This window comes from Acinetobacter sp. CE-15 (assembly GCF_051059255.1).
In the GTDB taxonomy this organism is placed as follows: domain Bacteria; phylum Pseudomonadota; class Gammaproteobacteria; order Pseudomonadales; family Moraxellaceae; genus Acinetobacter; species Acinetobacter guillouiae.
The window spans coordinates 4,439,270-4,496,940 of record NZ_CP192737.1; the positions used below are offsets into that span (position 1 = coordinate 4,439,270).

The 57,671-nt window shown below is 39.8% G+C and carries 56 protein-coding genes, 1 pseudogene and 1 riboswitch (2 of these 58 running past the window's edge); of the genes and pseudogenes, 18 read left to right on the top strand and 39 right to left on the bottom strand.

The genetic code is table 11. The features are described 5' to 3' along the window. Positions 1-155, bottom strand: partial view of a PadR family transcriptional regulator gene (locus ACQ7EO_RS20485; RefSeq protein ID WP_244014666.1) — the 5' end (the start) only. The gene continues 388 nt to the left of window position 1, outside the view; the window shows 155 of its 543 coding nt (coding positions 1-155); its start codon is at positions 153-155; the stop codon falls past the left edge of the window. Positions 156-532: 377 nt separating this feature from the next. Here ACQ7EO_RS20485 and ACQ7EO_RS20490 point away from each other — a divergent pair, with 377 nt between their 5' ends. Next, positions 533-1,294, top strand: a complete 762-nt coding sequence (locus ACQ7EO_RS20490) for a putative porin (RefSeq protein ID WP_004718597.1) — start codon at positions 533-535, stop codon at positions 1,292-1,294. A gap of 71 nt (positions 1,295-1,365) precedes the next feature. Here ACQ7EO_RS20490 and ACQ7EO_RS20495 read toward each other — a convergent pair whose 3' ends face one another. The 11 genes from ACQ7EO_RS20495 to ACQ7EO_RS20545 all read right to left on the bottom strand — a co-directional run bounded on the left by ACQ7EO_RS20495 (position 1,366) and on the right by ACQ7EO_RS20545 (position 15,964). Then, entirely contained in the window at positions 1,366-1,848 is a 483-nt protein-coding gene (locus ACQ7EO_RS20495) for a thioredoxin family protein (RefSeq protein WP_154129942.1), read from the bottom strand. A gap of 268 nt (positions 1,849-2,116) precedes the next feature. Further along, complete coding sequence (recJ, locus tag ACQ7EO_RS20500; protein WP_034611280.1) at positions 2,117-3,820, bottom strand: single-stranded-DNA-specific exonuclease RecJ; 1,704 nt, start codon at positions 3,818-3,820, stop codon at positions 2,117-2,119. After that, complete coding sequence (gene pdxH / locus ACQ7EO_RS20505) at positions 3,821-4,477, bottom strand: pyridoxamine 5'-phosphate oxidase (protein WP_034611277.1); 657 nt, start codon at positions 4,475-4,477, stop codon at positions 3,821-3,823. A 32-nt stretch (positions 4,478-4,509) separates the two neighbouring features. After that, positions 4,510-5,841, bottom strand: coding sequence for a phosphoglucosamine mutase (gene glmM, locus ACQ7EO_RS20510; RefSeq protein WP_004818404.1), 1,332 nt, complete (start codon positions 5,839-5,841; stop codon positions 4,510-4,512). Positions 5,842-5,959: 118 nt separating this feature from the next. After that, positions 5,960-7,426, bottom strand: coding sequence for an IMP dehydrogenase (gene guaB, locus ACQ7EO_RS20515; RefSeq protein WP_004718605.1), 1,467 nt, complete (start codon positions 7,424-7,426; stop codon positions 5,960-5,962). Positions 7,427-7,648: 222 nt separating this feature from the next. Continuing rightward, a complete protein-coding gene (locus tag ACQ7EO_RS20520; protein ID WP_081407361.1) occupies positions 7,649-8,014 on the bottom strand; it encodes a YkgJ family cysteine cluster protein in 366 nt (121 codons plus the stop codon). A gap of 89 nt (positions 8,015-8,103) precedes the next feature. Next, the gene (locus ACQ7EO_RS20525) at positions 8,104-8,901 is read right to left on the bottom strand and encodes an MBL fold metallo-hydrolase (RefSeq protein WP_004718609.1); all 798 of its coding nucleotides are present in this window, start codon (positions 8,899-8,901) and stop codon (positions 8,104-8,106) included. A 213-nt stretch (positions 8,902-9,114) separates the two neighbouring features. Further along, positions 9,115-9,693 carry a TMEM165/GDT1 family protein gene (locus ACQ7EO_RS20530; RefSeq protein ID WP_004818402.1) on the bottom strand — a complete coding sequence of 193 codons (579 nt, stop codon included), beginning with the start codon at positions 9,691-9,693 and terminating at the stop codon, positions 9,115-9,117. An 88-nt stretch (positions 9,694-9,781) separates the two neighbouring features. Then, positions 9,782-9,939, bottom strand: a riboswitch (yybP-ykoY riboswitch). A 362-nt stretch (positions 9,940-10,301) separates the two neighbouring features. Then, on the bottom strand, positions 10,302-12,287 hold the full coding sequence (locus ACQ7EO_RS20535; protein ID WP_434279645.1) for a 2-oxo acid dehydrogenase subunit E2: 1,986 nt from the start codon (positions 12,285-12,287) through the stop codon (positions 10,302-10,304). Positions 12,288-12,289: 2 nt separating this feature from the next. Further along, positions 12,290-14,998, bottom strand: a complete 2,709-nt coding sequence (gene aceE, locus ACQ7EO_RS20540; RefSeq protein ID WP_434278590.1) for a pyruvate dehydrogenase (acetyl-transferring), homodimeric type — start codon at positions 14,996-14,998, stop codon at positions 12,290-12,292. A 288-nt stretch (positions 14,999-15,286) separates the two neighbouring features. After that, entirely contained in the window at positions 15,287-15,964 is a 678-nt protein-coding gene (locus tag ACQ7EO_RS20545) for a M23 family metallopeptidase (RefSeq protein WP_434278591.1), read from the bottom strand. A 105-nt stretch (positions 15,965-16,069) separates the two neighbouring features. Between ACQ7EO_RS20545 and ACQ7EO_RS20550 the strand changes: the two genes are divergently transcribed. After that, on the top strand, positions 16,070-16,519 hold the full coding sequence (locus ACQ7EO_RS20550; protein ID WP_434278592.1) for a DUF721 domain-containing protein: 450 nt from the start codon (positions 16,070-16,072) through the stop codon (positions 16,517-16,519). A 97-nt stretch (positions 16,520-16,616) separates the two neighbouring features. On the opposite strand, the gene lpxC is transcribed toward ACQ7EO_RS20550, so the two are convergent. From lpxC to gshB, 8 genes are all read right to left on the bottom strand, one after another. Continuing rightward, positions 16,617-17,519: a UDP-3-O-acyl-N-acetylglucosamine deacetylase gene (lpxC, locus tag ACQ7EO_RS20555; protein ID WP_016539103.1), complete on the bottom strand. Its 903-nt coding sequence runs from the start codon at positions 17,517-17,519 to the stop codon at positions 16,617-16,619. A 125-nt stretch (positions 17,520-17,644) separates the two neighbouring features. After that, entirely contained in the window at positions 17,645-18,838 is a 1,194-nt protein-coding gene (ftsZ, locus tag ACQ7EO_RS20560; protein ID WP_004718620.1) for a cell division protein FtsZ, read from the bottom strand. A gap of 163 nt (positions 18,839-19,001) precedes the next feature. Next, positions 19,002-20,264 (bottom strand): cell division protein FtsA, encoded by a 1,263-nt coding sequence (ftsA, locus tag ACQ7EO_RS20565; protein ID WP_004718623.1) that lies wholly within the window; start codon positions 20,262-20,264, stop codon positions 19,002-19,004. Between the two features lie 63 nt (positions 20,265-20,327). Beyond that, on the bottom strand, positions 20,328-21,182 hold the full coding sequence (locus tag ACQ7EO_RS20570; protein WP_434278593.1) for a cell division protein FtsQ/DivIB: 855 nt from the start codon (positions 21,180-21,182) through the stop codon (positions 20,328-20,330). A 4-nt stretch (positions 21,183-21,186) separates the two neighbouring features. Then, complete coding sequence (locus tag ACQ7EO_RS20575) at positions 21,187-22,116, bottom strand: D-alanine--D-alanine ligase (RefSeq protein ID WP_434278594.1); 930 nt, start codon at positions 22,114-22,116, stop codon at positions 21,187-21,189. Positions 22,117-22,197: 81 nt separating this feature from the next. Next, the gene (gene murC, locus ACQ7EO_RS20580) at positions 22,198-23,646 is read right to left on the bottom strand and encodes a UDP-N-acetylmuramate--L-alanine ligase (protein ID WP_004818388.1); all 1,449 of its coding nucleotides are present in this window, start codon (positions 23,644-23,646) and stop codon (positions 22,198-22,200) included. Between the two features lie 13 nt (positions 23,647-23,659). Beyond that, positions 23,660-24,757 carry an undecaprenyldiphospho-muramoylpentapeptide beta-N-acetylglucosaminyltransferase gene (gene murG, locus ACQ7EO_RS20585; protein ID WP_034611255.1) on the bottom strand — a complete coding sequence of 366 codons (1,098 nt, stop codon included), beginning with the start codon at positions 24,755-24,757 and terminating at the stop codon, positions 23,660-23,662. A gap of 304 nt (positions 24,758-25,061) precedes the next feature. Further along, positions 25,062-26,006, bottom strand: a complete 945-nt coding sequence (gshB, locus tag ACQ7EO_RS20590; protein WP_034611251.1) for a glutathione synthase — start codon at positions 26,004-26,006, stop codon at positions 25,062-25,064. A 110-nt stretch (positions 26,007-26,116) separates the two neighbouring features. Between gshB and ACQ7EO_RS20595 the strand changes: the two genes are divergently transcribed. From ACQ7EO_RS20595 to ACQ7EO_RS20610, 4 genes are all read left to right on the top strand, one after another. Beyond that, a complete protein-coding gene (locus ACQ7EO_RS20595) occupies positions 26,117-26,311 on the top strand; it encodes a DUF3565 domain-containing protein (RefSeq protein WP_034611335.1) in 195 nt (64 codons plus the stop codon). A gap of 83 nt (positions 26,312-26,394) precedes the next feature. After that, positions 26,395-26,805 carry a hypothetical protein gene (locus ACQ7EO_RS20600; protein WP_434278595.1) on the top strand — a complete coding sequence of 137 codons (411 nt, stop codon included), beginning with the start codon at positions 26,395-26,397 and terminating at the stop codon, positions 26,803-26,805. Positions 26,806-26,871: 66 nt separating this feature from the next. Next, positions 26,872-27,576 (top strand): class I SAM-dependent methyltransferase, encoded by a 705-nt coding sequence (locus tag ACQ7EO_RS20605; RefSeq protein WP_434278596.1) that lies wholly within the window; start codon positions 26,872-26,874, stop codon positions 27,574-27,576. Between the two features lie 16 nt (positions 27,577-27,592). Next, on the top strand, positions 27,593-28,303 hold the full coding sequence (locus ACQ7EO_RS20610; RefSeq protein ID WP_434278597.1) for a VanW family protein: 711 nt from the start codon (positions 27,593-27,595) through the stop codon (positions 28,301-28,303). A 2-nt stretch (positions 28,304-28,305) separates the two neighbouring features. On the opposite strand, the gene ACQ7EO_RS20615 is transcribed toward ACQ7EO_RS20610, so the two are convergent. Then, the gene (locus ACQ7EO_RS20615; protein ID WP_004718640.1) at positions 28,306-28,839 is read right to left on the bottom strand and encodes a hypothetical protein; all 534 of its coding nucleotides are present in this window, start codon (positions 28,837-28,839) and stop codon (positions 28,306-28,308) included. 75 nt (positions 28,840-28,914) lie between these two features. Continuing rightward, positions 28,915-29,565: an orotate phosphoribosyltransferase gene (gene pyrE, locus ACQ7EO_RS20620; protein WP_004718641.1), complete on the bottom strand. Its 651-nt coding sequence runs from the start codon at positions 29,563-29,565 to the stop codon at positions 28,915-28,917. Positions 29,566-29,605: 40 nt separating this feature from the next. Here pyrE and ACQ7EO_RS20625 point away from each other — a divergent pair, with 40 nt between their 5' ends. Continuing rightward, a complete protein-coding gene (locus ACQ7EO_RS20625) occupies positions 29,606-30,424 on the top strand; it encodes an exodeoxyribonuclease III (protein ID WP_004818376.1) in 819 nt (272 codons plus the stop codon). Between the two features lie 515 nt (positions 30,425-30,939). Then, positions 30,940-31,296 (top strand): Spx/MgsR family RNA polymerase-binding regulatory protein, encoded by a 357-nt coding sequence (locus ACQ7EO_RS20630; RefSeq protein ID WP_034611235.1) that lies wholly within the window; start codon positions 30,940-30,942, stop codon positions 31,294-31,296. A gap of 65 nt (positions 31,297-31,361) precedes the next feature. Here the strand turns inward: ACQ7EO_RS20630 and ACQ7EO_RS20635 are convergent, their stop codons facing one another. Continuing rightward, complete coding sequence (locus ACQ7EO_RS20635; protein WP_034611232.1) at positions 31,362-31,793, bottom strand: DUF2147 domain-containing protein; 432 nt, start codon at positions 31,791-31,793, stop codon at positions 31,362-31,364. A 153-nt stretch (positions 31,794-31,946) separates the two neighbouring features. On the opposite strand from ACQ7EO_RS20635, the gene ACQ7EO_RS20640 reads away from it, so the two are divergent. The 3 genes from ACQ7EO_RS20640 (at position 31,947) to ACQ7EO_RS20650 (ending at position 35,167) form a co-directional block, all read left to right on the top strand. After that, positions 31,947-32,861, top strand: a complete 915-nt coding sequence (locus ACQ7EO_RS20640; RefSeq protein WP_434278598.1) for an alpha/beta hydrolase — start codon at positions 31,947-31,949, stop codon at positions 32,859-32,861. A 332-nt stretch (positions 32,862-33,193) separates the two neighbouring features. Then, the gene (locus tag ACQ7EO_RS20645) at positions 33,194-33,796 is read left to right on the top strand and encodes a GGDEF domain-containing protein (protein WP_096732581.1); all 603 of its coding nucleotides are present in this window, start codon (positions 33,194-33,196) and stop codon (positions 33,794-33,796) included. Between the two features lie 183 nt (positions 33,797-33,979). Then, entirely contained in the window at positions 33,980-35,167 is a 1,188-nt protein-coding gene (locus ACQ7EO_RS20650) for a GGDEF domain-containing protein (protein ID WP_419330297.1), read from the top strand. 15 nt (positions 35,168-35,182) lie between these two features. Here the strand turns inward: ACQ7EO_RS20650 and ACQ7EO_RS20655 are convergent, their stop codons facing one another. The 4 genes from ACQ7EO_RS20655 to ACQ7EO_RS20670 all read right to left on the bottom strand — a co-directional run bounded on the left by ACQ7EO_RS20655 (position 35,183) and on the right by ACQ7EO_RS20670 (position 37,882). Beyond that, the gene (locus ACQ7EO_RS20655; RefSeq protein WP_434278599.1) at positions 35,183-35,863 is read right to left on the bottom strand and encodes a glutathione S-transferase family protein; all 681 of its coding nucleotides are present in this window, start codon (positions 35,861-35,863) and stop codon (positions 35,183-35,185) included. Between the two features lie 144 nt (positions 35,864-36,007). Next, positions 36,008-36,775, bottom strand: a complete 768-nt coding sequence (locus ACQ7EO_RS20660; protein ID WP_004818363.1) for a transporter — start codon at positions 36,773-36,775, stop codon at positions 36,008-36,010. A 15-nt stretch (positions 36,776-36,790) separates the two neighbouring features. After that, positions 36,791-37,333 (bottom strand): ankyrin repeat domain-containing protein, encoded by a 543-nt coding sequence (locus ACQ7EO_RS20665; protein ID WP_034611217.1) that lies wholly within the window; start codon positions 37,331-37,333, stop codon positions 36,791-36,793. Between the two features lie 195 nt (positions 37,334-37,528). After that, positions 37,529-37,882 carry an HPF/RaiA family ribosome-associated protein gene (locus tag ACQ7EO_RS20670; protein ID WP_004718651.1) on the bottom strand — a complete coding sequence of 118 codons (354 nt, stop codon included), beginning with the start codon at positions 37,880-37,882 and terminating at the stop codon, positions 37,529-37,531. A gap of 503 nt (positions 37,883-38,385) precedes the next feature. Here ACQ7EO_RS20670 and ACQ7EO_RS20675 point away from each other — a divergent pair. From ACQ7EO_RS20675 to ACQ7EO_RS20685, 3 genes are all read left to right on the top strand, one after another. Next, a complete protein-coding gene (locus ACQ7EO_RS20675; RefSeq protein ID WP_244014641.1) occupies positions 38,386-39,108 on the top strand; it encodes an outer membrane protein OmpK in 723 nt (240 codons plus the stop codon). 113 nt (positions 39,109-39,221) lie between these two features. Beyond that, positions 39,222-39,725, top strand: coding sequence for a GNAT family N-acetyltransferase (locus ACQ7EO_RS20680; RefSeq protein ID WP_096732573.1), 504 nt, complete (start codon positions 39,222-39,224; stop codon positions 39,723-39,725). A 106-nt stretch (positions 39,726-39,831) separates the two neighbouring features. After that, positions 39,832-40,572, top strand: coding sequence for a hypothetical protein (locus ACQ7EO_RS20685; RefSeq protein ID WP_434278600.1), 741 nt, complete (start codon positions 39,832-39,834; stop codon positions 40,570-40,572). Between the two features lie 62 nt (positions 40,573-40,634). On the opposite strand, the gene urtE is transcribed toward ACQ7EO_RS20685, so the two are convergent. The 7 genes and pseudogenes from urtE to ACQ7EO_RS20720 all read right to left on the bottom strand — a co-directional run bounded on the left by urtE (position 40,635) and on the right by ACQ7EO_RS20720 (position 49,344). Beyond that, entirely contained in the window at positions 40,635-41,333 is a 699-nt protein-coding gene (gene urtE / locus ACQ7EO_RS20690) for an urea ABC transporter ATP-binding subunit UrtE (RefSeq protein ID WP_434278601.1), read from the bottom strand. 10 nt (positions 41,334-41,343) lie between these two features. Further along, positions 41,344-42,180, bottom strand: a complete 837-nt coding sequence (urtD, locus tag ACQ7EO_RS20695) for an urea ABC transporter ATP-binding protein UrtD (RefSeq protein WP_434278602.1) — start codon at positions 42,178-42,180, stop codon at positions 41,344-41,346. After that, positions 42,180-43,250, bottom strand: a complete 1,071-nt coding sequence (urtC, locus tag ACQ7EO_RS20700; RefSeq protein WP_434278603.1) for an urea ABC transporter permease subunit UrtC — start codon at positions 43,248-43,250, stop codon at positions 42,180-42,182. The genes urtD and urtC overlap by 1 nt, the downstream gene beginning before the upstream one ends. A gap of 4 nt (positions 43,251-43,254) precedes the next feature. Continuing rightward, positions 43,255-44,769 (bottom strand): annotated as a pseudogene (gene urtB / locus ACQ7EO_RS20705) (urea ABC transporter permease subunit UrtB); the annotation flags it as partial. Positions 44,770-44,996: 227 nt separating this feature from the next. Further along, positions 44,997-46,286, bottom strand: coding sequence for an urea ABC transporter substrate-binding protein (urtA, locus tag ACQ7EO_RS20710; protein ID WP_151802412.1), 1,290 nt, complete (start codon positions 46,284-46,286; stop codon positions 44,997-44,999). Positions 46,287-46,862: 576 nt separating this feature from the next. Further along, positions 46,863-48,743 carry a DNA topoisomerase IV subunit B gene (gene parE / locus ACQ7EO_RS20715; RefSeq protein WP_434278604.1) on the bottom strand — a complete coding sequence of 627 codons (1,881 nt, stop codon included), beginning with the start codon at positions 48,741-48,743 and terminating at the stop codon, positions 46,863-46,865. A gap of 16 nt (positions 48,744-48,759) precedes the next feature. Then, on the bottom strand, positions 48,760-49,344 hold the full coding sequence (locus ACQ7EO_RS20720; protein WP_434278605.1) for a YqiA/YcfP family alpha/beta fold hydrolase: 585 nt from the start codon (positions 49,342-49,344) through the stop codon (positions 48,760-48,762). A 243-nt stretch (positions 49,345-49,587) separates the two neighbouring features. Here ACQ7EO_RS20720 and ACQ7EO_RS20725 point away from each other — a divergent pair, with 243 nt between their 5' ends. Then, positions 49,588-50,919: an alpha/beta hydrolase gene (locus ACQ7EO_RS20725; protein ID WP_004818342.1), complete on the top strand. Its 1,332-nt coding sequence runs from the start codon at positions 49,588-49,590 to the stop codon at positions 50,917-50,919. A gap of 36 nt (positions 50,920-50,955) precedes the next feature. Here ACQ7EO_RS20725 and ACQ7EO_RS20730 read toward each other — a convergent pair whose 3' ends face one another. The 3 genes from ACQ7EO_RS20730 to gshA form a co-directional block, all read right to left on the bottom strand. Further along, positions 50,956-51,471: a hypothetical protein gene (locus ACQ7EO_RS20730; RefSeq protein ID WP_434278606.1), complete on the bottom strand. Its 516-nt coding sequence runs from the start codon at positions 51,469-51,471 to the stop codon at positions 50,956-50,958. A gap of 76 nt (positions 51,472-51,547) precedes the next feature. Continuing rightward, positions 51,548-52,042: a disulfide bond formation protein B gene (locus tag ACQ7EO_RS20735; protein WP_004718679.1), complete on the bottom strand. Its 495-nt coding sequence runs from the start codon at positions 52,040-52,042 to the stop codon at positions 51,548-51,550. 28 nt (positions 52,043-52,070) lie between these two features. Further along, a complete protein-coding gene (gshA, locus tag ACQ7EO_RS20740) occupies positions 52,071-53,648 on the bottom strand; it encodes a glutamate--cysteine ligase (protein WP_004718681.1) in 1,578 nt (525 codons plus the stop codon). A 210-nt stretch (positions 53,649-53,858) separates the two neighbouring features. Between gshA and ACQ7EO_RS20745 the strand changes: the two genes are divergently transcribed. Next, the gene (locus ACQ7EO_RS20745; protein ID WP_434278607.1) at positions 53,859-54,398 is read left to right on the top strand and encodes a DUF924 family protein; all 540 of its coding nucleotides are present in this window, start codon (positions 53,859-53,861) and stop codon (positions 54,396-54,398) included. 99 nt (positions 54,399-54,497) lie between these two features. Here ACQ7EO_RS20745 and ACQ7EO_RS20750 read toward each other — a convergent pair whose 3' ends face one another. After that, positions 54,498-55,025: a dihydrofolate reductase family protein gene (locus ACQ7EO_RS20750; protein ID WP_327857975.1), complete on the bottom strand. Its 528-nt coding sequence runs from the start codon at positions 55,023-55,025 to the stop codon at positions 54,498-54,500. Positions 55,026-55,249: 224 nt separating this feature from the next. Between ACQ7EO_RS20750 and ACQ7EO_RS20755 the strand changes: the two genes are divergently transcribed. Continuing rightward, complete coding sequence (locus ACQ7EO_RS20755; protein ID WP_419313959.1) at positions 55,250-55,816, top strand: CC0125/CC1285 family lipoprotein; 567 nt, start codon at positions 55,250-55,252, stop codon at positions 55,814-55,816. A 28-nt stretch (positions 55,817-55,844) separates the two neighbouring features. Next, positions 55,845-57,164 carry a DUF445 domain-containing protein gene (locus tag ACQ7EO_RS20760; RefSeq protein ID WP_434278608.1) on the top strand — a complete coding sequence of 440 codons (1,320 nt, stop codon included), beginning with the start codon at positions 55,845-55,847 and terminating at the stop codon, positions 57,162-57,164. Positions 57,165-57,307: 143 nt separating this feature from the next. Here ACQ7EO_RS20760 and ACQ7EO_RS20765 read toward each other — a convergent pair whose 3' ends face one another. Continuing rightward, positions 57,308-57,671, bottom strand: the 3' portion of a protein-coding gene (locus ACQ7EO_RS20765) for a hypothetical protein (protein WP_239046675.1). The gene runs 326 nt beyond the window's last position; only the last 364 of its 690 coding nucleotides appear in the window; its start codon lies beyond the right edge, outside the window; it ends in the stop codon at positions 57,308-57,310.

Below are 57,671 nucleotides of genomic sequence, written 5' to 3' on the forward strand. Positions count from 1 at the left end.
CCATGCTTTGGCTGTTGCTGTATCAGATGTAAAACCAAAAGCTTCATTTTACCTGATTCAAACAACCGACCTCGTCGCCCACCATAGCCTCGTTCGGTATGCTGTTCACGATGCTCAAAATCATGTTGTGAATGATCATGTCGCTCTGATTTCATCTTTATTTTTCTCAAATCGATTAATTTATGCATATTAAGATATATCTTAATAGATCTTAAGACAAGACGATAGAACAAAATCAATTCTAATATTTTGATAAATAATGAATTAAATAATTTTAAATCGATCTATCTTAAAAAATTAAGACATAAAAAAGACCGATTAAAAGCCTTTAAACCGAATCTATTGGCTATTTTTATTGTTGTTATGGATTGCTTAAAGCTTGACTCAGTTACCCATTTTTTAAGCATTGTTTTTATGTCATGGCGCAGCAAACTTTTAATTTTCAGATCTTTAGCCTTGACATAGAGATTAATTTACATACAATGCGATTTGTAACAAAAAATTAATATTTTTATAACAAAAGGGTCACACAATGTTTAAGAAAACTTTATTTGCTGCATTACTTGCTAGTTCTTTTGGGTCTGCACATGCATACCAAGCTGAAATCGGTGGTTCACTCGGTATTGTTGATCCAGATAAAGGGGATACATCTACTGGTTTTGCTATTGATGGAACATATTATTTTAACCCTGTTCAAGTTAAAAATAACCCATTAAACGAAGCTGCCTTTCTAGATCGCGCAAGCAACGTAAATGCTGGAATTAGCTATATCGATTATGATGCCTACGATGTAACAGCTTATGGTGTTGGTATTGAATATTTCGTTCCAAATACCGATTTTTATGCAAGTGCTGCTATTGGACGCTCTACAGCTAAGGCCGATCATGTCGATGATTTAGACACAACAACTTACTCTGCTGAAGTAGGTTACTTGCCAATCCCAGGTCTTTTGATTGCGGTTGGTTTAGCGGGCTATGACAATGATTTTAATGATGATATAGATCCAACTATCCGTGCTAAATATGTCACTCAAGTGGGTCGCTATGACATGAATTTTGAAGGTGGTGCAAGCTTTGGTGATACCGATGCTTACAGCGTAGGTACGGATTTATACCTAGATAAAACTTTCAGTGTCGGATTGGCTTATTCAGGTAGCCGCACTGATGGTACTGATGAAGACAGCTTTACAATTCGTGCAAAAAAATTCTTTACTCAACAAATCAGCTTAGAAGGTTCTGTTGATTTTGAAGATGACGATAATATCTATGGTCTTCGCGCTGCTTACCGCTTCTAATTATTGGTAAACTTTAAAAAACCGCTCTTGTATAAGCGGTTTTTTTTATCACTAATTAAATAAATCAGCAATTAATGATTCATTAAAATAACTTTAGGTTTGATCGGGACTTCATTTAACTTATATTGTACTTTTTTCATCAACCTTAGTAATTCATTAGGATTTTCTTCATTTAAATTAAACGGATGCTCTGAAGTACTACTACGTATATCAGTTTGAATATTTGATTTACTATCCAAAAATAATGTCATCGGAATATAGCGCACACCATACTCTAAACTTAAATCCTCATCCTCATTCACATCGACCTTAATCATGATGAATTTTTTCGAAAGATTTACAACCTCATCATCATAAAATACTTTTCCATATCGCTTAGAAGCGCCACACCAGTTAGCATAAAACACCAATAAAATGGGTTTCTTCTCTTGTTCAGCAATCTTTAAGCCTTTTTCATAAGACAGCCAATTAATATTATCTTCGTTCCATTTAATTACATTTGCAAAGGCTGTATTTGAAATCAGAATAAAAAGCACGGCAATCCATATTTTCATTTTTCTAGATTCTTTTAGGCATAAAAAAGCGTTAAACCTATATTAATCTATGACTTAAAGAAGGGAAATAAGTTTCTTTGATGTTTAATCCGCAAATCTAGTTAGAAGCACTACTTTTTACAGTGCAGAGAAAAGCCTTAACTACACAAATGTATTTAAATTTTGAATGTAAGATAAGGCTATATGCGCTCTAAAATGAGATGTATTAACTATTATAGTGGGTATCAAATAGATAAAGCGCTTATATAAGCGCTTCTTTCGCTTAAATTTACTGTTCTAAATGCAGCATTCTTAACTGCAAACTCACATTGCCATTAAATTGATTTTTATCCAATTCATAAACAATACGTACCATATCTTGCATAGGATCAAAATTGAATTTATCACGTACATTAAAGGCAATCGCATCAATCGGTTGGCCATTTTCCAAAGCTAAACGCAATTTCAGATGCACTTCCTTTAACCAACGATAATCGATGACTTTAAAACGCCCTTCAAATACCGGTGCAGGAAACTTTTGCCCCCACGGTCCCAATTGCGCCAAAGTATCTACAGTTTGCAGTTGAAATGCCTGAGCAGGCAATTCACCATCCGTCCACAACACCGCTTGGAATAGCGCATCATCTGATTGAGCAACCAACTCAGTAAACCGTTGTTTAAATTCTTCAAAATGTTGCTTTTGAATAGTCAATCCCGCCGCAGCCGCATGCCCACCAAAATGACTAATCAAATCAGGATATTGCTCGGCAACTTTTTCAATACTGTCTCGAATATGAATACCATCAATCGAACGTGCGGAACCTTTGATATGAATCCCATCTTTATCCGCCGCAAATACAATACTGGGGCGATGAAATTGCTCTTTTAAACGCCCTGCCACAATACCAATCACCCCTTGATGCCAATGCTCTTCAAACATGACCAGCGCTGCGGGTAAATGATCTTGATCAAGCTGTAGATTTTCCAGCGCAGCTAAAGCTTCTTGTTTGATCTCCGACTCAACTTGACGGCGTTCTAAGTTTAAATCATTGAGCTGGCGTGCCAAAGCATGAGCTGTCTGCGTATCGGTTGCCAAAAGACATTCAATACCGATGTCCATGGTTTCCATACGCCCTGCGGCATTAAGACGAGGGCCTAACACAAAACCTAAATCAGAGGCTTTTAACTCAGCAGGATCACGCGCTGCAATGTCTAATAAGGCACTAATCCCAGCACGACATTGATTCTGTTGAATCCGTTTAACCCCTGCATCCACTAAGATACGATTGTTATGGTCGAGGCTGGCAACATCGGCATAAGTGCCCAAAGCAACCAAATCCAAATATTGCGGCATTTTTGCAGCCGATTTCCCCAGTTTTGTCCGATGGCTACTTAACTTTGCCAATAGGTAAAATGCCACGCCGACGCCAGCCAAAGCCTTACTTGGAAATTCGCACCCTAACTGATTTGGGTTAACAACCGCTTCAGCTTGAGGCGTTTCCTTGGTCGTTAAATGGTGATCGGTGATAATCACCTGCATTCCATGTGACTGTGCTTGTGCTACACCTGCATGACTGGAAATTCCATTGTCGACCGTAATTAATAGATCAGGCTGATATTTTTCAAAAGCCAAATCGGCAATTTTAGGGGTTAGGCCATAACCATATTTAAAACGATCTGGAACAAGGTATTCAACATTGGCCCCCATTTCTCGTAAAGCCAGCATCATCAGTGCGGTACTGGTGGCGCCATCTGCATCATAATCACCGACAATCACAATTTTTTTTTCTTGATCTAAAGCTTGATCAATTATTTGAATGGCTTGCTCCAAACCTTTCATTTCTGGTGCAAGTAAATATTTAAGTTTTAAATCTAATTCTTGTTCAGATTGCACACCACGACGGGCTAAAATTTCAGCAATAAAGGGTAACACGCCCTGAAAGTTTTCAGGGCGTGTGATCAAAGGTCGTTGTTTAATTTGTAATTTTTGCATTTATGGCATCAAACGTTGTATTGTCCAAGATTCACCGACTTTTTCATAAGTGAGGCGATCATGTAAGCGATTTGGGCGGCCTTGCCAGAATTCATAATACGTCGGCTCTAAACGATAGCCTCCCCAAAATTCAGGTTTAGCCAATTCATTCTTTTCAGCCACTTGATCATACAACGCTTGAAAACGCTGTTGTAAATGTTCACGACTTTCAATCACGCCACTTTGTGGGGTACTGATATGCGCTGCAATTTGGCTATCACGCGGACGTTTATGATAATAATCAGTAGATTCTTGTTCAGATATTTTCTGAACTTGTCCACCCACACGAACCTGACGTTCTAACTCAGGCCAATAGAATAGCAATTCTGCATAAGGATTTTCAGCTAAATCTAAGCCCTTTTGACTGTCATAATTAGTATAAAAATCATAACCAGCCTCGGTAGCACCACGCAATAACACAGTACGCACATGTGGACGCCCTTGTGCATTTGCGGTTGCCAACGACATTGCATAGGGTTCATGCAGTTTTGCTTCTAAAGCCAAATTAAACCAATTGAGAAACTGTGCATGAGGATGAGCATCCACCTGCTCCTCATGTAGTTCACCTTTTTGATAAGTAAGGCGAAGCTCACTTAAGTCTTTAATTACATCACGCATGAAGCAAAACCTTCTACAGACGATACAATATTTTAAGCCGCATTTTGACGAACAGCATCTGCTAAATGATTTGCCAAATCAGTTACTTCTTGCAGATTATCGCCTTCTACCATAACACGGATGATCGGTTCCGTCCCTGACTTACGAATTAAAATTCGCCCACGTCCTTTAAGTGTGGCTTCTACTTTATCAAACTCGGCAACCAATGCTGGCACCGCAAACGGGTCAAACATTTGTTCAAGACGAACATTGACCAAAACATTGGGTAAAGTTTTAAAATCTGCAACCAATTCATCTAAAGATTTATTCTGTTCAACCAATACTGTTAACACTTGCAGGGCTGCAATGATTGCATCGCCTGTTGTGCTCTTGTCTAAAGTCAAAATATGACCAGATGGTTCGCCACCAGTCACCCAGTTGTTTTCTTCTAAATTTTGCAATACATAGCGATCACCCACTTTAGCACGCACAAAAGGCACTTTGGCTTTTTCAAGTGCCAATTCTAATGCCATGTTACTCATCACTGTACCCACGATACCCGCCGGTTTTTGAGATGCTTGGGTTGCTAAAATATACAGAATATGGTCGCCATCAATCAATTTACCAAAACGGTCGACCAAAACCACACGATCTGCATCGCCATCAAAAGCAATACCTAAATCTGCTTGATGCTCAATCACGGCTTTTTGTAAATTTTCAGGATGTGTTGAACCACAATCCTTATTGATATTTAAACCATCTGGTTCGTTATAAAGCGCAATAACTTTTGCGCCTAATTCACGAAATACTGCTGGGCCTACGCTATACGCTGCACCATTGGCGCAATCCACCACAATTTTTAAATGGCGTAAATTGAAATGATATGGGAATGTCGATTTACAAAACTCGATATAACGACCATTGGCATCTTTAACACGTACACTTTTACCTAAGTTTGCGGTGTCTTCAATGATGATATCGTTCTCAAGTTCTCGGTTAATCGCATCTTGAATCGTATCTGGGAGCTTTTTCCCTTCATCTGAAAAGAATTTAATCCCATTATCAAAATAAGGGTTATGCGAAGCAGAAATCACGATCCCTAAGTTGGCATGCAATGCGCGGGTTAAATGAGCAATTGCAGGGGTCGGCAAGGGTCCAAGCAAATGTACATAAACACCTGCCGCATTGAGACCCGCCTGTAAAGCTGCTTCAAGAATATAACCCGATAAACGAGTATCTTTACCTAAAACCACAATCGGTTTTGATTTTGGGCTAATTTGCTTTAATACTTTCCCTGCCGCAAATCCGAGTTTAAGTGCAAATTCTGGGGTAATTGGGAGTTCACCAAATTTTCCACGAATCCCGTCTGTTCCAAAATAACTCATCTTTTACCCACTTATTATGTGTTGTATAACAATCAATTTTTAAGGTTTACTACTTTACACCAAAATAAAAAAGCCGTCATAAACTGACGGCTTTTTCCAATCAAAATATTACAAAAGATTAACCTACACGATAGTTCGGTGCTTCTTTGGTAATCGTTACATCATGCACATGTGACTCTTGCATACCTGCAGCGGTGATTTTCACAAATTTTGCATTTTGACGTAAATCTTCAATGGTTGCAGAACCGGTATAGCCCATAGATGAACGTAAACCGCCCATCATTTGATGTACGATATTGCCCATTGGACCTTTGTACGGTACGCGGCCTTCAATCCCTTCTGGGACCAATTTTTCAGCGCCTGCTTTCGAGTCTTGGAAATAACGATCGGCAGAACCCGTCGCACCAGCCATTGCACCCAAAGAACCCATACCACGGTATGCTTTGTAATAACGACCTTGGAAGAATTCAACTTCACCAGGCGCTTCTTCAGTACCCGCCATAAGTGAACCCACCATAATCGTGCTTGCACCAGCACCAATCGCTTTTGCCATATCCCCAGAGAAACGGATACCACCATCAGCAATCAATGGAATTTGGTCTTTCAATGCATTGGCAACACTGTCAATTGCAGAGATTTGTGGCATACCAATACCTGCAACGATACGTGTCGTACAGATTGAACCAGGACCAATACCCACTTTCACCGCATCTGCACCCGCATCAAGTAATGCCAAAGCAGCATCACCCGTTGCGATATTACCGCCAATCACTTGAACTTGAGGGAAGTTTGCTTTCACCCAACGGACACGCTCGATCACACCCGCAGAATGACCATGCGCTGTATCCACTACAATCGCATCAACGCCCGCTTCAACCAAAGCTTCAACACGACTTGGAGTTTCAGCGCCAGTACCCACTGCAGCACCAACACGTAAACGACCTAATTCATCTTTACAGCTATTTGGATAAGATTCCGCTTTACGGAAATCTGTAACTGTAATTAAGCCTTTTAATGCATTGCTTTCATCAACCACCAATACTTTTTCAATACGGTGTTTTTGCAATAATGCTTGAATATTTTCTTTCGATTCATTTTCACGAACAGTCACAAGACGATCTTGCCCTGTCATGATATTGCTTACTGGTTGTTCCAAGTTCGTTACAAAACGAGTATCTCGGCCAGTTACAATCCCAACCACTTTGCCATCTTTAACGACAGGTACACCGCTGATGTTGTTGGCTTGTGTAATTGCCATCAAATCACGAATCGTGGTTTCAGGTGTCACGGTAATTGGATCTTTCACCATTCCCGCTTCGAATTTTTTTACACGGCGAACTTCTGCAGCTTGTGCAGAAATATCCATGTTTTTATGTAAAATACCAATACCACCGTTTTGCGCCATTGCAATCGCCATACGTGACTCAGTCACAGTATCCATTGCTGCTGAAACCATAGGGATGTTCAGTTGAATGCCGCGTGTGAGGCGTGTCTTTAGAGAGACATCTTTTGGGAGGATAGTAGAATAGGCAGGGAGTAATAAGACATCATCGAAGGTTAGCGCTTCTTGAACGATGGTCAACATAACAGTCTCGCTGGTAATTTCCGTGAGCTATTATATACAAATTTCCGTTCAATTTTCATTTTTTATTGTGCGGATTTATCTTATTCTCGATCACACTTTATTTTTCAGTATCTTATTGAAATAAAAATGGGCTTTGAATATAAAATTATCGTGGATTTAACACCACAGTAGACTGTCGACTTACAGTCTCTGCCTTATATCCTAAATTTTCCCAATGAAGCGTTAACACACCTGATCAAAGTCTTCATCATTGCTGGGGGTAGCGACTTCTATTTCGATCAGGGGAATTAAACCATAACCTTGTCTTGCTTTTGCACATTGTGAATCCCCAGCATGTACCTGTTTGCATGAAGAACTCCGTTGCTCATACATACTACAGCTGACTTGCTGTCCAATCTCACCCTTTAATGCCACACAACGCGGTTGCTTTTGATTGGTGCCCTGCATACAAGAATACACGGCTGTCAAAGGTTCGACATAATCTGGCGGCATGGCTTCTCCTTCTGCCCAATAAAATGAGACTCGGAAAAAGGCGCAACACGCCCCGCAACTTAAGCACGCATCCTGTGCTGAGATTTGTGACAACATTTTTTTAAGATTCTCGTTATCAATTTAAAATTTTGGCAAGAAAATCCTAAAAAAAGTCGCACTCAAACTCAATATCTTTTTTGAATTTTTTATTGCGGGCAGGTAAACACAGACTCATCCATCAAATCGACACCACATTGTAAATTTTCGATCCAGTCTAAAAACTGATGAATCATCTCTTTACCAATAAACGGCTTACCATGTTGCGGCACAATCATTTCAATATCCATTTGACGCACCATTTTCACCCATAAACGGATCACCCGATTGGTACACATATAGCGCTGATGAAAACCATGCATGGTTGGAATGTGCATTGCAAAATCTTCAATTGGTTTCGAGGCATCATCAACAATCGATGCACCCATATCACCTGAGAATAAAATTTTTGAAATTGGATCGTAAAACTGAAAATTTCCAACGGAATGTAAGAAATGCGCAGGAACCACGATGATGCGCGTTTCTCCCAATGGAATAGAGCCACCTTGGTCTGGCAATTCGATCAGACGTTCTAACCAGCCCCCTTTCATACGGTCACTCATAAATGCTGAGTTTAAATGAGGTAAAAAGCGTGCCCATAATTTAGATGCGACCACTTTGGCATCGGTATAGACCAACCAACGTGGCATTGAAGTAATGATGTCGGGGTCTTGGTGAGATGCCATGACATAGTCTAGATTTTGTAATCGGGTGTATTTATTAAGCTCCATGGTCAGGGGCACATAGGTCAAATCACCGCCCGGATCTAATACTGCTGCACGTTCATTATTTAAAATAAGAAACTGATTGGCTTGTACACCTTCACCTTTCACCAAACTGGTAAAACTTATACATTTATGAGTGCCATTATCAAACAAAACTTGCGACGTGGTGCGATCTAAAGCCATACCAGAAACCCCAAAACCTTTTTTAAAATAAATCTTTAGTTATCCCATACAACATATAAGGTTTTCTTCAAAGTTACAATAAATCTACAACCTAAGTTTAAAGATTATTTGTGTCATCATTCTCAGAATAATAAAAAACCCAACATTAAGTTGGGTTTTCAGCTTTAAAAATAGATGACGTTATTGATGTTCAATCAGCTTGGAAAATTGTGCTTAAAAAAAGTAATGCTGAACTAAAGCGGCGACACCAATAATAAAGAAGATTGCAGCTCCAATTTTATGAATCAGAGCAATAGGTAATTTATCTGCCAATTTATTGCCAATAAATACAGCAGGTGCATTGACCAACATAATCCCCAATGTCGTACCTAGAGTTACCCAACCGATGCTGTCAAAGCGTGCAGCAAGTGCCACCGTGGCGATTTGGGTTTTATCCCCAATTTCTGCAAGAAAGAATAATACAAAGGTTGCACCAAAGACCCCATATTTTTGCCATTTATTAATACTTTCAGATTCATCATCCAATTCATCTGGAATCAGCATCCACCCAGCCATCCCAATAAAGCCAAGTGACACAATCCAAAGTAATACTGTCGGGCTAAGGACCGTGGTAATCCACTGACCAAGCACAGCCGATACACCATGATTGACAATAGTTGCTAATAAAATTGCAAATAAAATAGGGATAGGTTTACGAAAACGTGCAGCAAGAAGTAATGCGAGCAGTTGTGTTTTATCGCCCATTTCGGATAAAGCGACAACCACTAAAGAGATGAGGAAGGCATTTAACATTTCAAAGTCTCTGGCTAGCAATATTTACCGATGACTTACCCCTCCTGCTAGCCAATATGAATAGTCGCCTATTCAACGCGGAGTGATAAATCAAAGGTCTTGCCAACAAAAGATAGCTGAGTAAATACCTTCAGCTAAATTGGTTCTTTGCTATGATGACCATACTCTGTTGAGTAATTATGTTGATCATCACCCATTTATCATCTCGCAGATGACAAACAGCGGCTACTCCCCAATGAAGTACAGCTATTCTACAACGCTTTATCAGTCATTTTCAATTTTTAAAAATTAAAAAATTTAAAGCTCAGATAAACTTCAAAAAATATCGTGCCGAAGCATTTTTAATGCCCGCATAGAATAAATTCAATTTTGTTTCTTCACTAATTTTGAACCCTAGATGGTTATCCCATCGTGGGGCGACAGGGATGTCGCCGATTGATTTAATTAAAAATATTAATTAAGAGAAATTATATTCTTGTGCCTGAGTTTTTTGAAAGATTGACTATATTGAATGATGACTTTAAAGCAGGTTCGAAAATTATTGATAAAACAAAATTAGATGCATATAAAAAACCTCGCCTAAAGCGAGGTCTTCTATGATTTAGAACTTAAAGCAAGATGTTACGAATATCTGATAACAACTTGGTCAATTTATTGGTAAATCGCGCAGCATCCGCACCATTAATCACACGATGGTCATAAGACAATGACAATGGCAACATCAGTTTTGGATCAAAGCCTGAGCCATTCCATACTGGTTGCATGGTTGCAGGTGAGATACCCAAAATCGCAACTTGCGGCCAGTTCACCAATGGCGTAAATGCAGTACCACCAATTGAACCTAGGCTGGTAATGGTAAAGTTTGCACCTTGTAAGTCTTTCGGAGAAAGTTTCTTATCACGTGCTTTTTTACTTAACTCACCCAATTCAATGGCAATTTGCTTAATCGATTTTTGATCAGGATTACGCAATACTGGAACAGTTAAACCATCTGGTGTCGCCACAGCAATGCCCATATGAATTTCTTTACGCAACAGCACAGACTTTTGATCATCTGCCAAGTGACCTGCAAAATAAGGCTCTTCTTTGAGTAAGAACGCCACCGCTTTTGCAATAAAGGCAAGGATCGTTAAGCTAATACCATCTTGCTTAAATTTCCCTTTTAGCTCACCGCGCCAAGCTTCTAGCTCAGTAATATCTGCTAAATCAAATTGTGTCACTTGCGGAATAAAATTGTTTAATGACAATTGCGGTACAGACACTTGCTGTAAACGCGTCATTGGTGCAATTTCACTACCACCAAATGCACTGAAATCTGGTAATGCAGGCAAACCTGAAGCGGTTGGCGCAGCAGTTGTTTGAGCTGCTGCTTGTGGTGCAGTCAATTTGGCTTTAACAAAAGCAAAAACATCATCTTTCATCACACGTGCATGAGGGCCTGAGGCCTCGACTTGTGATAAAACCACACCCAGTTCACGCGCAAGCTTACGCACGGCTGGACCAGCATAAACTTTGGCATTTTCAGCTTGTTGTGCTTTAGATAACTTTTCAGTACCCGCTTGAGCAACGACCACTTCAGCTTTTGGCGCTGATGCTGTCGTTTTCGCGGCTGGTGCTGATGCAGCTTGTGATGCTTGAGCGGCTGGTTTTTCTTGCGGTGCTGATGCAGTCTGACCCTGTGCTTCAATCGTCACCAAAGCACTGCCCTGGCTTACTGACTGATTCAATTCCACATGGATCGCCGTTACCGTACCTGCAACCGTACTTGGAACTTCTACAGAGGCTTTATCCGACTCAGCAACGCAAAGGCTTTGGTCTTTTTCAACTTGATCGCCTACGCTCACCAAGATTTCAGAAATTGTTGCTTTATCTACACCAAGATCAGGAACAGCAACTTCAACTTTACCCGATTGGGCTGGCGCTGATGCTTCTGGTGCAGCAGCTTGAGTTGGTGTTGCTGACGCTTGTTGAGGCGCTTCAGCAGACGCTGCTGCCGAAGTCGTTGCAGCGCCTACAGTTTTCACTGTAATCAGTACCACACCTTCTTTAACATTATCGCCTTCTTTGACCACAACACTTTCAACCGTGCCAGCAACTGTACTTGGAACTTCAACCGTTGCTTTATCCGATTCCACTACAACGATGCTGTCATCTACCGCAATTTCGTCGCCCACTTTAACCAGAACTTCGCCGACCAAAGCTTTTTCAACACCAATATCTGGCACTTGGACTTCAACTGTTTGAGATGAAGCTGGCGCAGATGCAGAAGGTGCAGCAGACGCCACAGGTTCAGCTTTAGTTTCTACAGCAGGTTCAGTTTTTGCAGCTTCTTGAGTAGGCTGTGCTGCTGTTTCTGTCTCTGTTGCATCCGCAGATTCAACTTCGATCAACACAGCACCTTCTGAAACTTCATCACCTTCCGTAACAGCAATACTCTTAACCACACCTGCTGAAGTGCTTGGCACTTCAACAGAGGCTTTGTCTGACTCAAGTAGAACGATACTGTCATCAACAGCGATGGTATCCCCGACTTTCACCAAGATTTCTGCAACAGTGGCCTTATCAACGCCAATATCAGGAGTTTTAACTTGCATCATTATTTCTCCTCTGTCACTTCAGTATAAGCAGCAACTTCTTGTACAGATGGATGCGCTTGCGGTAACCATGCAACTGGACGATCAACATCAAGTTCAAATGAAGAGATTGCATCTTTCACTAAACGTGGATCAACTTCGCCTTCATCAGCAAGTTTTTTCAATGTTGCAACCACAATATGTGCCGCATCTACACCAAAGTAACTACGCAAATTACTGCGTGTATCTGAACGACCATAACCATCTGTACCCAATGTTACATATGGACGGCTATCTGGAAGATAAGCACGGATCTGTTCGCTATAGGCACGCATATGATCTGTTGCTGAAACAACAATACCATCCGTGTCACGTAATTGCTGAGAAACCCAAGACTCTTTACCGTCTTCAAGTGGATGTAGGCGATTGTATTCTTCAACAGCCATACCATCACGTGCCAATTCATTGAAGCTTGTTACACTCCATACATTGGAATGGATTTGGTATTCATCACGTAAAATTTGCCCAGCTTTAATCACTTCACGCAGAATCACGCCTGAACCCAATAACTGAACTGTGGCTTTTTCATCTTTATTGAACAAGTACATACCACGTTTGATGCCTTCTTCAGCACCTTCAGGCAATGCAGGTTGGTCATAGTTTTCATTCATGAGGGTCAAGTAATAGAACACACGTTCCTGATTCACATACATACGTTGTAAACCATCATGCACAATCACGGCTAACTCATAACCAAAGCAAGGATCATACGCTACACAGTTTGGAATCGTACCTGCCAAGATATGAGAATGACCATCTTGGTGTTGTAAACCTTCACCATTTAATGTGGTACGACCAGCTGTTGCACCACACAAGAAGCCTTGTGCCTGAGAGTCACCCGCTGCCCATGCAATATCCCCAATACGTTGGAAACCAAACATTGAGTAATACATATACATCGGAATCATTGGTAAGTTATTGGTTGAATAACTGGTACCCAATGCTGACCAAGCGCTCATTGCACCTGCTTCATTGATCCCTTCTTGCAACATGTGACCATCTTTTGCTTCACGATAGTTCATGAGCTGTTCTTGGTCTTCTGGGGTATAGTTTTGTCCATGCGCAGCATAGATACCCAACTGACGGAACATGCCTTCTAAACCGAAAGTACGCGCTTCATCAGGTACGATAGGTACAACACGGTCTTTAATGGCTTTTTCTTTTAACAATGCAGCAATCAAACGCACCATAACCATCGTGGTTGATTGCTCTTTACCACCACTGCCTTTAAGCACACCATCAAATACTGAAATCTCAGGAATCGCCAATACTTCACTGTCTTTACGACGTGCAGGTAAATAACCACCTAAAGCTTCACGACGTGCTTTCATATATTTCAATTCAGGTGAGTTTTCACCTGGACGATAGAATGGAAGCTCTTCAAGTTGCTCATCAGAGAATGGCAAATTGAAACGGTCACGTACATATTTCAATGAATCGTGTTGCATTTTCTTGATTTGGTGGGTTTTGTTGACGGCTTCAATTTCGTCAGACAAACCATAACCTTTCACTGTTTTCGCCAAGATTACAGTCGGTTGACCATTGCTAGTCATTGCTGCTGCATACGCGGCATACACTTTGTATGGGTCATGACCACCGCGATTCAGATTATCAATATCTTCATCACTTAAGCCTTTCACCAACTCCGCAGCTTCTGGGTATTTACCAAAGAATTTTTCACGGGTATAGGCGCCACCTTTTACTTGGTAGCGTTGGTATTCACCATCCAGCGTTTCATCCATACGGGCTTTTAAAGCACCTGAAATGTCTTTGTCCAGTAAAGGATCCCAATGACGACCCCAGACCACCTTAATCACACGCCAGCCTGCACCACGGAACAGTGACTCTAGCTCTTGAATGATTTTACCGTTACCACGTACAGGACCATCTAGACGCTGTAAGTTACAGTTAACCACCCAGATTAAGTTGTCTAATTTTTCGCGACCCGCAAGCGAGATTGCACCTAAGCTTTCTGGCTCATCCATTTCACCATCACCAAGATACGCCCAAACCTTACGGTTTTCTTCTTTGATCAAACCACGATTCATCAAGTACTTTTGAATATGCGCTTGATAAATTGACATGATTGGACCAAGGCCCATCGAAACGGTTGGGAACTGCCAGTAATCTGGCATTAAATAAGGATGAGGATAACTTGAAAGCCCCTGACCACCCACTTCACGACGGAAATTACTCAATTGATCTTCAGTCAAACGACCTTCTAAAAATGAACGTGCGTAAATACCTGGTGCACAATGACCTTGGTAATAGATCATGTCGCCACCAAAGCTATCGCTATTGGCACGGAAGAAATGGTTAAAACCGACATCATATAGGGTTGCTGAAGACGCGAAACTTGCCAAGTGACCACCTAAGTCATCACCTGTTTTATTGGCACGTAGAACCATTGCCAAAGCATTCCAACGAATTAATGCTCGAATACGACGCTCCATATCTTGGTCGCCTGGCATCGCTGGAGATTCTTCAACTGGAATTGTATTTAAATAAGGGGTATTTAGACGCTGAATAGGTACATGCTTCGAAATTGCTTGTTGATATAATTTTTCTAATAAAAACGCAGCACGATCCGTACCCATATGCTGGAGCACTGAATCAAAGGCATCTTGCCATTCTTGTGTTTCCTGAGCGTCGCTATCACCATAATACGCCATTTCCCACTTACTCCTTGAATAGTTTTCTATATATTATATGTATCATGTTTTGGGCCTGTTAAGTTATCGTTACAGCCAAATGCAGATTGTAAGGATTATTTAGCAACTAAATAGTTGTTGACTAATTAACACTTAAAATAACAAAAAACCGCCAATAAAGGCGGTTTTTTATACAAAATAATTTTTTATTTGATGATAGTCTGAATACAGTATTTAATTCATCGCGACTACGAATTCAACCATGCATACAGAGCATCAGTCATAAGCTCAACAATCAAATGTCTAGCGTTATGGCAACATGGCTAAGTAAGAAGATGGATTTTTACGTTGACCATCTTTCACTACTTCATAATGCAAATGTGGACCTGTGCAACGACCTGTGCAACCCACGTTGGCAATATGTTCACCAGCCTTCACCTGATCACCTACACGGGCAATTAGACGTGAAGCATGCGCATAACGTGTGATATAGCCATTACCATGGTTAATTTCTACATATTGACCATAACCAGTGCCCCAACCAGACTTGGTCACAATACCAGGACCTGTTGCATAAATTGGTGTACCACTTGGTGCTGAAAGGTCTAAACCAGAATGATGTTCTGCACGACCACCCATTGTACGGCCACCAAAATCAGAGCTTACGCGCTTCATATCTGGAAGCGGATGAGTGACTAACCAAGAATATGGAGAGTTTGCAGTGTAACGAGAAGCAGAGTTTGCGCTAGAACCGTATTTTTTAACGATACTTGCATTGTTTAACTCGATTGGTGCATCCTGGCTACGTAAAGTAATATTCATCTTTGCTGAAGCAGGAAGATCTAAATCATCTGGATTATAAGAGCCTTGAGATAAAGTCTTGGATAATTGTTCTAAACGATCTGGTGATTGAACCAAGTCTGCAAATGCAGCGGTTGCAGCGGAAGCTGCTAAAGTAAAAGCCAATAAAATACGTCGCGTGTGCATAAAAACCTCTTTAACTGTTCTTAGTCAAGTTTCTTGAGTGATCTCATCCTTGATATCTATCGAAATGAGCGCTTAAGATAAGACATAAATATGTAGGAACCATGTATGTCTGAACCCAAAAACGTCTTTCAACCAACAAGACAACACTTAAAAACAGGAAACTTATCGTTTCTTACAAAGCAAGTTGCCGAATGGCAAAAACTTACTAAATTAATTCAACCGCTACTTCCTCAACCTGAGAATTGGCGAGTTGTCTGTTATCAATACGGTATTTTGACCATCACCGGTGAAAATCAAGCCATGATTAGTCAACTCGGTTATCTTCAAAAACAGTATATTTCTCAATTGTCACAAATCAACGAACTTCGTGATTTACAAAAACTGCAAGTTCGTTTACGTATTCAAAACAGCAATACTGAAACATCCCCACAACGCCATAAAACTGTAAGAAGCATACAACCTGCAACATCTGAAATGTTACAAAATGCCGCTAGTTTTGTGAGCGACCCTAAGCTTAGCCAAGCTTTACTACGTTTGGCAAGCAATAAAAAGTAACCTAATTAGATTAAATTAAGATTAAAACTGGTTAAAATATGACAAATATCACACTTTTTATTGTTACATTATAACACAATGCCTAAAAGACAAAGACTTATGTCACGTTGACAAAATGAATTGGGCACAGCTTCTCGTCATCAAATGTTACAATTTCATAGCTGCTTGGATCGCTTTTAACATTGCGTAAAAGTTGATTATTCAGTGCATGACCCGATTTATAGCCATCGAATTTGGCAATAATTTGATGCCCAAGTAGGTATAGGTCACCGACTGCATCCAAAATTTTATGCCGAACAAACTCATCAGCAAAACGTAGACCTTCTTCATTGACCACGCCAGTATCATCTAAACCGACAGCATTATCTAAGCTCGCACCCAGTGCCAGATTATTGGCTTTTAAATAATCGAGATCTTTCATAAAACCAAAAGTACGTGCACCACTGACTTCATAGACAAATGTTTCTGTTGAAAAATCAATGGTCGCCGATTGATATTCTTTTGCAAAGGCAGGATGATCAAAGTCGATAGTAAAATTGATTTGAAAACCATCGTGAGGGGTAAAAATTGCGCGCTTATCTTCTATGAGTGCTTCAACAGGTTTAAGAATTCGAATAAATTTTTTCGGTGCGTCTTGTTCTACTAATTCGCCCTGCATGAGTAAATATATAAATGGACCTGCACTACCATCCATAATTGGTATTTCAGAAGCAGACACTTCTATAATCAGGTTATCTATACCCAAGCCAGCGATTGCACTGGTGACATGTTCAATGGTTCCAACCTTAGTTTCATGACTGACTAAATTGGAACACATGAATGCTTCTTGAATCAGCATAGCATCTGCTGGCAGATCAACAGGTGGATTTAAATCGATACGGCGAAATACAATACCCCCGTCCGCCACATGCGGTAAAAAGTTAATCATGACTTTTTGTCCGCTATGTAGTCCGATGCCACTCGCTTTAACGACTCGCTTCAGGGTACGTTGTTTCAACATGCTAATTCGGTCTTCATTCTCAAATCCGCTATACGTTAGCACATTTAGCCATTGATAAAAAACAAAAAAGGTAATGAATCTCACTACCTTTTTCGTTAATATTAATTATTTTTAATAATTATCAATCATTTACGCTGTTGATTTTTCAAATAATCTTGAATACTCATTGGCGTAGAACGACCGCTTGAACTTGGTGCTGCAACAGGTGCACCATCTTCTTGACGTTTATTGATCGCTGGAACGTCATCTTCATCAACCACAGTGTTGTGGCTGGCTTGCTGGCTATATGATTGCGCAACATTGCTGATATGGGTTCTGCGTTTTGCTTCAGTTGCATCACTGGCATTACGTGTTAAACCTGTAGCAATCACAGTGACACGGATTTCATCACGTGCGTCTGGATCAAATACAGTACCAAAGAACACTTCACCTTCTTCAAGGTCAACAATCTGGTTCACAACATCTGTAATCACTTCAGTTTCACGTAAAGTCACATCAGCACCGCCAGTGATGTTAATTAACACCCCTTTGGCATTCATGATATTTACATTATCCAATAAAGGACTACGGATCGCCAAACGTGCAGCTTCTTCAGCACGGTCTGGACCACTACTCTTACCTTCACCCATCATCGCATAACCACGTGTACTCATCGCAGTTTTCAAGTCAGCAAAGTCGAGGTTAATATGACCAGGACGAACAACCAGATCAAAAATACTACGTACCGCATTCAGCAACACGTCATCTGCTTTACGGTAAGCATCTTGCATAGAGATGTCACCATAAACGCTGAGTAAACGTTGGTTCGGTATAATAATTAAAGAATCAACATGTTGTTCTAATGCTTCAATCCCTTTTTCAGCCGAACGTTGACGACGACGACCTTCAAAGTTAAATGGCGTTGTCACCACACCCACGGTAAGAATACCCATTTCTTGAGCAATCTCAGCAACAACTGGTGCAGCACCTGTACCTGTACCACCGCCCATTCCAGCGGTCACAAATACCATATCCGCACCTTCAAGGTGTTGACGGATTTGCTCACGGCTTTCTTCAGCAGCAATTTGACCTACATCTGGATTAGCACCAGCACCCAAACCGCGTGTGCTTTGCTCACCAAGTTGCATTTTAAAAGGGGCATTCATGCGATCAAGGGCTTGCTTGTCTGTATTTGCACAAACAAATTTCACACCTTTAATGTCAGATTGCACCATGTGTTGTACAGCATTACCACCGCCGCCACCAACACCAAACACAGTAAAACGGGCTTGACCGTTGTTATCGGTTTGTCCATCGTCTAAAAATTCAAATGAGGCCATGACCTTTAGATTTCCTAATATAATTTGGCAGTCACTTAAGCCCGTATACTGCCTTGATCTTCAATAATAAAAATTGTTTTTAGGATGCTGTTCATTGCAGAGCTTGTCAAGTATTGGACAGAACACTTACAACTTCCTAACAATATTCCCCAAAAAACCACACCTAAAAAATACCTTTTAATTTGTTATTTAAGGCATTCCAACCATTCACAATCCGATCAAAGAATGGTCTTCCACCTTGAACTTCAGGTTCTTCAATCGCCTCTTGCATGTCACTTTGACTAAACAAAAGTAACCCTGCTGCTGTAGCATACATTGAACGACGTAAAGATGGTAAATTCTGATCATCGGTCACCACTTGTAACGGTGGATTGCCTAAGTGTGCAGAGATACCCAACATACGACGAGCCAATGTCACCATGCCTTCAATCTGGCAAACATCACCTGTCAGTACTACACCATGATACAAACTTTGTAGTGCACTACGTTGTTCTAATTCGTATCGTACTTTACCTAAGATATCTTCATAACGTGCGATAATAATTTCAGTCAACTCAATACGACTAATGGTTTGTGGGCCATCAATTGCCTCAAACTGAATCATATGATCCGGTTTAACTTGGTGAATGTCGACACAACCATGCAGTAACTTAATCCGTTCAGCTTCTTCGGTTGTGGTTTGCAATACAGTGGCAATATCACGGGTGACATTTTCACCACCACATTGAATGGTATGAGCTAATGCCAAATGCCCTTCAATATAGACTGCAATATTGGTCGTTCCAGCACCGATATCGAGTAAACAAACGCCATATTCTTTTTCATCTTTCAGCAAACTGCCTTCTGCAGTTGCCAAACAAGACACCACCATTTTTTCAACCGAAATATTGGCGCCTTTCATTGCACGATCCAAGTTCTGCATAGTGCTAATTGGCATCATCATCAATTGATAATGGGCTGTCATACTATTGGCAGATAAATTGATTGGGTTCTGTACCCACTCACTTGAATCATCCAACTCAAAACCTAAAGGCACTGCACTTGCTAAGTAATGATCGGCTGTCATATGACTGGCTTTAGCAAGCTCTAATGCACGCACCACTTCAGTTGTCGTAATGGTATGTTCTGAATTTGAAATCGGTGTACGACCAATCGCATAATGGCTTTGTAATTCGGTGCTTGGAATTGAAACCCAAGCTGAATGAATACGACACTCAGCCATATCTTCAGCTTCTTGAACGGCTTGTTTAATTGCATTTGTGACTTTATCAAGGCTCACAATTTTGCCTTTATTCATTCCTTTATTGCGTGCGCTTGCCATGCCAATAACCTGAATATTATCAGGGGCATGTACTTTACCAATCAGTACTGAAACTTTATGTGTCCCAATGTCAATTGCAACAACTGAGGGAACAGCTTCATTCATCACTTTGCTACCATTATCTTCATTGTTTATGTTTGGCTATATGCCTCTTTTTCAAGCCACGTATTATGGCTGTGCAACCATCCCACCTGCAACGCTTATGTCATTACTGGTTACAACAAATTGACCATTCACAATCTTTGGTGAAATAGAATTTCTCCATTGAATTGCCAAACCATTTCGGTAGCGCAAATCAATGGCGGAAATATTCGACCAAGCGGGTTTCAAATCAGTTTGAGCCAAGTGACTTAAACGTTGTAGCTTACTCATGGTTTGATCTTGATCTACGATCACCCGTAGTCCCGAATCAAACTGCATAAACCAAGTCATACGTTCAGTGAGATAAAGCTCTTTTAAACGTAAGTTGACTGGGTGAAATAATTGATTAATTTCATTATAGCGACGCATCATCACTTTGGATTGGCTGAGCGGCCCATGAAGCAATGGCAAGTTTGAATAATTCTTCGCCACCGCTTCTGTATAGACATCTCCAGCATCACTCAGTAATCGCCCGGTTCCCCAACGTGCGATTGCATGACGCGGCATAATCCGCACGCGAATACCATTTGGCCATGCCCGTGAAACCACAACACGATCCACCCATGATACTTCTAGTGCTTTATCTCGAATCTGTTCTAAATCCGAGGTGAAATAATTATTTTTAACAACAGGCGCCAAATGTTGTGTAATCGCTTGTGACTCTACCTGTGAGGTGGTACCTACCACTTGAAGTGTGGCCACCCGAGCATCGGTAATCACTTTATACAGACCATAGATTCCTGCAAATAGCACAGCAATAGCAATGACCATAAGCAACCAGCTTCCCACGTTGAGAAGCTTTTCCTGACGTGTTGGCGGCTTATCGTGTATTGATGTAATTGCCGCACGTTTGCGACGCATCGAAGCAGGAAGTTGAGCCATAAACTTAGTGTGCTTGTTCCGTGAGCGTTTGCGCTAAAATCGCAACACACAATTCATCAAAGTTATAACCTACAGCTTTTGCGGCTTTAGGCACAAGCGAGTGACTGGTCATGCCAGGCACTGTATTCACCTCTAATAACCAGAAATGACCTTGTTCATCTAACATCGCATCAATCCGTCCCCAACCACTGGCACCGACTGCTTGGAAAGCACGTAAACACAATTCTTGTAAGTTCTTTTCTTCTGACTCGCTTAAACCACATGGAATACCATATTCCACGTCATTACGGTTATATTTTGCTTCATAGTCATAGAATGCAACATCAGCAGGCGGTTGCAAACGAATCACAGGTAATGGCAAACCATTGAGGAAAGAAATGGTGTATTCACGCCCCGTGATCCATTTTTCAGCCATCACCACAGCATCATGTACTGTGGCTTTTTCAATTGCAGCAGCAAGGTCTTCCGCTTTTTCAACCTTGCTCATACCAACACTAGAACCTTCATGTACAGGCTTAATGATTAATGGTAAGCCAAGGCTTTCAATCACTTCAGTTAAATCAGAATCTTTGGAAATAATACGATACGGTGCTGTCGGTAAATCTGAACCTTGCCAGATTTGTTTGGTTTTAACTTTGTCCATACCAATTGCTGAACCCTGAACACCTGTACCTGTATACGGTACATTCATCCATTCTAGCGCGCCTTGGATTTGACCGTCTTCACCACCACGACCATGCAATACAATAAATGCGCGATCATAGCCCACAAGTTCCGTCACGCTACGTTCTTGTGGATCGAAGCCTTCCGCATTCACACCCGAACGTAATAATGCTTCTAAAACAGCTTTACCACTATCTAATGACACCTCACGCTCAGCAGATTTCCCACCAAGCAACACCGCTACTTTGCCGAATTTAGAAGCATTTGACACGTTTAAATCCTTAAACTTATAAGTTAGTCAATTTAATTTCGAGGCTTTATTCAAATCCAAATTTAAACAAAGCCAAATCAATTATTTTAAATACAGTTGGTTTTGAGCCAATTCTACAGAAATTGCTCCCACGTTACCCGCACCTTGTGTTAATAACAAGTCATTCGCTTGTAACACTTTTTGTATCGCGTTCTGCAAATTGCCTTCCACTGGGTCAATCAAGATCGGCTCAACTTCACCACGCAGGCGAATACTCCGAGCTAATGAACGACTATCTGCACCAACAATCGGTTTCTCACCTGCAGGATATACTTCTAACAACAACAATTGATCGACTTGTGACAACACATCTACAAAATCATCAAAACAATCACGAGTACGACTATAACGATGTGGCTGGAACATCATCACCAAACGACGATCTGGATGGCTGGCACGTGCAGCTTTAATGGTCGCTTCGACTTCTTTCGGGTGATGCCCATAATCATCTACAAGTTTTACTGTACCTTCATCCAATTCAAACTCACCTTGAACTTGGAAACGGCGACCTACACCACTAAAGCTTTCTAAGGCACGTGCAATCGCAGCATCAGACACACCTTCATCCGTTGCAATACCAATCGCAGCCAGTGCGTTTAGAATATTATGCAAACCGGGAAGATTAATGGTTAAACGTAATGGCTCACGACCTTTTCGTAATACAGTAAAGCTTGACTGCATACCGACTTGTTCAACATCAATTGCTCGAATGTCATTGTCTTCATTAAAACCATAGGTCAATACTGGACGACCAATACGTGGCATGATTTCACGAATATTGGCATCATCACCACACACTACAGCCAAGCCATAGAACGGCATTTTCTGTAAGAATTTGATAAAGGTGTCTTTAAGTACATCAAAACTACCGCCATAAGTATCCATATGATCTGCATCAATATTGGTAACAATGGCCGCCATAGGTTCTAGATGTAAAAATGATGCATCTGATTCATCTGCTTCTGCGACAATGAAACGACTAGCACCCAACGCAGCATTAACACCGGTACGGTTTAACAGACCACCGATCACATAAGTTGGATCCATGTTTTCTTCTGCCAACATGCAGGTCACTAAACTGGTTGTGGTGGTTTTACCATGGGTTCCTGCAACCGCGATACCATGACGATAACGCATCAATTCACCCAACATTTCTGCACGGCGCACTACGGGTATACGATTTTCAATTGCTGCTTTTACTTCTAAATTTTCAGGGTCAATTGCAGTAGAAACAACCAGTACATTTGCACCTTTGATATTGTCTGCCGTATGTCCAATAAAAACTTTAATGCCGTTTTCTTCAAGTTGAACCGTTGTTTTTGATGCCTTAATGTCAGAACCAGAAACCTTATAGCCTTGGTTTTTCAATACTTCTGCAATACCACACATCCCAGCACCACCGATACCCACAAAATGGATATGTTTAATACGGCGCATCTCTGGAATTTTAATTAGGTTTTTTGCTTTATCAGCAGGGCTTGTTGGAGACATAATCAACTCTAACTTACAAATCTTGAATTAAACCAACCACACGTTGTGTTGCATCTGGTTGAGCTTGTTGACGAGCTTTTACCGCCATTTCCATCAGTAATTGGCGGTTCATCAACGGTGTTAGTAAATCCTTTAACGAATCTGGAGTCATGCTCTGCTGCGGACAGATTTTCGCAGCACCTGTTTTCTCCAAAAATCGTGCATTGGCAGTTTGGTGATCGTCCACCGCACTTGGTAATGGCACAAATACAGCTGCCACACCAGCCGTCGCCACTTCAGTAACCGTTAGTGCGCCTGCACGACAAATAATTAAATCTGCGTTGCTATAGGCCAGTGCCATATCTTCAATAAATTGCTGAACCTCAACCTGTATATTTGCAGGTGCATCCGCATATAAAGCCTGTGTGGTCTCTTGTTTATTTTGCCCACACTGATGAAATACTTTTAATGGAACATCAAATTGTTTTAAGGCTTGAGGTACACATTCATTCAGGGCTTGCGCACCCAAAGAACCGCCAACAATTAAAATATGTAAGGGTTCAGCCGCATTTTCGCGTTCTTTATAACGAAAAGAAGGATTATAAATTGCGGTAATTTCTGACCGTACAGGATTACCTGTCGTCACAATTTTTTCACTTTTCGGAAAAGTATCTGGAAATGCTTCGCAGACTTTTTTAGCAATTCTTGAAAGCTGGGTATTGGTAAAGCCTGCCACTGCATTTTGTTCGTGAATAATCACAGGAATACCCAACAGACGTGCAGCCAAACCACCCGGACCCGCAACATAACCGCCAAAACCAGCCACTGCATCGACATTGAGCTGTTTCATATAGCGCATTGCGCTCAAGGTTGCTTTTAAAATTTTAAAGGGTGCAGCCAATTTACGTACAATACCGTTGCCACGTACACCTTGAATGTCAATGTGATAGATTGGAATATCATGTTGTTTTAAAAGTCGATTTTCCATACCTGTCGGAGTCGCCAACCAAGACACTTGGCTGCCTTGTTGTTGCAATTCTTTTGCAACTGCCAGTGCAGGGAATACATGTCCACCTGTACCTGCCGCCATCATCATGATGTGTTTCGGTGTGCTTTGCTGGGGTTCGGTCACGGTCTAATTCTTCAATGCAAAAATAAATATTTAACGAATATCTTAAACAACCAATTGTAATCACAATCCGCTATGGGGAAAAGTTTATTTACTTTTTTTCACCAAGCCTTTCATTGTTTTTTTCTACTGATTTGAAAGTTTAAACTACTTTTATCATTAATCCGTTAAAAAAAGTGGAATTAAACGTTATTTTTTTATATTTCTCGATGATTTATCATTTTTATATTCAATCGACAGCAAAAAAATAGAGCCATGAACGACTCTATTTTTTAGTTGAGATTTAAAATGCAGTATCCAGCTTAAATTAAACTGACTGGCCGGCTTCTAGTACATTAAACAAATCATCTGCAATTGAAGTACCAAATTGATCATCAATTTCACGAATACAGGTTGGACTGGTGACATTGATTTCAGTGACATAATTTCCAATCACATCTAATCCGACAAAAACCAAACCCTTGGCTTTTAAGAATGGTCCAACTTTGGCAGCGATGGCTTTGTCATTTTCAGTCAATGGACGAGCTTCACCTAAACCGCCTGCTGCCAAATTTCCACGCACCTCACCATTTTGAGGAATACGAGCCAAGCAATAAGGTACAGGCTCACCATTAATCAGCAAAATACGTTTATCACCATCCACAATTTCAGGGATATAACGTTGTGCCATAATCGGTTGTGTGCCATTTTCAGTTAAAATTTCAATGGTTGAACCAATATTGACCCCATCTTGATATAAGCGGAAGATCCCCATTCCACCCATACCATCCAGTGGCTTAACAATAACGTCACCATGTTCTTTTAAGAATTCACGAATCAAGCTTTGTTGCGAGGTCACTAAAGTCGGTACTTGTAGATCTGGAAATTGGGTCGCAAACAATTTTTCATTACAGTCACGCAAACTTTGTGGTTTGTTAATAATCCACGCCCCTTCACGCTCTGCCTGTTCCAAAATATAAGTGGTATAAACAAAATTCATGTCAAAAGGCGGATCTTTACGCATCAACACCACATCATACGTTGCAAGCGACTCTTTGGCTTTTTCACCTAACTCATAATAGTGATCATAATCTTCAAAAACCTGAAGCGGTGAAATCAAACCAAATGCTTTGCCTTGGTCAATATATAAATCTTGTTGTAATGCATAGCCTAACTCATGCCCTCGACGTGCAGCCGCCCATAACATTGCCATTGTTGAGTCTTTTTTCAGGTTTACACTTTCGATGGGATCCATCACAACAAGTACGCGCATATTGATGCTCTTATAAAATTTTGGATTGAATGCAGTATAGCGGAGAATCTGGTGTACTTTTCCGAAATTTCGCTAAACTCTTAGCAATTATTGTGAATATGATGATCGAAATGCAACAAGCCATTGTGGGATTTCATTTGGATGAGGAGCAACATTATGTTGCTGAACTTGCGTGTGGGCATCAACAACATGTGCGTCATCTTCCGCCTTGGCAGAATCGTCCGTGGGTATTGACAGAACAAGGACGTCAGGAAAAAATAGGCATGCTGTTAGAGTGTAAGGCTTGTGAAATAACCCAGAAATAAGCCTTCAAATAAAATAATATTCGGAGTAGGATTGACTCTAAATCAATATTTTCGACGAATAAAACAATAGTGGGATATATAACATGTTGAAAAAAAATATTTATATTGCGTGTTCTATTTTATTTATTACATCAAATACATTTGCGCAAAAAAATAATTTATTACAAGGTTATTGGGCGATGTTGCCTTTGAACAATGGAATTGCCAATGTCGCTTATTTAGATGGCAAAGACACCGCTACCTTATATCCTTTTGAGTGTGACTTTAAAAATAAAACCGTCAGCTCGCCAGAACCACCTGAGGTTTCAAAATACAAAATTAAAAATAACAGCCTCTATTTGCTTTACCCAGATGAAGCAGCAAACCAAACGCTCGTCATCAAATCATTAAAAAAAGATCAGTTGGTATTAGAACAGACCTTTCTTGAAAATTATGCCTTAACCTATACCTATCAAAAAGTAGAAGGTATAAAAAATTTATGCCCTACCGCATAGATCTAACATCAGCCCAGTAAGTACAAGCACATCAATGGCAAAACAGATAATTAATGCGTGATCACTATGCTAGATCAAAACGACTCATCAGAGATTAAAAATTACTATAACAAACTTGCGCACGACTACGATAACAACCGTTTTAACAACAGTTATGGGCAATATTTAGACCAACAAGAGCGTGCTTTTCTCAAGCGTATTCTCAGTAAAACAGCACCTACACATTGTATGGATATCGGTTGTGGTACAGGTCGTTTACTCGATTATGCCGATTATGGTGTAGATTTCAGCCCTGAAATGCTGAAAGTCGCTAGAGAAAAATATCCACATAAAATCTTGCTTGAAGGCTCTCTGACTGAAATTCCAATCAAAAATCATCAGCTTGAGGTGATTTATAGCTTTCATGTGATCATGCATCAAGACCACGCAACCACTGAACAGTTTCTAAATCAGGCGCAGCAAAAATTAAAACCCAATGGCAAGCTTATTTTTGATTTCCCCTCCGCCAAACGTCGACAAGCTGTAAAGCATCAACAACAAAGCTGGCATGCTGCTCATCAAATGACAGTGGCAGAGATTGAAAAGCTGCTTGGTACTCAATGGAAGCTGGTTGAAAGTCAGGGCTTTTTATTTTTCCCTATCCATCGTATTCCAACGATTTTACGCCCACTGTTTAGAAGCCTAGACAGCTTGATGTGCCGTTCATTTTTAAAAGAATATGCATCATACTTGGTTGTCGTTTTAGAAAAACAACCGTCAGTAAACAATTAGAATAAGCAGGTGGAATATGCGGCAATATTTACCCAAATCATGGAAACTGCTTTATCAGTTATTACGCAGGTATTGTCGTGAACACCTTTTCTCGAAGCTACCGTTTGCCTTAAAACATCAAGCACTGTGGCAAGCAGACCAGCAAATTTCAACCCAACAAAGCATCAAGATAAATCATTATTTTGAAAATAAAACCCATAACATTGATCTTGCGATTGAGGCCTTAAACGGTTTGGTCATTGAGCCAAATCAAATCTTTTCATTTTGGCATTTGGTAACAGCCCCGACATTAAACAATGGCTATAAAACAGGACGTAATCTGGTCAATGGAAAAATTTCAGAAGATTTGGGTGGTGGGATCTGTCAAATTTCTTGTTTGCTCTATATCAATGCGTTAAAAGCAGGTTTAACCATCATAGAACGACATTCACATTCGATTGATATTTACCAAGAACATGAACGCTTTACCCCCTTAGGCAGTGATGCAACTGTGGTGTATGGCTATAAGGACTTACAGTTTCAAAATTGTTTAGATCAGGCACTACAGATTCAAATTTTCAGACAGCATGACCAACTGGCCGCCACGTTGGTTGCTCAGCAGCATTTAAAGGAATATACACTCAAATTTATTGTTGAAGATTCTAAAACCCATCGAATTGTCCGCACCTTGCAAGATCAAAAACAGATTGAGCAAAGTATCTACTTGCTCAATTCACCTGCTGATTAAGCTTATTTTTCTTGAAATTGTTGTTGGCTATTTTCTATCAGGTATTGATGTGCAGTCCGTGGATCACGCGGTAAGGCCAGTTTGACACGACAGCCCAACTCGATATCATCTTTTTCAAACACAATGATTTCAGCATCCAGCTCTATTGGACGACCAATTTCAAAATCGGTTTGATCTAAACTTTCTCCCAGTAAGTCAGCATATTTCTTTTCTAAGTGACCAATGGTTAAATCTTGAATCATGACTTTAATCGAGTATTGCTGTCTCGAACATTCAGGTTCACGTTGAATACGTGATTTCTTGATATAACTGTTCTCAGATGCTCTTAACATCAATTCATTGATTAATTTTTTCTGGGCGTGCACGTTGATATTTAAAACCAGCTCAAACTGTTCTAAACCTTTCCATTGAAATGGATATTGCCGAAAAAACATATCCCGCTCAAATTGGTAACGTTGCCAACGTCGTTGGTCGATATGTTTGACCAACATAATGCCAAGTACAGCAACCACGACGATTATCAATAGAATGAACATTAAAAATGGCACCTAATCCTTTATAGTCCATAAAAATAAGGAGCTTATGCTCCTTATCTTATCCTTTTTTTTAACTTATATACCATATTTCACACGGTAAGCTTCCATTTTTGCTAAAGCATCTTGCTCACCTTTGGCATCAAGATAATCCATTAAGTCTTTCATGCTAATTAAAGCATGCACCGGAATCTCAAGTTCTTGTTGAACTTCTTGGATGGCAGACAATTGACCTTGCCCTTTTTCTTGACGATCTAGCGCAACCAATACGCCTGCAATTGTCGCACCTGCATTTTTAAGAATTGTGACAACTTCACGAATTGCGGTACCCGCTGTAATCACGTCATCAATAATCCAGACTTTTTTACCTTCTACTGAAGCACCGACCAATACACCGCCTTCACCATGGTCTTTGGCTTCTTTACGGTTAAAGCCCCAAGGCACACTTACACCATGTACTTGTGACAAAGCCACAGCTGTTGCTGCAACAAAAGGAATTCCTTTGTATGCAGGTCCAAAGATCACTTCAACGTTGTTACATTGTGTTAATTTATCTGCATAACCTTGAGCTAAAAGCGATAATGCTTCACCATCGTTGAGTAAACCTGCATTAAAAAAATAAGGGCTCACACGGCCTGATTTTAAAGTAAACTCACCAAATTTAAGCACACCACGTGATAATGCGAGTTCGATAAAAGCTTGTGGGTTAAACTGAGCTGGCGTTGACATGAGGTGCTCCAAAATTCATACATTGAGGTTATGACTGCGCATGATACCAAAGAGTAGCTATCCAAGTGATCAAAAAATTTTAAGAGTTGTCTCAATTAACGTAAATGGCTTACGTTCATCCGTCACTAAAGGCCTACTTGAATGGATGGAAAAGTCAGATGCAGACGTGATCTGTATCCAAGAAAGCCGTATTACGCATGAACAATGGACCGATAAATTTAAACCCGAAGGTTGGTTTACCCATCTGTTCCCTGCGGAAAAATCAGGCTATGCAGGTACAGCGATTTACAGTCGCTTGCCGTTTAAATCGATCCAGAATGGTTTGGGTTTTGAACTTGCCGATAGCCAAGGTCGTTTTATTAGCGCGGAATTTGATGTCGGTTTAGCCAAACCTGTGCATATCTGCTCGCTGTATTTACCTTCTGGCTCATCAGGTGATGAAGCACAAGCCCGTAAAGATCACTTCTTAGAAGAATATCGAAAAATTTTAAAACAATGGCGTGATGAAGATAAGTCAATCATTGTATGTGGCGATTACAACATCGTGCATAAACGAATCGATATTAAAAACTGGTCAGGTAACCAAAAATCGTCAGGTTGCTTACCGCATGAACGTGCTTGGTTAGATCATATTTATGATGAACTGGGCTATGTCGATACATTTCGTGAAGTCCGTAAAGAAGCGGAACTGTATTCTTGGTGGTCCAATCGTGGACAAGCGCGTGCGAAAAATGTCGGTTGGCGAATTGATTATCAAGCATGCTCACCTGACTGGAAAGATCGCACAGTCAATGCTTGGGTCTATAAAGATGAATGGTATAGCGACCATGCCCCTGTGATTATTGATTATCAAATTTAAACAGCCCTATGCTCAATTTTTAAATAAAAATTGAGCATTTTTGTGAACAAGTGTTCACTGATTATAAGGCAATAACTTACAAATTTTGTCGTGTTATCTTATATTTTCTTCATATCAACAAGCGCATTATACACGCACGGCACAGGGACATTGTCAGGATGACAGCAAAAGGATAGGACGCCGTAGGAAGAAAAGGAAATAAGTATTTTGAATATTTATTTTTCAAGGATGTGACATTGGACGTTGTAATGAGACCCGCATAATCAGGATGATTAGATGCGGGTTTTCTCTTTTTAAATTTCAATTTTCTTTAGTTTCAACTTTTTATTTTTTAGATTCAAATCATTCAATCAGCCAGTCTACTGCTCGCTTCAATAAAATATTAAGCGCAAATTGTTAAATTCTGATGACAGCAATCATGTCTTTTAAAATATTTTATCTATTCTTATACTGTACATATTGGCAATTTTGCTACTCTTTCTGTCAACTCAAACAATTGAATATTAGGTTAAGACATGTTGAAAATTTATGGAATCAAAAATTGTAACTCCATGAAAAAAGCTTTTGATTTACTGACTGAACTTGGCTTGAGTTATGAGTTTCATGATTATAAAAAACAAGGCATAGATGCAGAGACGGTTAAACAATGGCTCGATCACATTGGGCAAGATCTTGTACTCAATAAAAAAGGTACAACGTGGAAAAAACTCAGTGAGCAAGAACAACAACTGGCTTTGTCGAGTGAACAAGCATTGATTCAAGCCCTTACCACACACACCAGTTTAATTAAGCGCCCCGTGATTGATCAAAATGGCCAATATGTAATTGGTTTTGATGAAGATAAAATTAAAGCTTTAAAACTTACAGCATAAAAATCATCGAGCAACAAAAAGCCTGATCAATAGATCAGGCTTTTTGTTGTGGTGAATCAATCTGCTTAGTTTGCACGCACCCAAGTTTGGTTGCGACCTAAAGCAGAAATACCCATATAACCACGTAACTTTAACTGGTTACCAGCAAGTTCACCTTTGAGCTTATAGGTCTTACCATTTTTAGGATCTAGAATCGTACCATTGTCATAGTTTTTACCACCAACATTTTTTAGACCATTGACAATCGTCACACCTTTCAATGATTTATTGTGGTAAGCACCTTCACATTTGGTACAAGAGTTTTCTTCACCTGGCGTTAAAATACTTTGAATCGTCGCCGTCAATGTTCCATTTTTTTGTTCAGTGAATTTCACAATTGCTTTGGGCTGTTTCGTTGTGTCATCAATTGTTTTCCAAACTGTTCCATTGAGTGGATCCGCAGCATTTGCAAGAACTGTTGCTGATAATAAGCCTAATGCAAGTACAATTTTTTTCATTGTTTTGTTTTCCCTAGTCTAATTGACACTTTATAGTATCAAAAATTTACGTCGAATTAGCAATTCTTGAATGTGACTATATAGTGTACCCTTGTAACAAATGTTGATAAATCAACAAAAATAAAGTCAAAAGTTTAACAATATGGAAGGAACATGAAGATTAACTCAGCTCTGAAACAATATCTTACAGAATCTATTCTTAAATCTAGCTTCAAATTTCCAAGTCGTTTCAATCTTCCTCCTGCAACTGCACGTTTTGGAATAGAACAACTTGCGCGTGTTTTCCCACAACGTAAAGATGTACAGATTCGCTCTTTACGCATTGCGGGGATTCGGGCAGAAGAAATTAAACCGCAAGCGCATGCGACTCAAATGATTTTTCATATTCATGGTGGAGCATTTTTTGTCGGCTCAATCAAAACCCATCGTGCGTTTTTATCTGAAGTTGCTGCACGTACGCAAATGCAAGTTTTACATGTAGATTATCCGCTCGCACCTGAAAGCAAATTTCCTGAAGCAGGTGATGCGATTTATGATATTTATCAGCAACTTTTAGATCAAGGTGTGCAAGCGAAAGACATTATTGTTTCTGGTGATTCCTGTGGTGCAAATCTGGCTTTGGCACTCGCTCTACGCATCAAACAAGAAAATAAACAACAACTCCCAAGCGCCTTAATCCTGATGTCACCTTTCTTAGACCTGACTTTAACAGGTGAATCTCTACGCTATAATCAGAAGCATGATGCTTTACTGTCAATCGAAGCGCTTGAATCTGGTATTGATTTTTACGTACCAAAAAACATGGATCGTTCTTTACCGCCACTTTCGCCTATATTTGGAGATTTTGCAGGGCTGCCACCGACTTTAGTTCAAATTGGCTCTAAAGAGATTCTGTTGTCAGATGCACAACGTTTCGAAGAAGAAGCTAAAGCTGCAGGCGTGCAAGTCAATTACAAGCTGTATACGGGAATGTGGCATAATTTCCAAATGTTTAGCCCGTGGTTTGATGAAGCAAAACAATCTTTAGCAGATATTGCTGAATTCGCTCATAAAATTGATAAAGATTAATCCCAATATTGACCAAATGGTGAACAACAAGCGCTTTAAAAGCCAAACTGTTGTTCACCTTTAAAAATAAAATCATCCATTTAAACAAAATGAGCATTCACTAGAATAATAATTATACAATTCATTGGAACTATATTGCTTGTCAGATTTATTTTTAGGGGATTTTCCCAGTCCGAATAGACTCTTAACCTATACTACAAAGTTAATCACACTTTTTAAAATTATGTATATATCCTTCAAGTATTTACTTCAACTTTAGTTTGAGTTTAAGCCAATAAGTTGCTACATTCTAAGTATCAACAATAAAAATCCAAGTGTGGATGGATTAGATTATGCGTAATAAAATTTATTCAGAAAAACGACGTAAAATTCATTCCTTATTCAATCAAGTATTGAAACATTCTTTTATTGCCAAATTAATCCATAAAAACCAACTCAGTAATAATCTGGAAATCGACCCACATACAGGTATTTATAATCAGTTTGCAATTAATACCTATTTAAAAGAGTTACATCCTCAGACTGAATCAAATTTTGGTATCGTTTTACTCAGTGTGGATAACTGGTGTGAAATCAAGAATAAATACACTCTAAAAATCGCACATAAGGCTTTAGCCGCAATCGCCCAAGAGTTATTGCAAAATATCCGTGAAACAGATCTTGTTGGTCGTTATAGCGAATCTGAATTTATTTTAATTCTCAGTGATGTTACTCAAGATCAAGCTCATCATATCGCAGATCGTCTATCACTTTTAATGAATCATTATGATTTAAAGATCAATAACAAAGTCATTCCACTTCAAACAAGCTGTGGTGCATCTGTTTCTAAACATGACAGCATGAGTAATGCGGTATTACAGCAAGCAGACCAAGCGTTATATATTGCGAAAACTAATCGAAAAGCTTGTTATACGGGTACAGGTGTTTTATCTTAAAACATCTGTATATTTAAAAATTAATTACACCACTATTTATTTTATATTAATAATAAAATATTTTTCATTAACAAATAAATGATAACAATTCTTTGTTTTAATAAATTTTAATCACTATAATTTAAAAAATTATTAATCAGTACTTAATGAATAGCAAACTGAAAAATCCTGGAATAATTATGAATGAAGGTATCGAATATAGGACTTAATCATTACTGGCAAAAGCTGAAACAACAATTAGATTCAAATATCATTATGAATTGGAGCAGTTTACATAAATGTATCTTGATTCTGTTCCTGACTATTGCCCTTCATTTATCATGGATTGCGTGGAAAGTTTTTATTTTATTCAATCCAGAAACTTGGCAATGGGTCAATATCTCCTTGATTCGTTCACAACTTATGGTCAATGCTGGCTCCACCCTACTGCTTTTTTTCCTGATCGCATTTTGTTATTTCTTTCAGAATAAAAAATGGGCAAATACCATCCTCCCCCATATCGTCATCAGTATTTTTATTATCTTAATGCTTGCTGATGGCTTTCTTGTCGGTATTTATAGTCCAGCCACTGTTTTTGCATTCGTGTGTATTTCTGGTGTGGGTTTAATCTTATTCAATAGAAAAATTATTTATCTGCAAATTAGTACCGCCCTGCTGTTCTATATTGCAATGATGTTCTGTACCTATTGGCGCATCATTCCGTACGCTCCAATTTTTAATGAACATCTGTTGGAAAACAATCGGCATGACAATACCTTCTGGGTAGGAACGATGTTGTATTTTATTGTCCCTATTTTAATTGTATGTTTGATTTTATGTGAAATTTTGCTGTCTCAGTGGCGCTATAGAGAATCATTAATTAAAAAACTCAGTGAAACGGATCCACTGACCAATTTATATAATCGTCGTTTTTTTAATGAAAAGCTTGATGATATCCAAAATAAGCAAACCCACTACGCCATTATCTTGATTGATATTGATCATTTCAAAGAAATCAATGATTTATATGGACATCATTTTGGTGATGAAGCATTGTGTCAAGTTGCCAAATTATTATCATCTCACATTCGTCAGTCAGATATTGTGGCTCGTTATGGCGGTGAAGAATTTATTATTGCCTTGCCTGAAACTTCTTTAAACATTGCTCAAGCACTTGCTGAACGCTGCCGATTGGCGATTCAAAACCAAGTGCTTGAATCGCTTGATCATCATTATGTTCAGCTGACCGCCAGTTTTGGTATTGCCACCTCGAATGACGATGACAATATCAGTAAAATTATTCATCTCGCAGACAAAGCGCTATATCGGGCCAAACAATCCGGGCGCAATCAAGTCCAGCTCTATCATACTCAAATCAATGAAATAGCTTAAGCGGTATTCACTAGATTAAACTTGGCTACGATATTGCTCTTCACACGCTACAAATCGAAATTCTGCATGGGCTTCTGCTATCCATTGTTGTACAGCAGGGACCGCTAATATCTTGTCGATATAACGCTGACTGCTCGCTGATACGGCAATGCCATAACCGATGAAACGCATCACAACTGGCGCATAAAAAGCATCGACAATCGTAAATTCATCAGCACATAAAAAACTGTCAGGGTGTGGTCGCTCCGACCATAATTGTTCAATCCGTTTTACATCTTGCTGTAGTTTTAAATTTTCCTGCCAAAGCTGTGCACCAATATGCTTTAAATCAGCATCTAAATTCATATCACAACAACTACGTAAAGCCATAAAACTACTGTGCATTTCAGCGGACATCGATCTTGCACGTGCACGTTGTTTTACATCTTGAGGCCACAAGTGTTTTTCAGGAAACTTTTCTGCCAGATATTCACAAATCGCCAAAGAATCCCAAATTAAAAAGCCATCGTCCACTAAGGCTGGGACTTTGCCAGTTGGGTTTATTTTTAAAATACTTTGTTTAAATTGGCTATCGACATCAAAGTGATCGAAAGGAATAAGATGCTCTGTAAATGGAATGTTGAAATGCTGAATTACTAACCAAGGTCGCATCGACCACGTCGAATAATTTTTATCACCAATAAACAGTTCTAACATTCTAATACTCCTGTATTTATTACTTATTTTGAACTCAGCATACACAAGATAAGACTGTTCTAAAAGCATTTCAAAAATGCTCGCTTTTAAAACAAATCAAGGAGTAGATCAACTACTCCTTGATGATGTATCAGACTGAATTGGTTAGAATAAGAATGCCACACCTAAACCAGCTTTATAACTACGATCTCGCCCTTCCAAATCTACACCAACACTTCCATCAAGTTGGGTACGTTCATTGACCGCATAGATCAAACCAGAGCCTAGACCATACTTATAGTCTTGGCTTTCTGTTTTTGAATAAACAAACTCAGAGAACCCTGAAAGATTACCTGCAATTTTATAACCAACAGTAGGTACAGCGGTCACTGACCAATGCCCATCTTGCACAGCATAGTTCATGGTGATTCCAGTATTGACCAAATCGTTATACTGATAAGCTAATGATGTGCCGATGCTATAAATATCATCTTCTTCACTAAAACCATCATTGCCCGTTGCAATCAAGGCTTGAGCCAAAATCGCCATAGATAATTTATCATCTTTTAAGTCGATGGCTTTTTTAATCCCAATAGAAACATCACCTAAGCCAGAGTCATCCTCTTTCATGCCTTTGTATTTGGTTTGTGTCCAAGCTGGACCCTGCCAGCCTAACTGTAATTCCATACTTGAGGTTAAACCAGTACGGAGCAGCATATCGCCATTGAGGGTTACAGTTTTTGCTTTTGCGCCATCTACTTTAGTTTCTGTATAGGTCGCACTTGGAAGACCTTGCTCCCAAGCCAATTGACCCACTGGCGTGATTCCTGTTCCGAAACCTGTTCCAGGACGATCAAAAGAAAATTCTGCTGCCATTGCGCTTATACTTAGACTCGAAGCAAGGGCTAATGTGATTCTATTTAAAATTGCCATATCAAGACTCAAAATTTACGATAATTCTTTGGACATTTTCGCACCGCGACTACGTAGTAACTCTAAAGATTCTTTCTCTTCAGGTAAAGCCTGAGACCAATCTATTTGATCAAATTCACAATCAAAGAACAAATCACTGATCGAGGATAAAATGGTCTTCCCTTCTTCATCTTTGGTATTCGGATCAACCTTATGATCTAAAAGCTTGTCAATTGCAGGTACACAGGCTGCGCTTGCAGCATCCCACAATGGACCATAGCACTCTTCAGCATCCCACAAATAAAAATTTGCTTTGGCATTTATTAGAGCATCCAAGATATCTAAATGTGGTTGTAAATCTTGCGCTTTTTGTTCTGCTGTTAAAGGATCACCTGCTTCATAAGCATCACAAATTTTTTCCCACCATTTAAACAATCCATCTGACCAAATTGAAACAGCTGGCCCTTTTTCAGGCTCCATAAAGTTAGGATCAAATCCATCTGCAAGCAAACGTTTGACTTGAGCAAGGTCTAAATCTTCTAAAGCCTGTATAAAGACTTGTTGTTGTGCTGATAACATGTTGATCTCACTATTCTATTCCTATACAGCATTATGACGAATATTTTTAAAATAGCTTTGAAAAATTTTAATCGTGTCGCTTTTATTTTATAAATGGCATTTATTGTTCATTTATGACAAAGAAGACAATCCATAACTCTTTTAGAACAATAAAATTGAAGACCATAAAAAAGCCCCGAAGGGCTTTTTATCAGATCATGCTTCATCTGCATCAGCAAGTTCTAGTTTTCCACCACGTGGATTTTCAATTTTTTCTAATACGTGCTCTAGGCTACGCTTTACGCGATCTATCGCACCGTGTAATGAAAGATCAATGTTTTTCGCTCGATGTTTTACCACGACTGGCTTCAAACCCGCTGCTTTGACCTCAATCATACACTGGATATCATCCGCCCCACCTTTGTCACCGTTCTCATCACTGATATGAACTGAAAACTGGGTAATACGTTCGCTATGACGTTGGAATTCTTGATTTAGCTCATCGCGTACGTAAGTAATTAAACGATCACTATTTCTAATATTTTTATCTGTACGGATTTCTATATTCATAAAAAACATCCTCTTTCTAATCAAAAAACGAGTGCAAAACTTATATTTACGGCACACTTTGCGCCTGCTGTATAAGACAGCTTTTCACCTACAATAAATTGGAACCGTAACTCCTCTATTGCAAAGATGAACACTTTTAACGATCTGCAGATAGGTGTTCTTATACATTCAATATCAGGCCATATTGGAAAATATGCAAGTAGATTTTTAACTTTTTTATGAAAAGAATATGAAAAATGACATCTTGTTACGTTACTTTATAATTAAATGATTTAATTGATTTTTTAATGACTAATTCTGACTAAAAACATCAACTATGTTTAATTCTTAAGCTTTTAATCGATATAAATTATAAATCTTTGCTTTAAATATGCGACTCACGTTTTAAAACATTTCACCTCTTGATGTTTACATATTTATTTTCATTCCATCTAATTTTCGCTTTATTTTTATTTAAGAATCTGTATTCTTGAAGCGCTTTTCTTGGGGGAAAGGAAGAATTCATGAAACTTACACAAATTGCGGCTATCTGCGCAATCGCTTCAACTGCAACTTTGGCTCAAGCTGCGCCTGTTTGGCAAGATTTTAGTATTACTGGTCTTTATGGTGAAAACTATGAATTAACACCAGATGAGAAACAATCTACCATCACTTTTGAGTATGCTGCAAAACTTAAATACGGTGATTTCTTTGCCTTTGCTGACCGTACCAACAGTGATGGTCAGTCGGATACTTATTTTGAGGTTTCTCCACGTCTTAGCTTAGGTGCTGTTTCTGGGAAAAAACTTGAATTAGGCCCAATTAAAGACGTATTAATCGCGACTACTTGGGAAGGTGGTAAAGACATGAACAACTACCTATACGGTGTTGGTGTTGATTTAGCCATTCCTTATTTTCAATATGCGCAATTAAATTTCTACCGTGCCAATAATGAAATCCAAGAAGATGACTATCAATTGACATTTACTTATGGAATTCCATTTAAAATTTCATCTGAAGAATTCCTTGTAGATGGTTTCCTTGATTGGTCAACTGCAGAAAAAGATCAAGTTGCTCACTCAAGCGAGTTGAACTGGACGACACAATGGAAATGGAATGCGGGTAAACACATTTCTCCAGATACGCGTCTATATCTTGGTGTTGAACACTCTGTATGGCACAACAAATATGGTGTTCCAGGCAAAGATGAAAATAATGTCAGTGCTTTAATCAAGTATCATTTCTAAGACTGAGCTAAATCCATTGATCAAAAAGCAAAACTTCGGTTTTGCTTTTTTTATTGCCCTTAAAAATAATTCTTTTTAGAATACCCCTATCAATTTTCCATTGACCTGTATCCATGAATTTTCAGATCCGCCCTGCTCAAGCTTCTGACCTAACCGAGATTATGCGTATTTATAATCATGAAATTGCAACAGGTTTAGCAACATGGAACAGCCAATTAAAGACTTTCGCAGATTACCAGCAATGGTTTCTAGAATTACAACAACAGCAATTTCCACTTTTTGTTGCTGAAGAAACAGCGACTCATGCCATTGCAGGCTATGCTGATTATGCAAGCTTTAGAGCAATCAACGGTTATCTATATACCGTTGAGCACTCTGTTTATATCGACCCAGAATTTACTCGACAAGGGCTCGGCAAACGCTTAATGCTAAAATTGATTGAACATGCTCAACAGCACAATATCCACGTTATGGTTGCTGCAATTGACCACGAAAATACTGGTTCGATTTATCTACACCAACAACTCGGATTTAAACAAACAGGTTACATGCCACAAGTCGGACAAAAATTTGGGAAGTGGCGTGATTTGGTGTTGATGCAATTAAATTTTGACTAAAATAGAGCAGTATTTATACAGCATCCGTCGTAAAAAATTTTTGTCGCTTTTTCAAAATCTGTTGTATAACCATAAACAATATTGCTGAACTTCAGAGCGAATATCGATGAATAAAATGATAATCAGTCTATTGGCACCATTTGCATTGATACTTAATACAGCAAGCCATGCTGCTGACTACAATGAACAAAATATAAAACAGGGTTGTGCCAAACTCAGTCAATATCGTAAATTGGGACAAAAATTTTACGACCAGAGAAACTATAAAAAAGCGCTTGATCAGTTTCAAAGACAAGCATCTTGGAGTGCTTTTTGTCAGTCTGTGGGTGAAGAAGACACTGGCATTCGGGTTTCAGATAATGACATCGATATTGCCAATAATAATGTGGGTTTAACGTATAGCAAACTCAATCAACCCTTATGGGCAAGAGCGTGGTTTCAAATTAAACCCACAAAAACCAGTCAATTTAATTTAAAAAAGTTAGTAACACCAAAACCAAACAATGACTTAACAGGAGAATATGCCAGTTATGCAGGTTTTGGCGAATGGAACAATATCACCATTAAAAAACGTGATCAGAAATATCTCATTCAATTCACTGGTCTATGGATGGGTGCTCGAAGCCTAATTTATGGTCCAAATATTGGCGAGTTTGAAACAGAAATGCCTCTTCATGCCAAGAAAGCAAGCTATCATTTTGAAAATTGTCAAATTGACATCAATTTCACTTATAACGCCTCTTTAGGCAATTTTATTGAAGTGAAAGAATTAAATGAACAAGCCGATTGTGGTTTTGGGATGAATGTTTCATCAACAGGCTCTTATCAGAAAGTTGAGCCTCAATAATATAGGGTTTAACCACACCTCCCTTGACTCAGGGAGGTGAACAAAATGTTTTTACGATTCTGTTAAATCGCCACTAAATCACGAATCCCCTTTTCAGGCATTTCTTCACCGATGCCTTGAGCCACCACTTGTCCACGTGCCATGACGGTATAGTTATCTGCCAATTCCTCAGCAAAATCATAAAATTGCTCGACCAGTACAATCGCCATTTCGCCACCATCAGCCAATTTGCGAATCACTCGACCAATGTCTTTGATAATCGAAGGCTGAATTCCTTCGGTCGGCTCATCTAAAATCAAAACTTTCGGTTCGGAGGCTAAAGCACGTGCAATGGCTAATTGCTGTTGCTGCCCACCCGATAAATCACCGCCACGGCGATGTTTCATTTCGTCTAAGACAGGAAAAATTTCATATAAATGCTCGGGGACTTTACGGGTTTTTGCACCTGAAAACTTTGCCATACCGATCAAAATATTTTCCTCTACAGTCAGGGTTGAGAAAATATCACGCCCTTGAGGAACATAGGCTAAACCCGCGCGTACACGCTGTTCAGGGCTCATTTTAGCAATGTCTTTGCCATCCAATAAGATTTGCCCAGACTTAATCGGTAAAATTCCCATCAAACATTTTAATAAGGTGGTTTTACCCACACCATTCCGTCCTAAAACTACGGAACACTCTCCAATCGGCGCAGTTAAAGTCACATCACGGAGAATGTGACTGCCCCCATAAAATTGATTGATGTCTTTTATTTCTAGCATGTTGCTCCCCTTAACGTCCTAAATACTTTTCAATCACATCTTCATTGGCTTGTACTTCCGCCAAGGTTCCTTCTGCAAGAATGGCGCCTTGTGCCAGAACCGTAACTTTCTCACTGATGGTGTCGATAAAGCTCATATCATGCTCGACCACAACCAAGGTATGATTCTTTTTTAATTCCAAACATAACTCTGCTGTGCGTTCAGTTTCAGCATCGGTCATTCCCGCTACAGGCTCATCCAATAAGATCAGTTTAGGTCGTTGCATCAACAGCATGCCAATTTCAAGCCACTGCTTTTGTCCATGTGATAACAATCCCGCAGGCTTTTGAATAAACTCTTGTAAACGAATCTGTTGCAAAGATTCATCCAAAGCCAACTGTGCATCGGGACTCAACTTGCTGAAAAAACTTTTTTTTACGGTTTTGTCTTTTGGTGCAGCAAGGAGCAGATTTTCCATCACTGTAAAATTTTCAAATACAGTCGGTTTCTGAAACTTACGACCAATACCCGCTTCTGCAATTTGTTCAGTACTCATTTTGGCAAGATCATAGTTTTGACCAAAAAAGGCAGAACCTTCGGTAGGACGTGTTTTACCAGTGATCACATCCATCAATGTGGTTTTTCCCGCACCATTTGGCCCAATAATGCAGCGCAACTCCCCTTCTTCAATGTAAAGAGACAAATCATTTAAAGCGCGGAAAGAATCAAACCATACACTGACTTTTTCTAAGTAAAGTGCAATACCATGGCTGAAATCGGCACCTTCAGCTTTAGGACGACCATAGCCCTCACCGATTTGACCACCATGTTGCGAATTTAAGCCCAAATCTGGCAATAGCTCTGACATTAGTGATCCTCCTTTTTAAAGCGCTCAAGCAATCCAATCACCCCTTTAGGGAGGAAGATGGTTACAACGATAAATAATGCACCAAGGATCAATAACCATATTTCAGGATATGCAACGGTAAAGTAGGTTTTAACTCCATTGATCAGACCTGCCCCTAGAATTGGGCCAATCAATGTGCCACGACCACCTGCTGCAACCCAAACCGCCATTTCAATCGAATTCACAGGATTCATTTCGCTTGGATTAATGATGCCTGCTTGTGGGACATACAATGCACCTGCAATTCCGGCAATCACCGCTGAAAGGACCCATGCCGACAGTTTGTACCACAGGGTACGATAGCCTAAATATTGCAACCGGTTTTCACTATCACGGATTGCTCCCAACACTCGACCATAAGGCTTATTCATTAAACTACGTAAGCCGATAAAGCTGAGTAACAACACTAAGGCCGTAAGGAAACACAATGTTGCTCGCATAGAAGCAGAGGTAATATCCATCCCAAGAATGGTTTTAAATCCAGTAAAGCCATTGTTCCCACCAAAACCTGTTTCATTGCGGAAGAACAACAGTGCAGCAGCAAAAGTCATGGCTTGGGTGATAATCGAAAAGTACACACCTTTAATTTTGGAACGAAATGCAAAGAATCCAAAGATAAAGGCAATCACACCTGGTACCAAAATCACCAAAGCCAAAGCCCATAAGAAATGCTGGGTTCCGCCCCAGTACCAAGGCAGCTCAGTCCAACTGAGAAAACGCATAAAGTCAGGCAATTGCTCGCCTGCTGACTCTCGCATTAGGTACATACCAAAAGCATAACCACCCAAAGCAAAATATAATCCATGCCCCAGACTTAGAATGCCGGCATACCCCCAAACCAGATCCAAAGCCAGTGCAACCAAGGCGAGACACATGATTTTGCCAATCAAAGTCACCCAATATGCAGAGAGGTGTAGAGCGGAATCTTGTGGCAACACATGAAACCACGGCAGAATCAGCATCACAGCGAAACATACAGCAATGGCGATTGCACTATAGGGTTTATCTGAAAGTAATGATGTGATTTTCATAGGCTTACTCCACAAAACGACCTTTGATAGCGAATAAACCTTGTGGGCGTTTTTGAATAAACAGAATCACAAGAACCAAGAGAATAATTTTGGCGAGCACTGCGCCCATACCAATTTCGAGAATTGTTCCACTCACGCCTAAACCTAATGCGGCAAGCACAGCCCCCCAAACTTGACCAACACCACCCACTACAACCACAAGGAAAGCATCAATAATATAGTTTTGCCCTAGGTCAGGTCCGACATTGCCAACTTGTGCCAAGGCACAGCCTGCTAACCCTGCAAGTCCTGAACCCAGACCAAAGGCCATCATATCGATTCGGGCAGAACGGATACCGACAGCACGTGCCATCTGACGGTTTTGCGTGACTGCACGGACGAATAGACCAAATCGGGTTTTATTGAGCAGGTAAACCAGTAAAAGTAATACAGCGATGGTGAAGACGATGATCGCGATACGGTTATACGGCAGCATCAAACTAGGTGTAAGCGAAATCCCGCCTGACAGCCATGAAATATTTGATACTTCAACATTCTGCGCACCAAAAATCATCCGTACCAATTGCATCAAAATAAGGCTGACACCAAAGGTCGCCAACAGGGTTTCTAACTGACGGCCATACAACGGGCGAATCACGGTTCGTTCTATCAACATGCCAATCAAAGCACTGACTAAAAATGCTGCTGGAATTGCTGCAATCAGGTACCAATCCACATAAGCACCCAAATGAGTTTTAAAGAAACTTTGTACCACATAAGTGGTATAAGCACCGATCATGATCAACTCGCCATGCGCCATATTGATCACACCGAGTAAGCCATAAGTAATCGCCAGTCCTAATGCTGCGAGCAATAAAATACTTGCGGTACTGAGGCCTGAAAAAACATGTCCTGTCCATTCACTGGCTTGAATGCGGGTTTTAATACTACTTTGCGCACTGACCAATGCAGCCTTTAATTCTGGATTTAAATTTGGCTGTGTTAGCGCTTGTTCGATGATCGCCAAAACATCAGGACGACTAGAATCGTTTAGCGTTTTAACCGCTTGAATTTTGGTGAGCGTATCTGGACTATTAAAATCAATTCGTGCTTTTAACTGGGCTAAACGTGCCTTCACTTTATTATTTTTTTCATTGAGATAAAGTTGGTTGATGACCTTGATATCCAGTTCATCTAAATTATTTTCCAAAATATCAATCGCAGCCAATCGCTGTGATGCATCTGGGGACTGTAACTTGATCTTCGCCTGACCAAAGCTTAAGGCTTTGTGCAAGGTATTGACCAGCGTCACTTGATTTAAATCACCTGGCCAATCAGTAATTGCCTGTTCATCTGGATAACTGAACAGTTTATCGCCAGCTTTCATGATGTAGGTATTGCCTGAACTGTCGGTATAAAGCTCGTCGTTTTCGACATAGGCCACCAGCTTATCAAGCTCGTCTATACTTGCTGGCCATTGATTCAGCATCGCTCGACGCTTTGCAAAATCTGCACGTACAAATTTTTGAATGGCATCATCATGGCTTGCCGCTGGCTGAGCGGATGACGATTGCGCGATATGCACAGATTCAGCAAAAATATGTTGAATAAGAAATAATTGAGAGATCGTAAAAAAAAGTGCTGCAAGTTTCAGTCTAAGTGACATGTGCAACTCCCCCTATTTTTGTTTAAATACAATGACCTTTAAAGTTGAGTCATCAGTTAAGCCCACTATGCATATAGCGGGCTTTTGGGGTCGTAAAGTCTTTATTTAGGAATGTACGGGCTCCATGGTTCCGCTTTGATCGGTTGAGGGCTCTTGTAAACCACATCAAATTGCCCATCACCACGAATTTGTCCAATCATCACAGGCTTATGTAAGTGATGATTAGTAGCATCCATACTTAAGGTATAGCCTGACGGTGCTTTAAAGCTTTGACCTGCCATCGCTTCACGGACTTTATCTACATCCGTTGTTCCCGCTTTTTCAACGGCTTGTTTCCACATATTGATGCCAACATAGGTGGCTTCCATTGGGTCATTGGTCACCAATTTACTGGCATTGGGTAGCTTATATTCCACTGCATATTGCTTCATCTTATTGACGAATTCGGTATTCACTGGATTCTTCACAGACATGAAGTAGTTCCAAGATGCCAAATGCCCGACCAATGGTTTGGTGTCGATCCCGCGTAATTCTTCTTCACCGACTGAAAAGGCCATCACAGGAATATCCGAAGCTTTTATGCCTTGGTTACCCAATTCACGATAGAACGGTACGTTAGAATCGCCATTGATGGTGGAAATAACCGCGGTCTTTTTACCAGCAGCAAATTTCTTAATATTGCCGACGATGGTTTGATAATTACTGTGCCCAAATGGTGTGTATTCTTCCATGATGTCTGCATCGGCAACGCCTTTAGACTTTAAGAATGCACGTAAGATTTTGTTGGTGGTCCGTGGGTAAACATAGTCGGTACCTAATAGAACAAAACGTTGTGCCTTACCTCCCTCTTCACCCATTAAGTATTCAACAGCAGGAATCGCTTGTTGATTGGGTGCTGCGCCTGTATAGAAAATATTCTTAGACTGTTCTTGCCCTTCGTATTGCACTGGATAGAACAACAGACCATTGAGCTCCTCTACAACAGGTAACACTGATTTACGTGAAACTGAAGTCCAGCAGCCAAAAATGACAGCGACTTTGTCCTGAGTTATTAACTGGCGGGCTTTTTCAGCAAATAATGGCCAGTCTGATGCAGGATCGACGACAACAGGCTCAAGCTTTTTCCCCATCACCCCACCTTTAGCATTAATTTCATTGATTGCCATCAGTGCCGTATCTTTAAGCGATGTTTCAGAGATTGCCATGGTTCCAGACAATGAATGCAAAATGCCCACTTTAATTGTGTCACCGCTTGTGGCAGTTGCCGATTTATTTTCTGCTGCGGGTTTCGCTTCCGTTTTATCTGCGGGCTTTGAGCAAGCTGTCAGCGCAATGCTCCCCATCATTGCCACAGCGAGAAGTGTTTTTGAAAACATTTTTTGTTGGAACATCATCTTTTTCTCTCCAAACCTTTTGGTGCATTTTTGAATGCGCGATTTTGCTTTTACCTGACAGGCTTAATTCAATTTTTATGCCAAGTGGAGAATTTGTGCTTTTATCGCTGAATATTTTTCTTGATAAAAAACAATAAAATCAAAATATTAGATGCTATTATTTTTATATAAGTTGAAGATACATTGATAGGCATCAAATGCCTTTCAATCACTGGATATAGCCAGCACTTAGCAAGTAAAAATGCGAGATTAAAAGCCACACTGGTCAAATTAAGTGCGATTTTTTTTGTTTAAAATGAGCGATGAGAGTGCAAAAAATTTACCCAAAATTAAATTTTTAGGGCTTTCGTGATGAATTTTGCTTTACAGCACCAAACGATTTTGACGGGATAATCCAATCCCTAAGATGGATGGAGTCGAGGTAAAAGAATAGGAGAAAAAATAGAAAGGCAATACAGAAATAGTTTGTATTACGAAGAATATAACTCTATTTGCATCAATGCGATATTTAAGAGGTACCAAAAAAAATGATGCACTGGGGCATCATTTTTTAAATATGCATAAGTTCAGCAATCAAACACTCAAATCAGCTAAATTACCTTTTTGCTCTAACCAGTCTTTACGATCACCTGACCTTTTTTTGGCAAGTAATTTATCCAGTAAGCCTGTTGTGTGATGCGTGTCGTCCAAATCCAACTGCACCAAACGGCGTGTATTTGGATCTAAGGTGGTTTCACGCAATTGACTGGCGTTCATTTCACCCAAACCTTTAAATCGAGTAATTTGCGGGTTTTTAGATTTAACTCTCTTTAAGATAGCTTCTAACTCTTCGTTATCAAGCGCGTAATAAACATCTTTGGCATCATCGATACGGAACAATGGTGGCATTGCAACATATAGGTGCCCAGCATCGACCATTGCAGGGAAATGCTTGACGAAGAGTGCACAAAGCAAGGTCGCGATATGTAAACCATCTGAATCGGCATCGGCAAGGATACAAATTTTGCCATAACGTAATTCTGAAAGATCATCACTGCCCGGATCTACACCGATTGCAATCGCAATATTATGCACTTCTTGAGAGGCCAACACCTCGTCAGAAGATACTTCCCAAGTATTTAAAATTTTCCCACGAATCGGCATGATCGCTTGGAAGTTTTTATCACGGGCTTGTTTTGCTGAACCACCGGCAGAGTCACCTTCGACGATAAACAGTTCCGATTCTTCAAGGGTATGACCGACACAATCTGATAGTTTTCCGGGCAAGGTAGGACCGGCAACAATCTTTTTACGTTCAACTTTTTTAGCTGCTTTTAAACGGCGACCCGCTTTCGCAATCACAATCTCAGCCAATTGCATGGCCACTTCAGAGTTTTGATTTAGCCAGAGTGCAAAAGCATCTTTGGCAATATTTAAAACAATGTTAGATGCTTCTCGGCTTGAAAGACGTTCTTTGGTTTGTCCTGAGAATTGTGGCTCTTGGAATTTAAGCGACAGGATATAATTGACCCCGTCCCAAACATCTTCAGCAGACAATTTGAGATTACGTGGCAACAAGTTACGTAACTCACAAAACTCACGCATCGCATCGGTAACACCTGAGCGTAACCCGTTTACATGGGTTCCCCCTTGTGCCGTTGGGATCAAATTCACATAACTTTCCTGAATTTGTTCGCCACCCTCAGCATTCCAGCAAATTGCAAACTCAGCACTGGCACGTTCAGCTTCACCCGTTGCAACAAAGGCAGGGTCTGGAATGATTTCGCGATCTTGTAATTCATCCATCAAATAGTCGACGAGACCATTTTCAAACTGCCATTCAATTTTTTCGTCATTAATCTGGTCAATATAATTAATTTGTAGACCAGCAGCCAATACAGCTTTGGCTTTGAGATTATGTTTTAACACTTTTAAAGCAAATTTAGGAGAGTCAAAATATTTCGCTTCTGGCCAAAAATGTACTGTTGTCCCCGTAGCACGTTTTGGCGCTTTACCTTCCAAAATCTCTAAAGGCGCAACAGGTTCACCATGTTCAAACGCCATTTTATAAAGATTGCCGTGGCGTTGAACTTCAACTTCAACACGATCAGACAAGGCATTGACCACGGAAATCCCAACACCATGCAAACCGCCCGAAAACTGATAGTTATCGGTGCTAAATTTACCGCCTGCATGCAGTTTCGTCAGGATAATTTCAATCCCGCTTTGTCCGTATTCAGGATGAATATCGACTGGCATACCACGCCCATTGTCTTCGACCGACAACGAACCATCTTTATATACCGTAACAGTAATTTTATTGGCATGTCCTGCAAGTGCCTCATCGACAGCATTATCAATTACTTCTTGCGCCAAATGGTTTGGACGAGTGGTATCGGTATACATACCTGGACGGCGACGTACAGGATCTAGACCAGATAATACTTCAAGTGATTGGGCCGTATATTGAGACACGTTGAGTTTTTTCCTTTTATTTTACGGAATATGATAAAAATTCCAGAATCATGGGTATTTTATCTGCAAAATCTTCCATCGCATGATTACCATGCATTTCTGTCATGATCAATGATGTGTGTGGAGCTGCACTATAATACCGTTCAGCGTCACGATAATCTAAAACGTCATCACCTTGTTGCAATAAGACCAGTATTTTGTCTGCATCTTGTACAAATGGCACGGCAATCGCTTCCAAGTAGTCAAGTTGTAAACGATCTAAAGTCCATTGTTCATTGATCTTATAGGGAATCTGTTCAATTCCAAATAAGTTACTGAACAATTGCCATGGTCGCATAGCTGGATTAATTAAAACAGCAGGCACACCATATTTTGCGACCAATTGTGTCGCATAAAAGCCACCAAAGCTACTCCCCACCAGTGCAACATCAGGCAATTTTTCAATGAGCGCTGAAATTTGATCTAAAACCAGTTGCGGATGCAGGTTTAAATCAGGCAAATGCACACTATGCGATGAATAACATCGACAATAATCATCTAGTTGTTGCCCTTTTATTGATAAAGGACTACTTTTAAAACCATGTAAATAAATAATATTCATTGAAAATAGTTTGCTTTTTTACCACCAATGTTTTAGTTTTTAATGTGATTTAAATCACATTATTGTTTTAATTTGTATATGTTAGGATATTGTCCGACAAAAAACTAAAACTTAATCGCAATTATCGGTATTTTAAATAGCGTTCAGGATGAACAAGATAAGATGATTGCCTAGGGATTTATACATTGATCTACAGCAAAAATAAAGTCTTTGTTCCAGATCAATATGGATGAGGAAATAACAATGCCAAGCTTAACCCCTTTACACGAAACCTATTGTAAGTGGGATCGTTCGCCTCCAAGTCAGGCCGACGTATTAGAAGGTTTAGCGCAGTTAGTGAGTACGCCACTCAGTGGCATGGTTCAAGACTTCATCCAGTCGATTCAACGTGAAATGTTGCTGAGTATTTTTGGCTTAAGTAAACAAAAAGCCAAACGATTCCAATCCCGTCCAATTGTCGATAAATTCTATCAATTTGGTTATCACGCATTGCAAAATTATGGTAGCCACCTGATTGCCCCAATTTTACGTAAAACCATTGAACGTTTCCCAAATTTACATGATAAGCCATTGACCTCTCATATGACTTTTTTGGTCAGTGTTTTAAATGGGGTGTTGGGCGATTATTTATTGGCAACCCATAATCCGCTCGCACTGTCACCTGTGCTCTATGATCATTATGGTTCATTACAGCAAGGTGATTTGGCTGGCCGTGTGGTGATTTTCTCTCACGGTTTATGTATGAATTATCAAGACTGGACCAATCGTAACAATGGCGGTATTGGTGAGAAACTCTTGGCGCAACGTGATCACAACACCATGTTGTATTTTCACTACAATACTGGACGCAGAATTTCAGCCAATGGACGCTCATTGGCAAATCTTTTAGAAGATTTAATCAAACGTAACCCTCGCATTACCAGCATTGATTTAATTGGACACAGTATGGGCGGCTTGGTTTCTCGCAGTGCGCTGTTCTATGGCAAACAAAACATGCACCAGTGGTTCCACATGGTTGAGAATCTGGTTTGTATTGGCTCCCCGCATCATGGTGCATTATTAGAGCGTTTTGGATTTGCCATGCAAGAGAAAGTGGGTAATTTCCCGATTGTTAAAATGATCAGCCATATCGTCAATATCCGCAGTAATGGCATCTTAGACTTGCGTTATGGAAGTGTTCGAGATGATGACTGGGAGCATAACAATGCCCGTATTGGTTTGATGGATGACAACCGTAAACCAGCTCCGCTACCATCGCATATCAATACCTTTTTAATTGCAGGTACCTTGGAGTTTGAAAACCGCAAAAACCGCACCTTAAAAGTGATTGGCGACTATCTGGTCAGTGTTAAAAGTGCCTTGGGTGAACACCCGAACCCACGTTTCCAGTTGAAATTACCTGAATCGCATAAAGCTGTGTTTTATGGCTTAAACCATCTTGAGATTCAATATCATCCTTTGGTTTCGGAACAAATTGCCAAATGGTTTTATCCGCACCATGATGAATTGGCAGAAGAACAAATTCGCAAATACTTGATTAAATTAGAAAGTATGCAAGGGATTGTTGAAACTTAATCATAAAAAAGCGGATTTTCAATCCGTTTTTTTCTGCTATTTCACTTCAATTTGATAAGACTTGTTCTGCTTTGGATCAATCATGTCACCATATTCATCAAAGTTTGATTTTTCTGCACATTGGGTATCGATCAATAAGCGTTGATTTTTTGCAATAAAGCCTTGTTTTAACTCACAAGTCCAAGCTTTATTATAAAATTTTTGGCTGAGCTTTTTGCCTGTTAAATCAAATTGCGTCACCCCAATCAGCGACTGGGCAAGCGTTCTTGCTGGATGGCTCTGCGACACAGACAATACATAGTATCTGCCGCCATGTAATTGACAGTCTTCAATTCGACTTGAAAAATAATCTGGATCGACAATAAATTTTTTAAATGGCTGAGCGCCCAATTTGATATAGGAAACATCGGCTGGAATAGTGTCATCAAACTTAGATTTAAACTGACAAGACACATCTTTACTGACCACATTGTTGGCTGGTTTTGCAGAGACTTGTGCTGTAGCCAAGCAGACCAGTATGCCAATCCCGGCTAAATTTATTTTATGATTCATGGTTTTGCTTGATTTATAAGTAAATGAAGTTTATCTGAAAAAAGAGCCAGTTTAGATTGGCTCTTGATGTTTTAAATTAGTACTTTCTAAATAACTGCCATAGACTGATCAATGCCAATACACTGAAAAACAGTAATGACCAAACGGGTAAAGACTGTCCTAAGAAAGTCCAATCGACCATGGCACATTCACCAGAACCCTTAAGCACATTTTCAAACACAGCCTTTAAAGGCAAAGTGTTGACCCAATAGTCCAGACCGGGACCACAACTTGGAACCTGATCTTTGGGTAGGTTCTGTAGCCACACATGACGAGCGGCAACACCAACTGACCAAGAAATCGCAGCTAAGCCCAAAAAGCTATAAATGCGTTTAAATACATTTGTTTTTGGGTTATGCAAAAAGGCAATCAGTGAAATTAGCCCTAGACCAATCAATCCAATACGCTGAAATACGCATAGTGGACATGGCTCAAGCCCTTGTACATGCTCTAAATAGAGCGCAAATGACATACCAATCACACTTGCCAAAAATAAAAGACCACTTACGAAGCGATAACTACGCCATTGCATGGAACTTCCTCATTATTTAATCTATGTTTTATCTAAATTTACTCAGATAATCCTCGAAACTTATACTTGTATTTTGTTCAAGTTGCTGTTGTTCTGCGAGAGATGTTCGAGTAAGCCCCTCAAAATACGCTAAAGTTTCCGGACTTAATACATGTTGTTCGTAACTTTGGATATGTTGATTGGCCATATAGCCACCAAAATTCCATGTGCCACCCTGCTCTACAGTATCGGCAATCACATGCGCTGATAGTGTTTCATCAACGTCATCAATACGTGTTTGCATCACCGTCAACGCTTGGCGATATAAATCTGTTGCATAGGATTGGTTGAGTAGATCTGCAAGTGGTTGCATGGCGGTAACATGCTGTTGAATCCATTCAAGTAATGGATATTCAACACCCGCTTCAATGATTTTCGCATTTGGTGCACGACCACGATTGACCACTTCAGCTTGGTTTTGCTCAATAATATCTTGTTCTTCATCCCATAGATCTGGGCTTTCTTTAAGCAAGCAATACAACGCAACCACTTCCAAAAAGCCTGCTGTATCCTCATCGATGCCAATCGCACTGTATGGATTTACATCTACCGCGCGTAACTCAACATAGCCAATCCCACGATTTGACAAGGCCTGAGATGGCGTTTCCCCTGCTTGTGGCACTTGTTTTGGGCGGACTAAGCTGTAGTATTCATTTTCAATTTGTAAGACGTGATCATTAATTTGAATCGGCTGACCATTGGCATCGTTTAAACCTAAATGACTAAACTGTGCATAAGGTGAATTGACTGCTTTTTGTAATTCAGCCACATAACTTTCTAAATTATTGTAATGAATACCCAATTGTTTTTGTGCAGAATTTTGATAACCAAAACGCCCCATACGCAATGCTGTGGCATAAGGTAGAAATAATGTGCCTTTGATTAAAGGCAACAATTGATGCTCACGCCCTGTCATAAAGCATTTACAGACTGAAGGGCTGGCACCTACCAAATACATCACGAGAGGAGTTAAACGAATAAAGTTACGGATTAATCCAAGATAACGATGACTGCGATAATCTTGCAGGCTTAAGGCTTTAAGCGCTTCATTGCTTTCGTGTTGTTGTAATTGTTCAAATAACGCATCTGGGAAAGACACATTATAATGCACACCCGAAATCGTCTGCATACGGCGCCCATAACGGATGCCGAGACCATGACGGTATAAGGTTTTGAATTGACCAATATTGGATGTACCATATTGTGCCAAACGGATATTTTCTTCTTTGTCATCCAGCATACATGGCATGGACAAAGTCCATAGCTTTTCATCATTTTCTAAATGGCGATGCACAACAGCATGCACATCGGTTAAAAAGCTTAACGCTTCAGGAATGCTTTCTTTGGGAGGTGTAATAAACTCCATCAAAGCTTCTGAATAATCTGTGGTGATATGCGGATGTGTTAGGGCTGAGCCTAAAGACTGAGGATGATCAGCCTGTGATAAAAAGCCATTACTTTGCATACGCAGGCTTTCACGTTCGATGCCACGTAACATGCCTCTGAATAAGGTAGAATCCACCCAATTTGGTACTAAAGATTGGGAAATCGTTTCGGGTTGACTCATACTTACTCGCTTATCTTAAAGAATTTTTTAAAATAAAATGTTTTGATGCGCGCAGTATAACGTTATTTATCGATATACACGTATAAGCATCGTTGTTTTAAATGAATTATTCACTTTATTTCGGAAAAGTTTTTAACACAAACTACCTCTACAAGACATCTAAAATTTGTGATTTTATAGAAAAATTACCACTAAAGAATTGTAACTACTATGAATTATCAAGAAATTATCGATTTTTGGTTTAGTGAAGAAACTCAACCATTTTGGTTCGCAAAAAGTGACGCATTCGATCAAACTTTGCACCAAAAATTTGCACATACCTTGGATCAAGCCAAACATTGTGAGCTATGGACTTGGCGTGCCACAGCAGAAGGTCGCTTGGCTGAAATTATTGTTTTAGATCAATTCTCGCGTAATTTGTATCGAGATCATGCTGAATCTTTTGCACAAGATGCCTTGGCACTTGCGCTAGCACAAGAAGCAATTCAGCTGAATTTAGATCAACAATTAAGCCCCGAACAGCGTTCATTCCTGTATATGCCATTTATGCATAGTGAATCAAAAATTATCCATATCCAAGCTTTACAACTTTTTGAAGAGTTGGGCAATCCACTCAATTTAGATTTTGAGAAAAAGCATAAAGTGATTATTGATCGTTTTGGACGTTATCCTCACCGTAATCAAATTTTAGGGCGAAGCTCAACGGCAGAAGAAATTGAATTTTTAAAACAGCCGAATAGTCATTTTTAATTCTATTTATTTTTATCTAAACAGCTTATGCAGAAAAATTTTGCATAAGCTGTTTGACCAGCGCATCAAAGCATACTGATCCATCAGCAGCAGCAAGCGTTAGAAAACATAGCTGTGTTTAATAATGGTATTTTCAATCATTTCAGCATGTATGGACTTTAACTGCTGTTCATGCGAGTCAAAACTTGGAAATAGAGGTATGCCCTTTCCGAGAAGAACAGGCATGATAAAAACCTCTAAAGTATTGAGCAGCTTCTGTTCAATAAAGGTATTCTGCAATTGTGTTCCACCGACAATCCAGACATTGCCGTTATAATTCTGTTTAAGGTGCTCAACAAGTTCGTCCACACCTAAGTTCCACCGCGAAAGCGAGGCATGAGTTAAAGCTAAATCAGGATTAGAAGTAACGATAAATCCTTTCTGATTTGGATAAGGCCACGCCTCACCAAAAGAACAAATCACTTCATAGGTTTTACGCCCCATAATCACAATATCGATATCTTGGATAAAATCATCATATCCACAGTCAATACTTTGAAATGGTGCTAAAAACGCTACAGAACCATCTGGTGTTGCGATATAGCCATCTGCACTTGTTGCAATATAACCTTTAATTTGAATACTCATTCAACTCTACTCTCAACAGTCTTGATTTTTTATCATGGATTAAATACGTATAATACCGTGCTTATTGTTTAAATTTTACGTGAACAGTCATTTATCTTGTTAGGTATCATCCTGAATTAACAAAATTCTTCTTGAAATTCATTGTCAGTCCATCAATTTAGAACAATATACTGAGGATTATAAATTCATTAAATTCCATCCAAAAGAATGGAAAGGAGAGACACATGAACAAAGTACTCATTGGTCTAACTATTGCAGCGGCGCTCACCATCACAGGTTGTGCGACGACACCAAGCAAACCACGTACCTTTGACCAGCTTGGGCAATACACTACGGTTCCACTTAACGATCATAGCTATCGCATCAGCTTCCAAGGCAATAGCAATATGAGTTTTGGAACAGCTGAAGAAATTAACCTTGTCAAAGCCGCACAAACCACGCTTTTAAATGGGTTTACTTACTTCAAGGTTTTAGATGATCCAAGTAATCGCACTCAGCAACCGCCTCGTAAAGCAGTAGTTTATCCATCATCAAACTACTATCCATATGGCTGGGGTTATCGTCGTCATCCAATGTTCTGGAATGACCCATTTTATGATATGCCACAAGTGGTGACCATTGACCCTGTGCAAATTTCCTATACGATAGAATGTTATAAAGATAAAAAATCATCACCGAATGATGCATTTGACGCTCGTCTGATTTTGCAATCTTTAGGACAAAAATATGGTGTTAGTCCGACAGGACAAGTACTGCAACCACAGCCTGATGCGGTAACATCAACGAAATAAAAATGCAGAAATCGATTTAGGAAAATGAATGAGCGGAATTGAACAAAGTGAAGTTCTCAATGAAATTCCAAACTTAGATCGAAGCAAACGCTTTGCGACCATCGCATTGGTGGTGGCTGTTGTCGCATGGTTTGCTTTGATCATTTCCGCCAAACTGATGCCTGAGTATGCTTGGTTTATTCATATTCTCATGCTGGGTGCTGAAGCTGGCGTGGTTGGTGGCTTAGCCGATTGGTATGCGATTACCGTGTTGTTTCGTAATCCCTTTGGGAAAATCCCCATTCCTAAATTCCTCAAAGATCACACCGAAATCATTCCACGCAATAAAGCACGTATTGCGGAATCGATGGGTAAATTTGTCCAAGAGAATTTTCTCTCCCCACAAATTGTTGAACGTAGTTTAAAAAGTATTGATCTTAGTTTTGCTGTGGGTCAATGGCTGGCCAATCCTAAAAATAACGGTCAAGTGGTGGATGTGATTCAGCAAACGGTTCCGAAAATTTTCAAATTTGTCGGGCAAGACCAAATTGGACGCTTTATTCAAAACAACAGCGTGCAATGGGTTCGAAATACTCGAATGAACCAATTGGCAAGTGAAATGTTACGTGCAGTTTTAGAAAATGATTTCCATCAAGATGTATTACAACGCGGACTAGATATTGCCCATGAATGGATGATGACCCATCCTGAAAAAACCCGTGAAATTACCCAAACCATGTTTAAAGAGCTTGGTGTTTCACGCCTTGCCAAAGGTGCCAGCTGGATTGGGATTGATGTTGAGCAACGGACCATTGATTCAGTGATTGAAAAAGTGGAATCCATGCTTGCTGATCAGGAGCATCCTATTCGTCAAAAAATTGAAGAAGCTGCACATGAGCTTATGTTGCAATTGGCAGATAACAATAGTCATGCCAGCATAAGTTTAAATGAAACCAAGAATGCCCTTTTAGACAGCGAACCGGTACTCAACTTTATTACAGGCGCTGTGGTGATTTTATGTGATGCGGTTAAATCTGACTTGCTTAAAGCAGACTCAGGTATTGCCATGAATTTACGTATCGCCATTCAACAGCTTGGTGAAAACTTGATGCAAAATCAGTCTGTACGTGAATTACTGAATGATCGAATCAGCGGAATTGCCATCAATTTAAGTGACCAATATAGTGAGAAAGTGATTAAGTTTATTAGTCAACGTATCCATGAATGGGACTCAACCGAAATGATCGCCAAGATTGAAAATGAGGTAGGCGGTGATTTACATATGATCCGTGTTAATGGTGTTGTGGTCGGTGCATTTATTGGTCTAAGTTTAGGTGTGATTCGTGCTGTGATTGATTTTGCGATTTGAGAATATAAAAAATTGGATAATTTATACTTTCTAATTAATATCGTAGAATATTCTTGGAATAATAAATGTGGCACGTAAAAAATGGATCCGAACTTTCTGCTTAATTAAGCAAAGCGCTCCAATCCATCATAGTATATTATTTTTCAGTCGTTCACTAAATTGCATACATCATCTTTTGTTGTCTGCAATATAAGACTAAAATCATTAGTAGAACCTCCTGAACCAGTACTCATTGAATAAAGAGCATAAGTCGGCTTTTTACCATTTGCTGTTAGTAAATATACTTTTTTAAAGTTTGAACCGCTTGCACTATCATCTCGACAAATCATTTTACTATTAACACCAACATTCTTTAGAGATTGTATGGGATTAAAATCACAATTTGTATATTCAACTCCAAAGCATTGACCAGAATCGATAATATCAATGTTTGGTAAGTTAGGATGAAACTGGATCTCTGTTATACCAAATTTAGCTATACTACCTATGTAAATCACTGACCACGGT

Coding starts and splice junctions, on each gene's coding strand:
- ACQ7EO_RS20635 (WP_034611232.1), bottom strand. CDS start 31,793: ATGAAAAAAATTGTACTTGCATTAGGCTTATTATCAGCAACAGTTCTT.
- ACQ7EO_RS20745 (WP_434278607.1), top strand. CDS start 53,859: ATGAATTATCAAGAAATTATCGATTTTTGGTTTAGTGAAGAAACTCAA.
- ACQ7EO_RS20645 (WP_096732581.1), top strand. CDS start 33,194: ATGCGTAATAAAATTTATTCAGAAAAACGACGTAAAATTCATTCCTTA.
- ACQ7EO_RS20545 (WP_434278591.1), bottom strand. CDS start 15,964: ATGCACACGCGACGTATTTTATTGGCTTTTACTTTAGCAGCTTCCGCT.
- ACQ7EO_RS20525 (WP_004718609.1), bottom strand. CDS start 8,901: ATGGCTTTAGATCGCACCACGTCGCAAGTTTTGTTTGATAATGGCACT.
- urtE (WP_434278601.1), bottom strand. CDS start 41,333: ATGCTAGAAATAAAAGACATCAATCAATTTTATGGGGGCAGTCACATT.
- ACQ7EO_RS20520 (WP_081407361.1), bottom strand. CDS start 8,014: ATGTTGTCACAAATCTCAGCACAGGATGCGTGCTTAAGTTGCGGGGCG.
- murC (WP_004818388.1), bottom strand. CDS start 23,646: ATGTCTCCAACAAGCCCTGCTGATAAAGCAAAAAACCTAATTAAAATT.
- ftsZ (WP_004718620.1), bottom strand. CDS start 18,838: ATGGCCTCATTTGAATTTTTAGACGATGGACAAACCGATAACAACGGT.
- ACQ7EO_RS20680 (WP_096732573.1), top strand. CDS start 39,222: ATGAATTTTCAGATCCGCCCTGCTCAAGCTTCTGACCTAACCGAGATT.
- ACQ7EO_RS20755 (WP_419313959.1), top strand. CDS start 55,250: ATGAACAAAGTACTCATTGGTCTAACTATTGCAGCGGCGCTCACCATC.
- glmM (WP_004818404.1), bottom strand. CDS start 5,841: ATGAGTTATTTTGGAACAGACGGGATTCGTGGAAAATTTGGTGAACTC.
- urtC (WP_434278603.1), bottom strand. CDS start 43,250: ATGAAAATCACATCATTACTTTCAGATAAACCCTATAGTGCAATCGCC.
- ACQ7EO_RS20750 (WP_327857975.1), bottom strand. CDS start 55,025: ATGAGTATTCAAATTAAAGGTTATATTGCAACAAGTGCAGATGGCTAT.
- ACQ7EO_RS20610 (WP_434278597.1), top strand. CDS start 27,593: ATGCGGCAATATTTACCCAAATCATGGAAACTGCTTTATCAGTTATTA.
- aceE (WP_434278590.1), bottom strand. CDS start 14,998: ATGGCGTATTATGGTGATAGCGACGCTCAGGAAACACAAGAATGGCAA.
- ACQ7EO_RS20630 (WP_034611235.1), top strand. CDS start 30,940: ATGTTGAAAATTTATGGAATCAAAAATTGTAACTCCATGAAAAAAGCT.
- gshB (WP_034611251.1), bottom strand. CDS start 26,006: ATGCGCGTACTTGTTGTGATGGATCCCATCGAAAGTGTAAACCTGAAA.
- ACQ7EO_RS20685 (WP_434278600.1), top strand. CDS start 39,832: ATGAATAAAATGATAATCAGTCTATTGGCACCATTTGCATTGATACTT.
- lpxC (WP_016539103.1), bottom strand. CDS start 17,519: ATGTTGAAACAACGTACCCTGAAGCGAGTCGTTAAAGCGAGTGGCATC.
- recJ (WP_034611280.1), bottom strand. CDS start 3,820: ATGCAAAAATTACAAATTAAACAACGACCTTTGATCACACGCCCTGAA.
- ACQ7EO_RS20720 (WP_434278605.1), bottom strand. CDS start 49,344: ATGAATATTATTTATTTACATGGTTTTAAAAGTAGTCCTTTATCAATA.
- ACQ7EO_RS20675 (WP_244014641.1), top strand. CDS start 38,386: ATGAAACTTACACAAATTGCGGCTATCTGCGCAATCGCTTCAACTGCA.
- ACQ7EO_RS20660 (WP_004818363.1), bottom strand. CDS start 36,775: ATGGCAATTTTAAATAGAATCACATTAGCCCTTGCTTCGAGTCTAAGT.
- ACQ7EO_RS20625 (WP_004818376.1), top strand. CDS start 29,606: ATGATACCAAAGAGTAGCTATCCAAGTGATCAAAAAATTTTAAGAGTT.
- ACQ7EO_RS20655 (WP_434278599.1), bottom strand. CDS start 35,863: ATGTTAGAACTGTTTATTGGTGATAAAAATTATTCGACGTGGTCGATG.
- ACQ7EO_RS20650 (WP_419330297.1), top strand. CDS start 33,980: ATGAAGGTATCGAATATAGGACTTAATCATTACTGGCAAAAGCTGAAA.
- pdxH (WP_034611277.1), bottom strand. CDS start 4,477: ATGCGTGATGTAATTAAAGACTTAAGTGAGCTTCGCCTTACTTATCAA.
- ACQ7EO_RS20730 (WP_434278606.1), bottom strand. CDS start 51,471: ATGAATCATAAAATAAATTTAGCCGGGATTGGCATACTGGTCTGCTTG.
- ACQ7EO_RS20735 (WP_004718679.1), bottom strand. CDS start 52,042: ATGCAATGGCGTAGTTATCGCTTCGTAAGTGGTCTTTTATTTTTGGCA.
- ACQ7EO_RS20615 (WP_004718640.1), bottom strand. CDS start 28,839: ATGTTCATTCTATTGATAATCGTCGTGGTTGCTGTACTTGGCATTATG.
- gshA (WP_004718681.1), bottom strand. CDS start 53,648: ATGAGTCAACCCGAAACGATTTCCCAATCTTTAGTACCAAATTGGGTG.
- ACQ7EO_RS20605 (WP_434278596.1), top strand. CDS start 26,872: ATGCTAGATCAAAACGACTCATCAGAGATTAAAAATTACTATAACAAA.
- pyrE (WP_004718641.1), bottom strand. CDS start 29,565: ATGTCAACGCCAGCTCAGTTTAACCCACAAGCTTTTATCGAACTCGCA.
- ACQ7EO_RS20570 (WP_434278593.1), bottom strand. CDS start 21,182: ATGGCTCAACTTCCTGCTTCGATGCGTCGCAAACGTGCGGCAATTACA.
- ACQ7EO_RS20530 (WP_004818402.1), bottom strand. CDS start 9,693: ATGTTAAATGCCTTCCTCATCTCTTTAGTGGTTGTCGCTTTATCCGAA.
- ACQ7EO_RS20495 (WP_154129942.1), bottom strand. CDS start 1,848: ATGAAAATATGGATTGCCGTGCTTTTTATTCTGATTTCAAATACAGCC.
- urtA (WP_151802412.1), bottom strand. CDS start 46,286: ATGTTCCAACAAAAAATGTTTTCAAAAACACTTCTCGCTGTGGCAATG.
- ACQ7EO_RS20535 (WP_434279645.1), bottom strand. CDS start 12,287: ATGCAAGTTAAAACTCCTGATATTGGCGTTGATAAGGCCACTGTTGCA.
- ftsA (WP_004718623.1), bottom strand. CDS start 20,264: ATGAATGAAGCTGTTCCCTCAGTTGTTGCAATTGACATTGGGACACAT.
- ACQ7EO_RS20600 (WP_434278595.1), top strand. CDS start 26,395: ATGTTGAAAAAAAATATTTATATTGCGTGTTCTATTTTATTTATTACA.
- ACQ7EO_RS20670 (WP_004718651.1), bottom strand. CDS start 37,882: ATGAATATAGAAATCCGTACAGATAAAAATATTAGAAATAGTGATCGT.
- ACQ7EO_RS20550 (WP_434278592.1), top strand. CDS start 16,070: ATGTCTGAACCCAAAAACGTCTTTCAACCAACAAGACAACACTTAAAA.
- urtD (WP_434278602.1), bottom strand. CDS start 42,180: ATGTCAGAGCTATTGCCAGATTTGGGCTTAAATTCGCAACATGGTGGT.
- ACQ7EO_RS20665 (WP_034611217.1), bottom strand. CDS start 37,333: ATGTTATCAGCACAACAACAAGTCTTTATACAGGCTTTAGAAGATTTA.
- guaB (WP_004718605.1), bottom strand. CDS start 7,426: ATGTTGACCATCGTTCAAGAAGCGCTAACCTTCGATGATGTCTTATTA.
- ACQ7EO_RS20490 (WP_004718597.1), top strand. CDS start 533: ATGTTTAAGAAAACTTTATTTGCTGCATTACTTGCTAGTTCTTTTGGG.
- ACQ7EO_RS20725 (WP_004818342.1), top strand. CDS start 49,588: ATGCCAAGCTTAACCCCTTTACACGAAACCTATTGTAAGTGGGATCGT.
- ACQ7EO_RS20640 (WP_434278598.1), top strand. CDS start 31,947: ATGAAGATTAACTCAGCTCTGAAACAATATCTTACAGAATCTATTCTT.
- ACQ7EO_RS20595 (WP_034611335.1), top strand. CDS start 26,117: ATGCAACAAGCCATTGTGGGATTTCATTTGGATGAGGAGCAACATTAT.
- ACQ7EO_RS20760 (WP_434278608.1), top strand. CDS start 55,845: ATGAGCGGAATTGAACAAAGTGAAGTTCTCAATGAAATTCCAAACTTA.